Origin of the sequence: Flavihumibacter solisilvae, assembly GCF_000814475.1 — a bacterium.
GTDB lineage: Bacteria > Bacteroidota > Bacteroidia > Chitinophagales > Chitinophagaceae > Flavihumibacter > Flavihumibacter solisilvae.
This window is the reverse complement of the sequence record NZ_JSVC01000024.1, coordinates 57,672-115,342: the sequence shown is the minus strand read 5'-3', so window position 1 is coordinate 115,342 and position 57,671 is coordinate 57,672. Positions and strand designations below refer to the sequence as shown.

At 47.4% G+C, this 57,671-nt stretch carries 51 protein-coding genes and 1 tRNA gene (2 of these 52 cut by a window edge); 28 read left to right on the top strand and 24 right to left on the bottom strand.

Going from position 1 to position 57,671, the window contains the following annotated elements; genetic code table 11:
- The 3 genes from OI18_RS19950 to OI18_RS19940 all read right to left on the bottom strand — a co-directional run.
- Positions 1–496, bottom strand: partial view of a RagB/SusD family nutrient uptake outer membrane protein gene (locus OI18_RS19950; protein ID WP_039143128.1) — the 5' portion only. Its footprint begins 977 nt before the window's first position; the window shows 496 of its 1,473 coding nt (coding positions 1–496); its start codon is at positions 494–496; its stop codon lies beyond the left edge, outside the window.
- 36 nt (positions 497–532) lie between these two features.
- Positions 533–3,871, bottom strand: a complete 3,339-nt coding sequence (locus OI18_RS19945) for a SusC/RagA family TonB-linked outer membrane protein (protein WP_039143127.1) — start codon at positions 3,869–3,871, stop codon at positions 533–535.
- A 93-nt stretch (positions 3,872–3,964) separates the two neighbouring features.
- Positions 3,965–4,678 carry a FadR/GntR family transcriptional regulator gene (locus OI18_RS19940; RefSeq protein WP_039143124.1) on the bottom strand — a complete coding sequence of 238 codons (714 nt, stop codon included), beginning with the start codon at positions 4,676–4,678 and terminating at the stop codon, positions 3,965–3,967.
- A gap of 151 nt (positions 4,679–4,829) precedes the next feature.
- Here OI18_RS19940 and OI18_RS19935 point away from each other — a divergent pair, with 151 nt between their 5' ends.
- The gene (locus OI18_RS19935) at positions 4,830–5,666 is read left to right on the top strand and encodes a helix-turn-helix domain-containing protein (RefSeq protein ID WP_039143121.1); all 837 of its coding nucleotides are present in this window, start codon (positions 4,830–4,832) and stop codon (positions 5,664–5,666) included.
- Between the two features lie 67 nt (positions 5,667–5,733).
- A complete protein-coding gene (locus OI18_RS23995; protein WP_052273418.1) occupies positions 5,734–6,123 on the top strand; it encodes an ester cyclase in 390 nt (129 codons plus the stop codon).
- A gap of 3 nt (positions 6,124–6,126) precedes the next feature.
- Here the strand turns inward: OI18_RS23995 and OI18_RS19925 are convergent, their stop codons facing one another.
- Positions 6,127–7,200: an FUSC family protein gene (locus OI18_RS19925; RefSeq protein ID WP_039143119.1), complete on the bottom strand. Its 1,074-nt coding sequence runs from the start codon at positions 7,198–7,200 to the stop codon at positions 6,127–6,129.
- Between the two features lie 126 nt (positions 7,201–7,326).
- On the opposite strand from OI18_RS19925, the gene OI18_RS24330 reads away from it, so the two are divergent.
- Entirely contained in the window at positions 7,327–7,974 is a 648-nt protein-coding gene (locus OI18_RS24330; RefSeq protein ID WP_072039053.1) for a DUF998 domain-containing protein, read from the top strand.
- On the opposite strand, the gene chrA is transcribed toward OI18_RS24330, so the two are convergent.
- From chrA to OI18_RS19885, 7 genes are all read right to left on the bottom strand, one after another.
- On the bottom strand, positions 7,913–9,043 hold the full coding sequence (gene chrA, locus OI18_RS19915) for a chromate efflux transporter (protein WP_039143203.1): 1,131 nt from the start codon (positions 9,041–9,043) through the stop codon (positions 7,913–7,915). The two genes, OI18_RS24330 and chrA, sit on opposite strands and share 62 nt — an antisense overlap.
- Before the next feature lie 65 nt (positions 9,044–9,108).
- Positions 9,109–10,545 (bottom strand): TolC family protein, encoded by a 1,437-nt coding sequence (locus tag OI18_RS19910; RefSeq protein ID WP_039143113.1) that lies wholly within the window; start codon positions 10,543–10,545, stop codon positions 9,109–9,111.
- Positions 10,538–13,705 (bottom strand): efflux RND transporter permease subunit, encoded by a 3,168-nt coding sequence (locus OI18_RS19905; RefSeq protein WP_039143111.1) that lies wholly within the window; start codon positions 13,703–13,705, stop codon positions 10,538–10,540. The genes OI18_RS19910 and OI18_RS19905 overlap by 8 nt, the downstream gene beginning before the upstream one ends.
- An 18-nt stretch (positions 13,706–13,723) precedes the next feature.
- The gene (locus tag OI18_RS19900) at positions 13,724–14,806 is read right to left on the bottom strand and encodes an efflux RND transporter periplasmic adaptor subunit (RefSeq protein ID WP_039143108.1); all 1,083 of its coding nucleotides are present in this window, start codon (positions 14,804–14,806) and stop codon (positions 13,724–13,726) included.
- Between the two features lie 102 nt (positions 14,807–14,908).
- On the bottom strand, positions 14,909–15,343 hold the full coding sequence (locus tag OI18_RS19895) for a hypothetical protein (RefSeq protein WP_039143107.1): 435 nt from the start codon (positions 15,341–15,343) through the stop codon (positions 14,909–14,911).
- 74 nt (positions 15,344–15,417) lie between these two features.
- Positions 15,418–16,170 (bottom strand): carbonic anhydrase family protein, encoded by a 753-nt coding sequence (locus OI18_RS19890; RefSeq protein WP_039143106.1) that lies wholly within the window; start codon positions 16,168–16,170, stop codon positions 15,418–15,420.
- A gap of 105 nt (positions 16,171–16,275) precedes the next feature.
- Positions 16,276–16,349: transfer RNA gene (locus OI18_RS19885), tRNA-Asp, on the bottom strand.
- Between the two features lie 123 nt (positions 16,350–16,472).
- Between OI18_RS19885 and OI18_RS19880 the strand changes: the two genes are divergently transcribed.
- The 4 genes from OI18_RS19880 (at position 16,473) to OI18_RS19865 (ending at position 20,330) form a co-directional block, all read left to right on the top strand.
- On the top strand, positions 16,473–17,453 hold the full coding sequence (locus OI18_RS19880; RefSeq protein WP_039143103.1) for an acetyl-CoA carboxylase carboxyltransferase subunit alpha: 981 nt from the start codon (positions 16,473–16,475) through the stop codon (positions 17,451–17,453).
- 47 nt (positions 17,454–17,500) lie between these two features.
- A complete protein-coding gene (gene dapA / locus OI18_RS19875; protein WP_039143100.1) occupies positions 17,501–18,382 on the top strand; it encodes a 4-hydroxy-tetrahydrodipicolinate synthase in 882 nt (293 codons plus the stop codon).
- 77 nt (positions 18,383–18,459) lie between these two features.
- Positions 18,460–19,599: a sensor histidine kinase gene (locus OI18_RS19870; protein ID WP_039143099.1), complete on the top strand. Its 1,140-nt coding sequence runs from the start codon at positions 18,460–18,462 to the stop codon at positions 19,597–19,599.
- Positions 19,596–20,330: a LytR/AlgR family response regulator transcription factor gene (locus OI18_RS19865; protein ID WP_039143096.1), complete on the top strand. Its 735-nt coding sequence runs from the start codon at positions 19,596–19,598 to the stop codon at positions 20,328–20,330. Before OI18_RS19870 ends, OI18_RS19865 begins: the two co-directional genes overlap by 4 nt.
- Before the next feature lie 5 nt (positions 20,331–20,335).
- Here OI18_RS19865 and OI18_RS19860 read toward each other — a convergent pair whose 3' ends face one another.
- Complete coding sequence (locus OI18_RS19860; protein WP_205410078.1) at positions 20,336–21,334, bottom strand: Kelch repeat-containing protein; 999 nt, start codon at positions 21,332–21,334, stop codon at positions 20,336–20,338.
- 173 nt (positions 21,335–21,507) lie between these two features.
- Here OI18_RS19860 and OI18_RS19855 point away from each other — a divergent pair, with 173 nt between their 5' ends.
- The 3 genes from OI18_RS19855 to OI18_RS19845 are packed head-to-tail and all read left to right on the top strand — an operon-like array spanning position 21,508 to position 25,231.
- Positions 21,508–22,803, top strand: a complete 1,296-nt coding sequence (locus tag OI18_RS19855) for a DUF4270 family protein (RefSeq protein WP_160290265.1) — start codon at positions 21,508–21,510, stop codon at positions 22,801–22,803.
- A 19-nt stretch (positions 22,804–22,822) separates the two neighbouring features.
- Entirely contained in the window at positions 22,823–24,058 is a 1,236-nt protein-coding gene (bamG, locus tag OI18_RS19850; protein WP_152616895.1) for a BamG family beta-barrel-assembly machinery protein, read from the top strand.
- Positions 24,059–24,082: 24 nt separating this feature from the next.
- Positions 24,083–25,231 (top strand): alpha/beta hydrolase-fold protein, encoded by a 1,149-nt coding sequence (locus tag OI18_RS19845; RefSeq protein WP_039143086.1) that lies wholly within the window; start codon positions 24,083–24,085, stop codon positions 25,229–25,231.
- Between the two features lie 2 nt (positions 25,232–25,233).
- On the opposite strand, the gene OI18_RS19840 is transcribed toward OI18_RS19845, so the two are convergent.
- Both OI18_RS19840 and OI18_RS19835 read right to left on the bottom strand, forming a co-directional pair.
- Entirely contained in the window at positions 25,234–26,136 is a 903-nt protein-coding gene (locus OI18_RS19840) for a ribonuclease Z (protein ID WP_039143084.1), read from the bottom strand.
- A gap of 18 nt (positions 26,137–26,154) precedes the next feature.
- Positions 26,155–26,547: an STAS domain-containing protein gene (locus tag OI18_RS19835; protein ID WP_039143081.1), complete on the bottom strand. Its 393-nt coding sequence runs from the start codon at positions 26,545–26,547 to the stop codon at positions 26,155–26,157.
- Positions 26,548–26,699: 152 nt separating this feature from the next.
- Between OI18_RS19835 and OI18_RS19830 the strand changes: the two genes are divergently transcribed.
- From OI18_RS19830 to OI18_RS19820, 3 genes are all read left to right on the top strand, one after another.
- A complete protein-coding gene (locus OI18_RS19830; RefSeq protein WP_039143079.1) occupies positions 26,700–29,234 on the top strand; it encodes an ATP-dependent Clp protease ATP-binding subunit in 2,535 nt (844 codons plus the stop codon).
- A 58-nt stretch (positions 29,235–29,292) separates the two neighbouring features.
- Positions 29,293–29,973, top strand: a complete 681-nt coding sequence (gene cmk, locus OI18_RS19825; RefSeq protein ID WP_039143078.1) for a (d)CMP kinase — start codon at positions 29,293–29,295, stop codon at positions 29,971–29,973.
- 126 nt (positions 29,974–30,099) lie between these two features.
- Positions 30,100–32,526: an ABC transporter permease gene (locus OI18_RS19820; RefSeq protein WP_039143077.1), complete on the top strand. Its 2,427-nt coding sequence runs from the start codon at positions 30,100–30,102 to the stop codon at positions 32,524–32,526.
- 70 nt (positions 32,527–32,596) lie between these two features.
- Here OI18_RS19820 and OI18_RS19815 read toward each other — a convergent pair whose 3' ends face one another.
- Positions 32,597–34,786: a glutamine synthetase III family protein gene (locus OI18_RS19815; protein ID WP_039143075.1), complete on the bottom strand. Its 2,190-nt coding sequence runs from the start codon at positions 34,784–34,786 to the stop codon at positions 32,597–32,599.
- Between the two features lie 102 nt (positions 34,787–34,888).
- Positions 34,889–36,223: a hypothetical protein gene (locus OI18_RS19810; protein WP_039143073.1), complete on the bottom strand. Its 1,335-nt coding sequence runs from the start codon at positions 36,221–36,223 to the stop codon at positions 34,889–34,891.
- A 55-nt stretch (positions 36,224–36,278) separates the two neighbouring features.
- Here OI18_RS19810 and OI18_RS19805 point away from each other — a divergent pair, with 55 nt between their 5' ends.
- The 5 genes from OI18_RS19805 (at position 36,279) to OI18_RS19785 (ending at position 42,093) form a co-directional block, all read left to right on the top strand.
- Positions 36,279–37,418: a glycosyltransferase family 4 protein gene (locus tag OI18_RS19805; RefSeq protein ID WP_039143072.1), complete on the top strand. Its 1,140-nt coding sequence runs from the start codon at positions 36,279–36,281 to the stop codon at positions 37,416–37,418.
- A 70-nt stretch (positions 37,419–37,488) separates the two neighbouring features.
- On the top strand, positions 37,489–39,720 hold the full coding sequence (gene purL / locus OI18_RS19800) for a phosphoribosylformylglycinamidine synthase subunit PurL (RefSeq protein ID WP_039143070.1): 2,232 nt from the start codon (positions 37,489–37,491) through the stop codon (positions 39,718–39,720).
- A gap of 185 nt (positions 39,721–39,905) precedes the next feature.
- The gene (gene rfaD / locus OI18_RS19795) at positions 39,906–40,886 is read left to right on the top strand and encodes an ADP-glyceromanno-heptose 6-epimerase (protein ID WP_039143067.1); all 981 of its coding nucleotides are present in this window, start codon (positions 39,906–39,908) and stop codon (positions 40,884–40,886) included.
- A gap of 72 nt (positions 40,887–40,958) precedes the next feature.
- The gene (gene proC / locus OI18_RS19790; protein ID WP_039143063.1) at positions 40,959–41,753 is read left to right on the top strand and encodes a pyrroline-5-carboxylate reductase; all 795 of its coding nucleotides are present in this window, start codon (positions 40,959–40,961) and stop codon (positions 41,751–41,753) included.
- Positions 41,754–41,910: 157 nt separating this feature from the next.
- Positions 41,911–42,093: a hypothetical protein gene (locus OI18_RS19785; protein ID WP_039143060.1), complete on the top strand. Its 183-nt coding sequence runs from the start codon at positions 41,911–41,913 to the stop codon at positions 42,091–42,093.
- A gap of 86 nt (positions 42,094–42,179) precedes the next feature.
- Here the strand turns inward: OI18_RS19785 and OI18_RS19780 are convergent, their stop codons facing one another.
- Positions 42,180–43,019 (bottom strand): dienelactone hydrolase family protein, encoded by an 840-nt coding sequence (locus OI18_RS19780; RefSeq protein WP_039143059.1) that lies wholly within the window; start codon positions 43,017–43,019, stop codon positions 42,180–42,182.
- A gap of 271 nt (positions 43,020–43,290) precedes the next feature.
- Here OI18_RS19780 and OI18_RS19775 point away from each other — a divergent pair, with 271 nt between their 5' ends.
- The 3 genes from OI18_RS19775 to OI18_RS19765 all read left to right on the top strand — a co-directional run bounded on the left by OI18_RS19775 (position 43,291) and on the right by OI18_RS19765 (position 47,607).
- Positions 43,291–44,937, top strand: a complete 1,647-nt coding sequence (locus OI18_RS19775) for a CTP synthase (protein ID WP_039143057.1) — start codon at positions 43,291–43,293, stop codon at positions 44,935–44,937.
- A 117-nt stretch (positions 44,938–45,054) separates the two neighbouring features.
- Positions 45,055–46,902, top strand: a complete 1,848-nt coding sequence (gene yidC / locus OI18_RS19770) for a membrane protein insertase YidC (protein WP_039143055.1) — start codon at positions 45,055–45,057, stop codon at positions 46,900–46,902.
- Positions 46,903–46,947: 45 nt separating this feature from the next.
- Positions 46,948–47,607 (top strand): hypothetical protein, encoded by a 660-nt coding sequence (locus OI18_RS19765; protein ID WP_052273416.1) that lies wholly within the window; start codon positions 46,948–46,950, stop codon positions 47,605–47,607.
- A 9-nt stretch (positions 47,608–47,616) separates the two neighbouring features.
- On the opposite strand, the gene OI18_RS19760 is transcribed toward OI18_RS19765, so the two are convergent.
- Complete coding sequence (locus OI18_RS19760; RefSeq protein WP_039143051.1) at positions 47,617–47,997, bottom strand: hypothetical protein; 381 nt, start codon at positions 47,995–47,997, stop codon at positions 47,617–47,619.
- Positions 47,998–48,142: 145 nt separating this feature from the next.
- On the opposite strand from OI18_RS19760, the gene OI18_RS19755 reads away from it, so the two are divergent.
- Genes OI18_RS19755 through OI18_RS19745 form a run of 3 tightly spaced genes read left to right on the top strand, consistent with a single transcriptional unit; the run spans position 48,143 to position 51,131 of the window.
- Positions 48,143–49,564, top strand: coding sequence for a tetratricopeptide repeat protein (locus OI18_RS19755; protein ID WP_039143049.1), 1,422 nt, complete (start codon positions 48,143–48,145; stop codon positions 49,562–49,564).
- Between the two features lie 50 nt (positions 49,565–49,614).
- Positions 49,615–50,385: a phosphosulfolactate synthase gene (locus OI18_RS19750; RefSeq protein ID WP_039143047.1), complete on the top strand. Its 771-nt coding sequence runs from the start codon at positions 49,615–49,617 to the stop codon at positions 50,383–50,385.
- On the top strand, positions 50,385–51,131 hold the full coding sequence (locus OI18_RS19745) for a shikimate dehydrogenase family protein (protein WP_039143045.1): 747 nt from the start codon (positions 50,385–50,387) through the stop codon (positions 51,129–51,131). Before OI18_RS19750 ends, OI18_RS19745 begins: the two co-directional genes overlap by 1 nt.
- Here OI18_RS19745 and OI18_RS19740 read toward each other — a convergent pair whose 3' ends face one another.
- Genes OI18_RS19740 through OI18_RS23990 form a run of 5 tightly spaced genes read right to left on the bottom strand, consistent with a single transcriptional unit; the run spans position 51,132 to position 54,121 of the window.
- Complete coding sequence (locus tag OI18_RS19740; protein ID WP_039143042.1) at positions 51,132–51,566, bottom strand: acyl-CoA thioesterase; 435 nt, start codon at positions 51,564–51,566, stop codon at positions 51,132–51,134.
- Positions 51,567–51,600: 34 nt separating this feature from the next.
- Positions 51,601–52,416, bottom strand: a complete 816-nt coding sequence (locus tag OI18_RS19735) for a hypothetical protein (protein WP_039143040.1) — start codon at positions 52,414–52,416, stop codon at positions 51,601–51,603.
- A 9-nt stretch (positions 52,417–52,425) separates the two neighbouring features.
- Positions 52,426–52,989: an RNA polymerase sigma factor gene (locus OI18_RS19730; protein ID WP_240312806.1), complete on the bottom strand. Its 564-nt coding sequence runs from the start codon at positions 52,987–52,989 to the stop codon at positions 52,426–52,428.
- Between the two features lie 5 nt (positions 52,990–52,994).
- Positions 52,995–53,594 (bottom strand): RdgB/HAM1 family non-canonical purine NTP pyrophosphatase, encoded by a 600-nt coding sequence (rdgB, locus tag OI18_RS19725; protein ID WP_039143037.1) that lies wholly within the window; start codon positions 53,592–53,594, stop codon positions 52,995–52,997.
- Positions 53,595–53,602: 8 nt separating this feature from the next.
- Complete coding sequence (locus tag OI18_RS23990; RefSeq protein WP_052273415.1) at positions 53,603–54,121, bottom strand: hypothetical protein; 519 nt, start codon at positions 54,119–54,121, stop codon at positions 53,603–53,605.
- A 135-nt stretch (positions 54,122–54,256) separates the two neighbouring features.
- Here OI18_RS23990 and OI18_RS19715 point away from each other — a divergent pair, with 135 nt between their 5' ends.
- From OI18_RS19715 to OI18_RS19700, 4 genes are all read left to right on the top strand, one after another.
- Positions 54,257–55,321 (top strand): branched-chain amino acid aminotransferase, encoded by a 1,065-nt coding sequence (locus OI18_RS19715; protein ID WP_039143035.1) that lies wholly within the window; start codon positions 54,257–54,259, stop codon positions 55,319–55,321.
- A gap of 73 nt (positions 55,322–55,394) precedes the next feature.
- Positions 55,395–55,793 carry a 30S ribosomal protein S12 gene (rpsL, locus tag OI18_RS24480; RefSeq protein ID WP_039143033.1) on the top strand — a complete coding sequence of 133 codons (399 nt, stop codon included), beginning with the start codon at positions 55,395–55,397 and terminating at the stop codon, positions 55,791–55,793.
- Positions 55,794–55,811: 18 nt separating this feature from the next.
- Positions 55,812–56,279 carry a 30S ribosomal protein S7 gene (gene rpsG / locus OI18_RS24475; protein WP_039143030.1) on the top strand — a complete coding sequence of 156 codons (468 nt, stop codon included), beginning with the start codon at positions 55,812–55,814 and terminating at the stop codon, positions 56,277–56,279.
- A gap of 125 nt (positions 56,280–56,404) precedes the next feature.
- Positions 56,405–57,286 carry a sugar phosphate isomerase/epimerase family protein gene (locus OI18_RS19700; protein ID WP_039143028.1) on the top strand — a complete coding sequence of 294 codons (882 nt, stop codon included), beginning with the start codon at positions 56,405–56,407 and terminating at the stop codon, positions 57,284–57,286.
- Positions 57,287–57,357: 71 nt separating this feature from the next.
- Here OI18_RS19700 and OI18_RS19695 read toward each other — a convergent pair whose 3' ends face one another.
- A protein-coding gene (locus OI18_RS19695; protein WP_039143025.1) for a 3-keto-disaccharide hydrolase crosses the window boundary here: on the bottom strand, positions 57,358–57,671 show its final stretch. It continues 439 nt past the right edge of the window; only the last 314 of its 753 coding nucleotides appear in the window; its start codon lies beyond the right edge, outside the window — the gene reads right to left on this strand; its stop codon occupies positions 57,358–57,360.

Sequence of the window (57,671 nt, the reverse complement as noted above, 5' to 3'; positions counted from 1 at the left end):
GTGGCACATTTTCATCTACAACAGCCTGCAGCATCAGCGGCGCGTCGCCTATCACCCTCAATAAGTGAAAGTAGAAATAGGCCCGCAAGGCATGTGTTTCACCAAGGATCTTTTTCTTCAAGTCGGGATTGGAGCTGAAGGCAAAGTCCTGGATCTTTAGTAAAAGGAGATTGCAGTGCCCGATACCCCTGTACCATTCGGAATAGTTGATGGCTCCTGATGCCTCGGATAAATTGTGCGACCAGGCAACAGTAAAGCGTGAGTTTGAAGCGGAGATCAGTTCCTCGCCCCGCTCCATACCGTAGGTTACGTTGTTTGCAAGACTGCGCGCTACTGTATAAATGCCCGCGAGATTTGGTTCGAAATCACTTTCATTCTGGAAAAAGATCTCTTCCGTGATATTGGACTGTGGTTCAACTTCAAGGATTTTTGTGCAGCCTGCAAAGAACATGGCAAGCATCAACAGGGCTGGCACAATCATTAATTTCTTTCTCATATACCTGGTATATTTTAAGGTACTTCAGTTGATAAATTAAAAACGGAGGTTAGCGCCGAGAGAATACTGGCGGGGCCTCGGGTAACCACCAGGGTCAAATCCGGAATAGGTTTCCGGATTCAGTCCCGAATACTTTGTCACGTAGGCAACGTTGTACATACTTGCGAATACGTTCAGACCGGTTGCATAGATCTTCTTAAGCAAATGCGAAGGAAGGTCATAAGAAAGCGTGATCTCGCGCAATGCCAGGAAGTCGCCTTTCTCATACATTACTGATACATCGGAATTGTAACTGCTGTTGTTTCCGAGTGGCGCATTACGCAGGTAGTTGCGTTGGCCGAAGTCGAAATCTGCAAAAGAGAAGCGTGCATATTTTCTCCCGGCATCACCCTGGTTCTTCCATACATCTGCGCCAAGCGCCTGTGTTGGAGCGCCTTCATTGAATGCCCTGCCCTGGCCAAGTGAACGTGCCAGCGCGCCATTGCTGATTATATGTCCCATTGCGTAGTCTGCATTAACGCGCAATGAGATTCCTTTGTAGCTGAACGTGTTCTGGATACCACCGATCTTGTCAGGGTTCCGGTAACCAAAGAACACCTGGTCCTTAGTATCGATAACGCCGTCGCCATTCACATCATCGAAGATGAAATCGCCACCATGCTTTCCGATAATGATGCCCTGCGGAGAAGCGAGGTTATCCTTGATGCGGGAGTTCCATTCTGCTGCTTCTTCATCTGTTGCAAACACACCCAATACGCGGTATCCATAGATGGCATATGGTCTTTCACCTTCTGCCAGTCCACCTGCTTCCACTTCTGATTTTGAACCATGGTCGTAGATTATACCACCACCCTGGCGATTTTTCTCTCGGCCATTATCAGGTAGCTTTGTGATGGTTGTCCGATTGAACGCAAATGATAGGTTCGTTTCCCACCTGAATGCTCCTGATTTGATGACAGTTGCTCCAAGTTCTATCTCCACGCCGCGGTTCAGCAATTCGCCGTTATTGTAGATAATGGATGTGAACGGTGATTCTGATGGAAGTGGCTTGGATGTCAGCCTGTCTTTTGTGAGTTTGTTATAATAATCAACGGTAAGGTTAATCCGGCTGTTGAAGAGTGATACATCGATTGCGAGATCTGTCGTTACAGTTGATTCCCAACGCAGGTTTGGATTCGACAGGCTTGCCCTCAGGATGCCCGGGAACATGGCATATGTGGCCGAGGTATAGTTGCCATATGTATCGGTGATGCTCAGGTCACTGAGACCTGCACTTCCCCAGCTGGCCCTTAGTTTGAGCGCATTGACCAGTTTGCTGTTCCAGAAATTTTCCCTGTCTACGTTCCAGCCTGCCGATAAGGATGGGAACAGCGCATATTTGTTCTGGGGCGCGAAATTGGAAAATCCATCTTTACGCAATGTTCCGCCAAGCATGTATTTCAACTGGTAATCATAACTGAACTGGCCGAAGAAACTGGCCGACCTCGTTTCACCCAGACGTGTGGCAAAATCCACCACATTGCTGAATACCGAACCATTGATGACAGTAGTGGTTGGTTCGTCGATCGTAAAGATATAATCATTTGATGCCCGCTGCGAACCCATGTCTTTTGTGTGGTTCGTGTTTTTGGTGAAGTTCATGCCCACCAGTGTGGTGAAGCGGTGATCTGAAGCAATGCTGAAATCGTATTGCAGCACCTGGTCAATCATCAGTTGGCGCGAGTTGTTGGTATAGTCATCCTTCCAACGCTGCATGGAAGGCTGGATCTCGTCGGATGGAGTCGCCTTGCGCATGAACAGTTCGGTGTAATCGTTCAGCATGTAAGAGAATGACGGTTTGTAATGCAGACCCCTTGTAATAGTAAGATCGCCACCAACGCGGGTCACGAAACGCTCGGTTGCCGTACGCATATCATCATATTTGAGGGAGTGGAAACGGTTCCTTACGGTGTACAATTCTCCGGGCATTGGGTTGCCATCATCCTTGAATGTCCTGATGAGCGGTGTGATACGGATTCCCCTTACGAGATCGTTCTGGTATGCATCAACATAGTTGGGCAGGACATTCTGATAGTTCACCATGAAGTCGAGCTTCAGGTTTTTGGAAGCACGGTATCCGAAGTTACCCAGTGCATTGTAACGCTGGTATTTTGTGCCCACAAAGATGCCGGCCTGGTTGGTATACCCCATCGAGAAATTGTAATCGGCCTTATCGGTTCCACCGCTCAAAGTAATGTTGTCATTATTGCTGATGCCGGTTTGCCAGAGCATGTCCTGGTACTGGTTGTCTGCATACAACAGCTTGGTGCCTGGGTTGATTGGGTCGTCCATCACGCGCCAGCCGCGTGACAACAGGTTGTCAATGTACTGCTGCCCTTCTACCTGCAGGATATTGTCATACAGTGCAGTCAGGTTGATATTTTTTCCATACTCACCGGGTTTGGTGTAAACCCGGGTGCCTGCGGAGAATCCACCGCGGTAGAGCAGGTTGTCTTTATCGATGGGGTCAGCTGTGTTGGCGACTGTTACCCGTGCAAGACGCAGGTATTCTTCGGCAGACAGGTAATCGTAGTCGCGGGCCTGTGTTTCCCAGGTTGTGCGGTGATTCAGCGATACTGTCATTTTGGAATTGAGTTTCCCTTTTTTGGTTCTGATCACGATAACACCATTGGCGCCTCTTGCACCATAGATGGCGGTGGATGCAGCGTCTTTCATCACCTGCATGGATTCGATATCGTCAGGGTTTACGTCGTTCATCGAGCGGAATACGCCATCTATGACTACGAGTGGATTGCTGCCGTCGGAAGCGCCTACTGCACTGCCGTTATTGTTACCAAGTCCCGAACCGTAAACATTGGGTTTGGTGCCACCACGGATGATAATATTCGTGGCGCCGATACCAGGTTGTCCCTGGCTGATGGGAACAGACACACCCGCTATTTTTCCCTGCAGGGCCTGAACGGGGTTAGGGTTGGGGTTGTTCTTCAGTTCATCAGGACCGAGTTTGGAGATGGATGCGGTGTTCTTTTTGGTGGACTGCTGCGTATACCCGATCACCACTACGTCGTTCAGGGCGGAGGGACTTTCGGTAAGGGCCACCTGCAGATCCGTGTCCTTGTCAAGTACTATTTCCTTTGGGGAATAACCTAGGCGCGTGAATACAAGTATTCCGCCTGTTCCGTTGATGGCGATACTGAATTTTCCTTTGCTGTCGGTGGTAGTGCCGGTGGTGGTATTCTTAAGGACCACGCTTACCCTGTCGACCGGGTCGTTGGAAGAGGATTCCGTAACTGTTCCTGTGATAACTCTGGTTGTTTGCCCGTTTGCCTGGAAAAGAAGGAGCAGGCAAACGACTAAACAGGGGAAAAATTTCATAAGCAACCGTTTTAGTCTATTAGTAGTTATGTACTACATAACAAAACTAAACAGGATTTTTACACTGCCAAATTTTTTCCCTGTAATCCGGCATTAAATTTTTGCGGGGCGTTTGGGTGTCTTCTTTTGCAGCCTGTCGAAATGCGGCTGGAGGTGTGCGAGCATGCCTTCCTTGAAATCTTCCTTGGTTCCCTTTTTCAGGATGTTAACGAGATCCATATGTGAAACCTTACCGCGGATCGGCTTTTCTTCCTGCGTAATGACATAAGCGAAAATAGGCAGCAACATTGTCTGGAATCGTTTCAGGGTATTGTTTTTCGTCATCTCGTAAAGTTTGCCGTGAAATGCGATTTCATTCTGTACCCTGAATTTATTGCTTGATTTTTCTGCCACTGCAATCTTCTCCAGTTCTTCGATCTCCTTGTCTGTCTTGCGGATGTAGAGCAGGTCAGCGAGACCAGTCTCCAGCACAAGCCTGAGTTCGAAGATGTCCTGGAGTGTAACATCATCGATGATCAATGGATCCAGTACCTTTTCAAATGCGCCCAGGATATCAGGGTTTGACATGGTCATTCCCTTTTTCTTTTTCGTTTCAACGATCCCCAGCATCCGGAACCTGCTTAGGGCTTCGCGTACCACATTCCGGCTTACACCCAGCGCCTGTGCGAGTTCCACTTCAGTTGGCAGCGAATCACCGGGCTTGAATGATTGTGTCCTGAAATATTCCCGGAGGCGGGCTTCAACAACTTCCGCCATGGTTTGGGTGGAGATAGGTCTAATGGAATCCAACAGGTTATTTTCCTGCATATGGTCTGGTTAATTGTATTTGTCCTACAAAAGAATGATTTTACAGCGAAACCGGCAAAATCAAATTATTATTCCCAGACGGTAAAAAATGAAATAACTTATAACTATAACTGAAAGAGTGGTCCACCCCGCCACAGTCAATATTGTTGAAGTGTTAAGTCAGCTTCTGCGAGCCCTGAAACCAATTGCAGAAGTCAATGGCCTTCTGTTGCATTTCGAAGCGGCAGACAGGGAGATCGTTATTTCCTGCAGGCCCGATATCATTGTACATGACGTCACCGACCTGGTATGCAATATCATTAGTTATACACTTCCGGGCAATTCTATCACTGTAGGAATTTTAAAGGAAAAAGAGGGGCTACAGGTGTTTATTACAAATACCGGCGTCAACCTGTATTGTGTCGCAGAGGTTACACGTAATTGTCGCCACAAAATTGTTGTGACAGGCAGCACTGAAAACAAACAGACGCGGTTTCATTTCAACCTGCCGTGTAATCTTCGGGAGGAAAGAAAGATAATAGGTCCAGAGGCAATGCCAGCCGGAAATAAGGCCATCCCGGATTTCTATAATGAAATAAGGAAGCGGCTGCGTTCCCATTTTTCAAATGCAGACACGCTGGTAGCGCAATTGTCTATTATGTATCCAAACGAAGCAGCTTTCCTGCAGAAAATTAATGCGGTAATAATTTCCAATATGGATAACATATTTTTTGACACATCGGTGCTCAGCAGGGAAATGAACATGAGCCGCACTGCACTCTTCAGGAGGTTGAAACCATTGATCCGGCAGCCGCCGGCGACTTATATCAGATCAATCCGCTTACACAGGGCAAAGGAACTTCTGGAAACAACCGACATCTCTGTCGGGGACGCCGCATTTAAAACCGGTTTCCAGACACAAAGCCATTTCAGTAAAGCCTTCGCCGAAAGTTTCGGATTTCTCCCTTCGTCTATACGTCGGAGGAACAAGGCCGCAACAAATGAATAAATCTTTGCAACAATCGGGTTAACACAAGGCCCTGGCGCAGGAGTATATTTGATTAAAACTTATTTATATGGACAACATACAGAAAAACAAGGAACTGGTAATTGAATATTTCAATGCCATAAGTGGGTTCAGGAAGACACGGGAGATCCTGGTAAAATTCCTCGCAGACCAGCACCTGATTGAGCATATTGAATTTTTTGACAGTGTTTTCCCTGCCTATGAAATCTTTGCGGATGAAATCACTGCAGAAGGAAACCGGGTGGTAGTGAGGGCCAGGGTAAAAGGGCGTCATGAAGGTGAACTGAATGGTATTCCGCCCACGCACAAAAGTGTGGACTTCCCATTTGCCATAGGTTATGAAATAGAAAATAATAAAATCATCAATCATTGGCTGATTGCCGATCAGATGGCATTAATGGAGCAGTTGGGGGTAATGAATGCGGTGGCAGAATCTTAAAATTCATTTTTTCATAATCATCACTCTCGTCTTCCGGAGATGCCTTGCTGCTCTTTCCCGAAGTTGTTCGTGATGGATGAACCATCCGGCAAATGCCCCTATAACACTGCCGACTGCTATTTCCAGCATGCGGGCAGGGATCAGCACATTCGGGTCGGTTGTCATTGCGCTGCCTGCTTCGGCCAGAAAAATGGTAAGCGGGGTTATAAAAACAACGGCAAGTCCATAGTGCCGCACGATCAGCATTTCGACCATAAACTGTAATACAAATATGCTGATGCATATGAACAGCGGTGTAATTGGTAAGTGAAGGATCAGCCATGTAATACCGAGGCCAACAAATGTGCCCAGGATCCGGTGCAGGCTGCGTTGCCATACATGGTGAAGGGAAACTCCCTGTAATACGGCAAGACATGAAATTGGTACCCAATAAGGATTCTGCCATTTGAGCAGGTGTGCGATCACTAATGAAAGCCCCATAAAGACTCCCATTATCGCCGATTCAACTGTATTGTGATATGGCTTCCTTTTTATCTGGATGACTTCGGTCCCGGCCGGTATCCGGCGTACGATATAAAGGCTGTAAGTAAAGGCCAACACACATGCAAGCATGGTACCCATTCCAACAATACCAACTTTCGCCGGAATGGTTGCAGCATCAAAAGGATTACAGCTTGCGATGGCGGCGATCATGATAAAGAAGAAACTTCCAGGCGGTTTCATTCTGAAATAATTGGCTACCCATTGAATGGCGAAGCTCAGCACACCGAATACAATGGAAGAAACGATCTCGTTAAAACTGAAAATAATGCCGGTAGTGAAGCAAACCAAAATACCGAAAGAACAGGCAAGCATGGTGATCATGCGATGTGCGACAGTTGATGCAGGAAGATAAAGTATGACCAATGCCGCTGTGCTGGCAAGGATACCATATCGCAATTGACCAAAATAGAGACCTGCTGCCAATGGAATTCCTGCGCAAAGGGATGCAAGTAGCGGGATATGCCATAATCTTTCCGTTTGTCGTACCTCAAACAGCGAATCCAGCAATTTTGCCCAGGCAGGACTTTTGTTCATGGGCCGAAATTATAGGAATCATTACACTTTGCGGCGCTGCCTGATGAAGATCAGGATGCGCGATGATTGCAGTCAGCGTGTTCCTCATTTTTTTATCGGAATTTCCTGTTTATTAAAAAGGCACACATGAAAACGACGAAACTGCTCTGGTGCGGGATCCTGTCTTCATTGCTTTACGTGGTTATGAATATCCTGTGCGACATCAGGTATGAGGGATATAATTCTGCCTCCCAGACTGTCAGTGAACTTTCTGCAATTGGCTCACCGGTAAGGTCGCTTTGGGTATCTTTTGCTGTTGTGCATTCGCTGCTGGGTATAGCTTTCGGCCTGGGTGTATGGTTGTCGGCTAAGAACACCTGGTTGCAGCTGGCCGGAATCCTGTTGGTAGCCAATTCTATTATAGGTGTCTTCTGGCCTCCCATGCACCAGAGGGAGGTTCTGGCAGCAGGTGGTGGAACCCTCACAGATACTTTACATATTGTGTTTACAATCATCAGCGTTTCGGTGATGATGGTTGTGATGGTATTAAGCGCCGTATGCCTGGATAAACCATTCCGGGTTTATTCCGCTGTTTCCCTGCTTGTAATGTTGGTGTTTGGGATCGTGACGGCGTTGCAAAGTCCGGATATGGAAGCCAATTTGTCAACTCCGTTGATAGGTGTCTGGGAACGTATCAGTATCGGCGCATACATGCTATGGATTGTTGTATTGGCTAGAAAGATGATAAGATATAACCCATTGCAGCTCCACCCAATATCACAAAAGCAGTATTGAACTTCGGAAATGCAATTGTAACCCCAAATCCTGAAAAAGCGATCAGGATAGTTCGCCAGTCGACTATCGATGCTTTTATCATATCCACACATACTGCCAGGATTATTGCTACTGCAGCAATATTGACTGCGTCAAGGAATGCAGACATTGATGTCGACTTGCGTAATTTCGGGATCAGGGGATTCAGAAGCGCAACAAACAAAAATGATGGAAGAAAGATGCCGGCGGTGGCAGCTACTGCGCCGGGAAATCCGCCTATCTGCCAGCCAATGGAAGTAGCGGATGAAAAAACCGGTCCCGGGGTGAACTGTCCTACTGCAATTGCGTCTACCAGGGTGGTTCGGGTAAGCATTCCTGTATCAACCAATTCGGCATCGAGAAAAGCGAATAGAACATATCCGCTACCATAAAGTATTGAGCCGATTTTTAAAAATATCCAGAACAATTTCCACGCATGGGAACCGGCAGTGAAAGCTGGTACCTGATACAGGAAAAAAGGAACTATTCCCAGGGCAGATCTTTTGCCTGCTTTTATTAAATGGATTCCTATTCCTGTTACGCCCGCACCAAAGAGCACGTAAATTTCGTTGACACCAGTAAGCACCAGAACAGCAGCAGTTACTCCCAGGATTCCCAGCTCAAATGATTTGAGCGCTTTTTTACCAAGGGTTATCATCAGGGAAATAATTACGCCGATTACGGCGGGTTTAATTCCATAAATGAAAAGTTCCACCTGCGGTAACTTTCCGTATTGCTGGTACAGCCAGGCGAATACTCCTGTAATGATCACTGCCGGAAGGATAAAACAGGTACCCGCTACGATCAACCCTTTATAGCCGGCACGCTCATGACCGCAGTGCATGGTCATTTCCGTGGAATTCGGCCCGGGTATCAGGTTGGTGGCTCCAACAAGGTCGAGAAAATGTTCATGGGTAAACCATTTTCGCTTTCTTACGACTTCCTCTTCCATCATGGCAATATGAACTGCCGGTCCGCCAAACCCAATGGTCCCGAGCTTCAGGAATAGTTTTGCAAGTTCAATGAGCCGTGATGATTGTTTATCCTGCATGGTATAAAAATAACTGCCCGCAATATATTGCGGGCAGTTATCAGGAATTGTTTTTAACAAACTGGTTATTTCCAGCCACCGCCGAGTGCCTGGTAAATATTCACCATGGCCGACATCTGCTGTTTCCTTGTTTCAACCAGCTCAAATTTGGAGTCAAGCGCATCACGCTGGGTTAATAAAACCTCCATGTAATCCGCTCTTGCTGATTTGAACAAGTCGTTTGAGATCTCGATGGATTGCGTGAGTGCATCCACCTGCTTCGATTTCAGGTCGTACTTTTTTTCGAGGTTGCCGATCTTCGCCAGCTGATTGGCCACTTCAAAATAAGCATTCACAATGCTGCGCTCATAATTAAACACTGCCTGTACCTGCCGGGCATTTGCATTATAATAATCCGCTTTGATAGCATTCCGGTTGATCAGTGGCGCAGCCAGGTCGCCTGCAAGTGAATACAACAGCGACTCCGGCGTTTTCAGCAGGTATGAGGGGTTGAATGCCTGGTACCCCAGCGACGCGGAGATCCCCACCGAAGGAAAGAATCGTGCCCTTGCTACTTTAACATCAAGCTTTGTTGCAGCCAGCTCCAGCTCATAGCGCCGGATATCGGGACGATTTGACAGTAGCTGCGAAGGGATCCCTGCATGGATATTTGTCGGTGCCAGGGTATCGAAAGCATGTTGATTCCTGGCAATTGGCTGGGGATGCCTGCCGAGAAGAAAATTAATCCGGTTCTCCGTCTCGGTGATCTGTTGCATGATGTCGTACTGCAGACTTGTGGTATGCAGCACCTCCGCTTCGAATTTTCGCACTGCAAGTTCTGTTACCCGCGTCGCCTCTTTCTGGAATTTTACGATCTCCAACGCGTTTCGCTGGATCTCAATATTCTGCTTTACGATCTCCAGTTCGTTATCCAGGGCCACGAGTTCATAGTAAGAGTTGGCAACTTCTGCAACAAGGTTAGTAACCAGGAAGTTCTTGCCTTCGATGGAAGACAGGTACCTGTCCACGGCAGCTTTCTTGGCGTTGCGCAGTTTATGCCAGATATCGAGTTCCCACGATGCATATGCGGCAACCAGCTGGTCGGTGAGTGGCTCCGGCATTTCTTTTCCTGGTTTGATCTCCGTCGTGGCTTCCATTGCTCCGCGACTGGTATATCTTCCCACCTTCTCCACACCTGTTCCCACTTTAACCCCGACGAAAGGCAGGTATTCACCTTTCCTTGCGCGGATCTCGTTCCGGCTGATCTCGATTTCCTGTAAGGTGATATTAAGTTCCTGGTTGTTCCTGAGGGCCGTATCAATCAGCGCTGCCAGGTTAGGATCAGTGAAATATTCCTTCCAGGGCATCTTAGCCGTATTAGAAGATGAATCTCCTGGTTGGGCATATGCTGAAGGAGAGGAGGTATTCTCTGTCTTTACTGTTACAGCCGGGATCTTACAGGCTGCAAAAGCGATGATCAAGAGTCCGGTTCCCAGGTATTTTATTTTATTGATTTTAAACATTGTGATCAATTTCTTCAGTTAATGGATTTTCATCCTCGTCTTTAATAAGCTTTCTTCTTTCTGCTATTTTCGCGAACACGAAATACAATCCCGGGATAACAATTACACCAAAGACTGTTCCCAGCAACATCCCGCCAGCTGATGCTGCACCGATTGTACGGTTGCCGATCGCTCCCGGGCCAGTTGCAAATAGCAGTGGTACCAGTCCGGCGATAAAGGCCAGTGAAGTCATCAGGATCGGCCGGAACCTTACCCTGGCTCCTTCAACGGCAGCATCAAATATTGATTTACCTGCACGATGTTCCTGCACGGCAAACTCCACGATCAGTACGGCGTTTTTACCCAGCAGTCCGACCAGCATTACAAGTCCCACCTGCGCATAGATATCGTTTGCCAATCCCATCATCTTGATCAGGAGGAATGAACCAAACACACCTGCCGGAAGTGAGAGGATCACGGCAAGTGGCAGAACAAAACTTTCGTATTGCGCTGCGAGGATCAGGTAAACAAACATCAGTACAACGAGGAAGATGTAAATCGCTTCGTTCCCGCGGGCGGATTCATCTTTTGAAAGTCCTTCCCAATCGATGTCATACCCGCGTGGCAGCGTTTGCGCAGCTACTTCTTTGATCACCTCGATCGCTTCACCACTGCTGTAGCCTGCAGCGGGCTCTCCCCGGATTGCAGACGAAGTGTACATGTTGTAACGGGTTATCTCATTCAGTCCATGTGTCTTTTTGATCTTCATGAATGCTGAATAGGGCACCATTTCATCACGGTCGTTTTTCACATAAAGATTCATGAGGTCATCCGGCAGCGCACGGTATTCGGGTGCAGCCTGCACAAACACTTTGAAATAGGTTCCGAAACGGATGAAGCCCAGTTCGTATGAGCTTCCGATCAGGACAGACAGGTTATCCATTGCCTTGCCGATCGTTACACCTTTCTGCATTGCAGCATTATTGTCGATCTCCAGTTCGTATTGCGGGTAGTTGGCGCTGAAGAAGGTGAACAGGCCCGTCAGTTCTTTACGCTTTTTTAGCGCGGCCATGAAATCTTCATTCACTTTTTCGAGTTCCTTGTAGTCATCGTTATTCGTCTTGTCAAGCAGTCGCATGGCAAAACCTCCGGCCGCTCCATAACCTGGGACTGCAGGCGGACCGAAGAACTCGATCGTAGCACCCGGAATTTCTTTGGCCTTCACTTCCAGTTCCTCGATGATCTCGGTAACAGAGTGTTTTCGTTCCGACCATTCTTTCAGGTTGATCAGGCAGGTTCCGGCATTCGATCCGCGGCCTTCGGTCAAAACTTCGTAACCAGCGAGCGCTGATACCGATTGAATACCTTCCACGTGTTCTGCGATCTCCTGCAGCTTCCGCGCGATCTCATTCGTTCTTTCGAGCGTGGAGCCGGGCGGAGTCTGGAGGATGGCATAGATCATCCCCTGGTCTTCGTTCGGGATAAAGCCTGAAGGCAGTTTCCGGCCGATACCAAATATTCCTATACAGAATGCGACGAGTAAGCCGAAAGTGACTGTCCTGCGATGAACGATCATTTTCAACAACCCTGCATACCTGCCTGTGAGTTTGTCGAAGCCCCGGTTAAAGCTGCCGAGCAGCCTGTCGACCGGCGTTTTCTTTTTCGGTTGTCCATGGTTGTTCTTCAGGATCATCGCACAGAGTACCGGTGTAAGGGTCAACGCCACAACTCCCGATAGCACGATCGCCGTTGCCATTGTGATCGAGAACTGGCGGTAGAAGATTCCGACCGGCCCGGTCATAAATGCAACGGGTATAAAAACGGCAGCCATTACAAATGTGATGGCGACAATAGCTCCTGCTATCTCGTGCAAGACCTGTTTCGAAGCCTGGAATGGACTCAGGTGCTCGTTTTCCATTTTGGCATGCACCGCTTCGATTACGACGATGGCATTGTCGACCACAATTCCGATCGCCAGTACGAGAGCGAACAGGGTGATGAGGTTAATGGTCAGTCCGAACATCTGCATGACGAAGAATGTCCCGATAAGTGAAACCGGAACCGCGAGGGTTGGAATCAATGTGGAACGCCAGTCGCCGAGGAAGAGGAACACCACCAATGCCACAAGTATAAAAGCTTCTGCGAGTGTGTGGACCACCTTTTCAATCGAGGCGTTAAGGAAGCTGGAAACGTCGTAACTGATCTCGTATTCCATTCCCGGGGGGAAAGAGCTGCCCTTGATTTCTTCAAGTTTCGCCTTGATGTTTTTGATTACTTCACTTGCATTACTTCCATAAGTTTGTTTCAGAACGATAGCCGCGGATGGGTGGTTGTTAAGGTTTGAATAGATATCATAGTATTCACTTCCCAGTTCAACTTCTGCCACATCTTTTAGGTGAAGGACCTGCCCATCTGATTTTGCGCGGATGATTACATCCTTGTATTGATCAGGCTGGTTATATCTTCCCTGGTAGGTAAGAACGTATTCGAGAGCTTCGGAGCGCTTGCCATCACTGCGGCCCAGCCTTCCTGGTGAACCGATCACGCTCTGGTTGCCGAGCGCCTCCATCACTTCTTCCGTTGACACGTTATATGCACGCATCCGGTCAGGCTTCAGCCATACACGCATGGCGTACTGGCGGCTTCCGAGGATCTGGGCAGTTCCCACTCCTGTAACGCGCTTGAGTTCCTGAAGGATGTTCACGTTGGCATAGTTGTACAGGAACTTTTCATCTGCATGCGGATCCTTACTATAAATATTCACATACATCAGCATGTTCGGCTGAAGTATGTTCACGATGATTCCCTCCCGCTGCACGAGGATCGGCAACCTGTTTGTAACCTGTTCGATCCTGTTCTTAACGTTAACTACTGCCTGGTTGGGGTCAGTGCCGAGGTCAAACACCACCTGGATGTTGGCTTCGCCCGCACTTGTTGCATCGGAAGTCATGTATCTCATTCCCGGAACGCCGTTTACAGCTTTTTCCATTGGAATGAGCACTGATTTAACCAGTACATCTGCACTGGCGCCAGGGTACGCAACACTCACCAGTACCCGTGGTGGTGCGATGGAAGGAAATTGGGATGTGGGTAGCGTATTAATGGCCAGTATGCCCATGAACATAATGACCAGTGAGATCACTATGGCAAAGACCGGCCGCTTCATGAATATGTTGAACATTTGCTTGCTTTTTGGTTATTACTCAGTAGGTAACTTCAGGTGAGCGATTACCGAACCTGGCTCCTCGTAATCGAAGGCGATCTTGTCGTTATTTTTCACTTTACCCAATCCTTCCAAAAGGATCTTCTCGCCTTCGGCAAGTCCATCCCTGATCACGTAGAGGTCAGGCATTTCCGTCGCGATTGTTACAGGTCTCAGCTTTACAATGTGGTTGTTGTCGACCACATAGACATATTTCTTGTCCATGATTTCCAGCGTGGCTTTCTGGGGAACTATCAGGGCATCTTTCAATTGCTCCTTCACAATAATGTTTCCTGTTTCGCCATGCCGCAGGATTCCTTCAGGATTGGGGAAAGTTGCGCGGAATGCAATGTTGCCGGTTTCATTGTCGAATTCACTTTCGATCGTTTCAATTACACCCGGGTGTTTAAATAACTGGTTGTTGGCCATCAGCAGGCTTACGGGAAGCTTGCCTTTTGATTTTGCCTGGCCCTGGAGATCAAGGTATTCGCGTTCAGATACATTGAAATAGACCCACATCTTACTGTTGTCGGAAAGGCTGGTAAGCAATTCACCCTCTTCGACCAGGCTTCCGAGTTTCAGGTGCAGGCGATCTACCAGTCCATCAAATGGCGCTCTTATCTCCGTAAAATCGAGATGAACTTTTGCCAGTTCCATTTCTGCGCGGGCTTTGCCGAGTTTTGCTTTGGCCATTGCCAGTTCATTCTTCGATACGATGTTTTTATCTGTCAGCGCCTGGGTATTCTGGACTTCGATTTCGACTGCATTCACTTCTGCCTGTGCCTTCTGCAGTTCGGCTTCATAGATCCGTGGCATGATCTTGAAAAGGAGTTGTCCTTTCCGTACAAACTGTCCTTCGTCTACGAAAATATCCTGCAGGTAACCTTTCTCCTGGGCCCTGAGTTCAATGTTCCGGATCGAACGGATCTGGCATACATATTCGTTGGTAACGGTAGTGTCGGCCTTAAGCGGACTGGTAACGAGAAACTTTATTTCTTCTTCTTCTTTTACTTTTTTGGACATGCAGCTGGTGGTGCACAAAAGGGCGCACAAGCCCATGAGAATGAGCATTCTGTTCATATGAATGTGGGGGATTTAGTAAGATGTAATACGAGGCTTAACCCTTATAGCTGGTTGCTACCGGGCAAGCGGAAAAGGATGGGCAAGCAGGGAAGGGGTTGATCATATCCTGATAACCCTGATAAATATGTGCCTGAAAGTGGGAGAAATAAAAGTATTCCCGGGTGGCGGGAGTTCGGTCAGAGAGCAGTGGGTAAGGGAAAATTCGGGGGCGTAGAATGAAGCGATGAAATGATTGAATGCCTCTTTGATTCTGCGTGAGGCTCCGTGTTTATCTTCATCGTCGTCTTCTTCTTCCTGGCTTTCATTGATTACAGTTACGGAACGGTTTTGCTTCCTTCCTGAGCCGGAGTGGCCCGACCGTAGTATACCAACATGTTCCGTGCGGATATTGTAAAGGTCTGCATGTGCAGAACCTTTATTCCTGCTGAAAGTAGCATGGCGCGTTTTTTCCTGGTGCCAGTGGGCATTCAGGTGTCCTGAGCCAATGACCAGGAGAACACACAGGGATAGAAAAAATCGCACAAAAGATTTCATCGACGGGTACCAAAAGTAATTCAAACCCTGCAGCCTGGAAAATTAATTATCGTTAATTCGGAAGTGCTTTTTATTTAAAGGAAAATGACTTCTCCTGTATGCAGGTCGTAATATGCACCAATGACCTTAATCTCACCGTTATCCGCCATTTCTTTTAATATGGCACTTTTGGTTATGAGTGTTGTTATAGTATTCAATACATTCTTTTTCGCGACCCACTCAACAAATGCTTCGTTTTTGGATGACTTCTCACCCTGGAAATCCTGTGACTGCGCAACAGCGGGAGTGATGTTATTGATCATGGCAGTTATATTGCCCAATTTTACATTATCAATGGCAGCTTTGATAGCGCCGCATGCTTCATGTCCCATTACCAATACCAGTTTGGCGCCGGATACTTTGCATGCGAATTCCATGCTGCCTAGGATGTCTGTATTTACAAAATTTCCTGCCACCCGGGCCACAAAGAGATCACCGATCCCCCTGTCAAACACATCTTCAACAGGAATTCGGCTGTCTACACAGGAAAGAACAATCGCCTTTGGATATTGTCCGGCGGCTGCATCTCGTACCATCGCAGAATGATCCCTTAAGGTTGTATTATTTGACCGGAACCTTTGATTTCCTTCTTTCAGGATTTCAATAACCCTGTCAGGCGTTAGTGCTTTTTGTTCTTCAGCTGTCAATACTTTTTCCCTTAATGGCTTAAGAGCTGAATCAACTGGTTTCGACGTATTTTCCGGCTGTTGTCTGGATGCATTGTTTTGGCAGGAGAGAAAGGTTCCTGTTGCAAATAGACATATCAATGCTAGTGAAAACTTTGTCATATGTCCTGATTTTATCAGTTGGCAGTCCGCAGTAAAAGTTTTCAAAGAAGCGTGGGATGTAATGGGGCAGGAAAGCAAAAGGCTCACTTTTGAAGTGAGCCTTTGCGGACCGGACGGGACTCGAACCCGCGACCTCCGCCGTGACAGGGCGGCATTCTAACCAACTGAACTACCGATCCATTTCCCTCATTTTGAACATGTTGTTCGTAATTGGGATTGCAAAGATAACGGGAATTCGTCTTTACAAACAAACTTTTCGTAAATTTTTTTCATCCCTTAATTTTACAGCTCAACAACTACTTATGCCGGAGAATAAGAACAGACAATTCCTGGAATTTGAAAAACCGATTAAAGATCTCTTTGACGAAATTGAAAAAATGAAACAGGCCCAGGAAAAAAATCCTAAGGTCGATATGAGTGGTCCCATCTCCGAGCTCGAGAATCTCGTCATTGAAAGAAGAAAAGAAATTACTCAGAATCTTACCAGCTGGCAGAAAGTACAACTGAGCCGTCATCCGGATCGCCCTTATACCATGAAATATATCGGCAAGATGACAACAGGTTTCGTTGAACTTCATGGCGACCGGAATGTCCGCGATGACAAAGCCATGGTCGGCGGGTTTGCACAGCTTAACGGTGAAACGGTAATGTTCATTGGTCAGCAGAAAGGTATCAACACAAAAATGCGCCAGCTCCGCAATTTCGGAATGGCAAACCCCGAAGGATATCGTAAGGCATTACGCCTGATGCGTCTCGCGGAAAAGTTCAATAAACCCATCATCACCCTTATCGATACGCCGGGTGCCTATCCCGGGCTTGAAGCGGAAGAGCGCGGCCAGGGTGAAGCCATTGCCCGCAACATCTATGAAATGATGCGCCTCAAAGTACCCGTGATTTGTGTGGTGATAGGAGAGGGAGCATCAGGTGGAGCATTGGGCATCGGTGTGGGCGACCGCGTTATGATGCTTGAAAATACTTGGTACACCGTGATCTCGCCGGAAAGCTGTTCGTCCATCCTCTGGCGCAGTTGGGAAATGAAAGAAAAGGCAGCTGAAGAATTGAGGCTTACCTCTGATCATATGTTTAAATTCGGACTGGTTGACCGTATAGTTCCCGAACCAATCGGCGGGGCACACTGGGATTATGACCAGGCCGCAGCCAACCTGAAGTCCGTGCTCGTAGAAACTTTACAGGACCTGAAACAGGTGCCCGCAGAAGAGCGGGTTCGTCAACGCATTACGAAGTTCAGTAAAATGGGCTTCTGGGATGAATTGCCGGCATGATCCGGCCCTGAATAATTTTTCACACGACTAAAATCTAAAATATTTCCATGTCTCTCAGGCAATCTCTCCGTGGTACCGGCGTGGCGCTGGTAACCCCTTTTACATCTTCCGGCAAAATTGATTACTCTGCACTTGAAAGTCTTATCAACTTCATTATAAAGAACGGTATTGAATACGTGGTTACCCTGGGTACCACCGGTGAAACTCCGACCTTATCGAAAGAAGAAAAAATTGACATCGTCAATTTTACCTACGAAATGGTGGACGGGCGCGTTCCTGTTGTGGTAGGTATCGGTGGCAACAATACCAATGAACTTGTGAATGACCTGGAGCAATTTCCGCTGGATAAAGCAGCTGCCGTGCTAAGCGCAAGTCCATATTACAACAAGCCTTCACAGGAAGGGATTTTCCAGCATTATAAGGCATTGGCAGCTGCTTCGCCAAAGCCCATTATCCTGTATAATGTTCCCGGGCGTACCGGCCGCAACATGGAAGCATCCACGGCTCTTCGCCTCGCACATGAAGTGAATAATATCGCGGGTATTAAAGAAGCCGCAAATAACATGGTTCAGTGCATGCAGCTGCTGAAAGACCGTCCTGAAAATTTCCTGGTTGTAAGCGGTGACGACGATCTCGTTATGCCCCAGCTTGCCTGTGGAATGGATGGAGTGATCAGCGTTGCAGCAAACTGCCTGCCGCGTAAATTCTCCGATATGGTTCGCGCCGGACTCGCATTCGATTTCAAGAAAGCAAAGGAACTGAACGACACCATGCTTGAAGCATATCACCTGCTTTTTGCGGAAAACAACCCGGCTGGCGTTAAGGCGTTCCTGGCGGAACTCGGACTTATTGAAAACCACCTGCGACTGCCGCTCGTTCCCCTCAGCCAGGGCCTCAGGCAGAAAGTGCATGATTATCTCATGAAGTAAGGCGGTTTTGTAGCGGTATGATAACTGTTCATCGCAACATAAGCAGGTTGTGATCCTTTTATGTAATTTTTGCATAAATGCAGACAACCAGCTGGTATACTTCCAAATGGGCCATTATCTGTTACCATGTGTTCGCGTGGGTTGTGACACTTTTCCTGCCACACCTGATGCGAACAGTATTGGAATCGGAGGAAGACCGGCCCAGGAATGAAAGAATGATTCACCCGGATAAATTACCGCACTATCACAACGACAGTGCGGTAAGATTTCCGGGACCTCCACCACGGCGGGCCGACAGGACCGAGCCGAAATTTTTTACTCAGGCAGCCATGGCCATGAACCTGTCATGGATTGGTATTTTTTACCTGAATGCCTTCGCACTCATCCCCGCTTTGGTTTACAGGCGAAAAGTCCTTCAATATATTTTGGTCCAGGTGCTCTTATTTGTTTCAGTAGCCTTACTGGTCAGCCTGTATTTTTATTGGCGGATGAAAGGCATCGCGTTCCGTTTTCCGATGCCGCTCCTCTTCAATATCTTCCCCTTCTTTTTTGTGCAGGCAGGCAGTATCGCCTATCGTTTCATTGCTGATAAAATCGAAGCTGACCGCCAGAAGAAGGAGACGGAGAATGAAAGTCTCCGTACCGAATTGTCATTCCTCCGGTCGCAGATCAGTCCCCACTTTATTTTCAACGTGCTGAATAACATGGTATCACTTGCCCGGAAAAAATCAGATTTGCTGGAACCTTCGCTGATCAGGCTCTCCGGCCTGATGCGATATATGTTGTATGAATCCGATGAAACCCGTGTTTCACTGGGGAAAGAAATGGAATACCTGCAACATTATATCGACCTGCAGATGTTGCGGTTCGGCAATGATGTGCAGCTTGATGCTGACCTCCGGGAGCCGGATGCCGAATACAGCATTGAACCAATGCTGCTCATTCCTTTTGTGGAAAATGCTTTCAAGCACAGCACAGGTTCCATGTACAAGCCGCAGATCGCCATAAAGCTCAGGACCGAAAAAGGTTTGCTGCATCTCCATGTTAGCAACAGTTTCCTTTCCGCAGCGGGAAACAATGCCGACCTTGAAACATCAGGAATAGGACTGACTAATGTGCGCAGGCGTCTTAACCTGCTGTATGCACATAAACATGAACTCCTGATCACTGAAAGTGATAATGTGTATCTTGTAACACTTCAAATCAGGCTGGTATGACCATACGTTGCATCGCAGTGGATGATGAGCAGCTGGCGCTCGACCTGCTGGTGGACAATATCAGCAAAGTGCCTTTTCTCCAACTGGTGGGAACGGCAAAAAATGCGATGGAAGTAATCAGCCTGCTCCAACAGGAAACCGTTGACCTGGCGTTCCTGGATATACAGATGCCCGGACTCTCCGGTATGCAGCTGGCTTCGAGTCTCAAGGGACGCACGAAAGTTATTTTCCTGACCGCATATGAACAGTTTGCACTGGAGAGTTACAATGTGAATGCTATCGATTACCTGGTTAAACCTGTTTCGTTTGACCGCTTCCTGGAAGCGTGTATGAAGGCGCTTGATTCTTTTTTATCAAGATCTGCCTCAACCCAGGCGCAACCTGCAAATGCGGTTAAGGAAGAAGGGAAGTATCTCTTTGTTAATGTTGAATACAACATCGTAAGGATCCTCATCAATGATGTGATTATGATTGAGGGCTATAAGGATTACGTGAAGATCCACCTTGCGTCCTCAAAGCGACCGGTCATTACACGAATGAGTATGAAGCACCTCGAAGAAAAATTACTTCCTTATGATTTTTTCAGGGTGCATAAGTCATTTATTGTATCACTGACCAGGATCGAGTCCATCCAGAGGAACGCTGTCAAACTGGGTGAACTCGAGGTCCCGGTCGGTGATTTGTATAAGGATGCGCTGATGGAACGGATCAACCAGCGCAATATCCTTTGAGTATGTTAATCGTTTTCTTCGTATGTTGATGCGGGTGAGAACTCACGCAAATCGTCGAGCCGCAATCCCGAACTTCTTCCTGTTGTGATAAATCCTTTCCCGTTTATACCAAATGCGACAGCGCCTTCCCGCGAAGTTCCCTCGAATGACGTTTTTTCTGACCAGGTGTCAGTAACGGGTTCATACTCCCAGCAGGTATTGGTGAGTCCACCGTTTGATCCAGTAGTTATGTATCCCTTTCCGTCGATCGCAAAAGCAATGGCATTGCTCCGCATGATGGTATAGGAGTCGTCGTATGTTTCATCGCTTACATTGCTTATTTTTCGTTTCTCTGTCCATTTTTCCTGCACAGCATCATATTCCCATAGGTCGTTCAGGTAGCTGCCGTTATTTGTGCCGCAAGCGAGGTAAGCTTTTTCGCCGATCACAAAAACAACAGCATCGGATCTTTTACTGCCGCCCGGACTCACTTTCTGTATCCAGGTATTTCCGACCGGATCATATTCCCAGAAATCTTTCAGGTAGTTGCCGTCATAGCCACTGCATACATAGCCTTTGTCATTCAAGCCAAAAGCAACAGCATCATATCGCGCAGAGCCGGCAAAATCGGCCACCCTGGTCCAACTGTCTGCGACCGGGTCATAAGCCCAGAAATCATTCAGGGTGTTCACACCATCAAATCCCAATCCGGCGTAGATTTTTCCACTAGCAGCGAAGGCTACACCGGAACTTCTGGCAACGCCCGGGAATGCTGCTTTTTTCTTCCAGAAATCCGACTGGCTGTCATATTCCCAGAAATCGGTGAGCCTGTTGGTGCCATCGTAACCGAGACCTATAAATGCTTTTCCGTCGAGTGTTACAGCCACAGCTTCACTTCTTCCAACACCTTCGAAGTCCGATCTTCTGATCCAGTTTCCAACAGTCTCCGTTGTACTGGTCGTGTCTTTGACACATCCTGAAGCCAGCATCACGATAAATGATAATCCTGCAATGTTTCTTTTCACGGTTATTTTTTGTGCAAATCTTTCTTTCGGCAGGCGAACCAGGAATCGTCCTGCGACGAACTGGTTTGATCTGCCGACAAAGTGCCGTGTATTGAATTGGTAGCATCATAATCCGCATTCGTAGCACAGCCATGACTGTTAGCATTCCTGCGACGGTTCTTTGCCGGAAAAAAATGATGTCGAGGACTGTTGTTTATATCCGGACCGTAGTTTGTTTGTTACTGTGGACAGCCTGCACAAGAGAAGCGCAATACATTGAAACAGTCACACCGTCTGAGAATCCCTACCTGGTCCAGGTTGATTCTTTCCAGGGCAACTTCACTGTTTATCGTGAGGATTCATTTGTCACTTCCACATCAGCATTTGCACTTGCCGGCTTTCATCATGACCCGGATTTCGGAACTGTCAGGAGTGAACATTTTGTGCAGATGGGGTTGCCAACAATTCCTGAACTGGCAAATTCTGCACGGTTCGACTCTATTGAACTTGTACTGAAACTTAATGACGCATCGTACGGTGATACGATGAGCCGGTTTGCGCTGCAGGCATACCGCCTTGAAGAACAATTATACAACGAGAAGAAAATATTCTATAATACCAGCAGGTTCACAGCAACACAATCCTTAGGAAGCTTTAATGCTGTCGTTCGACCCCAGGCAGATGACAGTATCCGCTTTTTGCTCAGTGCATCGTTTGGTAGTGAACTTTTCGGGTTGCTCAGGACCAAATCCGTCATCACTGGAAATGAAGAACAATTCCTCCAATATTTCAAAGGTCTCAGGCTCGCAGTTGATACCTCCCAGACAAATGTGATGTTCGGTTTTGGAAAGGATCTTGTCATGCGCCTTCATTACCATGAAGATGATGGCAATATCCATCGGAAATCAATTGACTTCATACCTTCAGCCTCCCCTTACCAGTTCAATTACATTTTCCGGCGGTACGGGAATAGTGAACTCTCACCGCTTCAATCCTCTAAAGATGCCAATGCTGCTTTGATGAACAACAGGTTCTTCCTGCAGGAATTTTTCCGCATCCGGACGGTAATAGATTTTCCTGACATCAGCCAGTTACCGAAAACAGCTGATTTTGTTAAAGTGCTCAATGCGCAGCTGGAGATCAGGCCCGTCAGTACAACCGGGAGCTATTACGGTTTGCCACCCGCCCTGAATGTGTACCAGCTCCAGGCTGATCAAACAATGGTCGGACCAATTCTGAACAGCGAGGGGTCGGCGCAGGACGGAGACCTTAGTCTTGACGCTGTGTATGGAAAGGATACCCGGTACCTGTTTGATGTGACCAACTATGTGTTACAGGAAATAGGTGCTGATAATTACTCCTCGCAAAAACTCGTTCTGGCAATTGGTGGCGGTGACAGTACACTTTCACGCTTCACCGGTAATACGACAGCGGCACCTTCGCTCCGTTCTCGCCTGATCGTTTCCATGCTCGTATACAAAACACAATAATGCCAAACTATAATTTCGTATGTGCAGAACTGTTATATTGACTGTTTTCATGGTGGCTTCGGTTTTTGATGCTCAAGCCCAAAGCGGCACCAACTCGGTATATTCCGCGTATGGCATTGGTGACGTTCAACTTCGTGACTATAATGGCTATTCGGCCATGGGTGGATTGGGTGTCGCACTTCCCTCCGTTACGACGTTGAATGACCTGAATCCTGCTTCCTACGGCTCGATGCCTTTCAGCAGGATGCGTCTGGAGCTGTCTTTCGGTGGAAAATCCGTTCGCTACAGCTCGGGCACCCAAAACATAGCTGCGGGAGATTTTACTGTACAGAAAGCTGCCATGGGCTTCAGTCTTTTCAGGAACTGGGGGACTGCGTTCGGGATCCGCCGCTATTCAAATGTAGAATACCTTACTTCCGGCAACCGTTACCTGCAGGGCACTTCGGCCAAGCTTACCAGCACCATTGAAGGAAACGGGGGATTATATGAATACTATTTAGCCAATGGGTTAACCATTAAAAAACATCTTAGCCTTGGTGTGAGCATCGGGCTTTTATCCGGGTCTGTAAACCGGAAAGAAAGTTTTCTGACAGCTGTTGATGAAGGCATAACGGTCGATAAAAACTCCCATTACAGTAACGCCATCGTCCGGACAGGTGCGCAGTACAAGTTTACCACGGGTGGCCTCCGGTGGATCGCAGGTGCCACCTGGCAACCCGGGGTATCGCTGCAAAAGCTGGAGGATAATGTAATCGCCGACCTGGCGGGTAATACGCTCGTGGAAGAAAATGCCCGTTCCACACAGTTCGAATATCCTTCAACCTGGTCGGCCGGTCTGACCATGCAGCGCTCTTACTGGAAATTCGGCATGGATTATATAACCCAGAACTGGAACAAGGTCAATTACCAGGGGGCAAATTTCCGGACAACAACATCCGGTAATATCGCTGCCGGTGTTTCATATTCAAAACCACGCAAAACCCTGTTCGGTACTATTGACGGACCTTCCTATAGTTTTGGATTCAACCGCGATCTCAGTTACCTGGTTATTGACGGACAGCAAGTGCGGTCCTGGGCTTTCACGGGTGGCGTCTCGCTTCCATCAGCCACCGGCTTCTACCATTACCATTTTGCACTTAAGGCAGGTCAGCGTGGCACGAACTTTTATCCGCTTGTAAAGGAAAATTTCTTTGAATTCAATTGTAATATCAGTCTTGCTTCCATACTTTACAGGGGGGGACGAAAATATGATTGACGTATTTAAAGAAACCATAACCGTATGAAGCGATTAACCTGCCTGTTCCTGATCATTTCGGTTTGCCTTTGCCAGGCCACTGCCCAATATAAGGTCGTAATCAGGATTACGTCCCTGCCTGCATCTCCGCAGGCAAGCGAGGTGTTTATAGCAGGCGATTTCAACAACTGGAATCCTTCAGATCCGAACAGCAGGTTACAAAAAGGGGCACAGGGACTTTTCTTTTTCGAAGGAAGTAATGTCCCGTCAGGAACATATGTATATAAATTCACCCGTGGCTCCTGGGAAACGGTTGAAACAAACTTCAAAGGACAATCTATCGATAACCGGACCCTGACCATCACCTCTGATACAATGGTTAGCCTTACTATCGAAGGCTGGCAGGACGCGGTGAAATCGGCGCCACCGAAAGTAGTTTCCACTGCCAGTCCCCAGGTCAGATGGCTCGACACCGCCTTTGCTATTCCACAACTTGAGCGGTCACGACGCATCTGGATCTATCTTCCGGCGAACTATGACAAAAGCGCAAAGCGATATCCCGTACTTTACCTGCACGACGGCCAGAACCTGTTTGATGCTGCCACTTCTTTTGCCGGCGAATGGGGTGTTGATGAAACCCTCGACTCATCCGGAAAAGGGTTTATCGTTGTCGGGATAGACAACGGCGGTCTGAAAAGAATGAATGAATACAACCCGAATGACCATGAACGTTTCGGGAAAGGTGAGGGGCGGGAATACCTTGCGTTTTTGGCCAGGACTCTGAAGCCATATATTGACCGGCATTACCGCACGAAGAGTGACCTGAAACATACATCCATTGCAGGCAGCTCGATGGGCGGACTGATCTCTTTTTATGCCGGGATACTTTACCCGGATGTGTTCGGAAATATTGGCGTGTTTTCTCCTTCTTTCTGGATAGATCCGTCCCTTGACAGTGTAATCGGTCAAAAGGTAAACAACAGGCTCAATAAAAGGCAACGCTATTATTTTTATGCCGGGCAGCTGGAGGGGCAGGAGATGGTACCGGACACCTATAAAATTGCCAATCACCTGGAAAGGCTGACCGGTCAGAAATATCCTGTCAGAGTAAACGAAAACGGGCGGCACAATGAGCCCGCCTGGCGCCAGGAGTTTCCCAGGTTCATTGAGTGGCTGTCTGTGGAAGTAAATTGAATTCAGACCCTGTAGCTCACGCCTTCGAGTGCCAGGATGGTATTGGGAAATATTTCACGTGCCTCTGATTCGAAAAGGTCCAGCTTCTCATATTTTGAGCTGAAGTGCCCAATGATTAATTGTCCCACCCCGGCCATGCTTGCAATAGTAGCCGCCTGGTGTGTCGTACAATGGAAACGCTGTATCGCGCGTTCCCCAAGATCTTTGAGATAAGTTGTTTCGTGGTAGAGGAGGTCCACACCTTTTATCTTGTCGATGAGGTTTTCGTCGTAACTCGTATCTGCCGAATAGGCATAAGACCTCGGCTTTGGGGCAGGGTCAGTGACCCATTCATTCAGGATTAACCGACCATCTTTGGTTGTATAATTCTCCCCCCATTTCAACCGGTCGTAAAATGACGACGGAACTTCATGCTGCAATGTTTTTTCAGGGTTGATCCGACGTGGAGCCCTTACCTGTTCAAACCGGAAACCCCAGCAGGGGATCCTGTGGTTGACACGGAAACAGCTTACCTGGAATTTTTCGTGACGGACCAAAACACCTTCATCCCCCAGAGGGTGGAAGTGGATGGTAAATGGAAGGGTTGTATCAGCGACCCTTAGCTGGAGGTCAATAAGTTCTTTGAGCGGTGCCGGGGCATATAAATGAAGATCCAGCTCCCTGCCAAGCAGGCCCATGCTGGTGATCAGCCCGATCAGCCCGAAATAGTGGTCACCGTGCAGGTGGCTGATGAAGATATGCTGGATGCAGCTTCTTCTTATCTTGTATTTCGCCATTTGCATCTGGGTGCCTTCTCCGCAATCGATGAGGAACAGGAACTCATCCAACGTTACGATTTGCGCCGTTGGGTGCCTGTCGAACGCCGGAAGCGCAGAATTATTTCCTAATATGGTTACAGCCAGCATATGTTAAAGTATGCAAATCTATGCGTTAAAAGCCGGGTCGTCATCATCAAGCAACTCTCTTTCAATTTCTTCCATCTGTACGATATCCCATGCCTCACTTTCTGTCGGAGTGGCGCTTAACATTTCGAGCAGCTGTTCATTGTCGAGAAATTCCTCTATGGCAGGCTGGATCCCGCAGATCACGAACGATGCATTGTTTTCATAAAATGACTGCTGGATTTTAACAAGTGACTCCGCTGATTCAACGTCAATTTCCGTCACACTGTTAAGATTGAGGACAACGTTTTTAACTTCTTTTTGCAGGAGTGCAGATAAACTCTTCTCCATTTCTGCTGTCATATTAGCAGTGATTTTTGGATCAAGGATCGTTATGACATGAAATTTCTCCTTGGTATCAATTTTGACCTGCATACGGTTATAATTAAAAGGCGATCTAAACGTTCTTTGAGTTACAGATTATTCACTTGCTGGCAACCGGTGGACAACTGTCAGAACTGGGTTTCAAAGCAAACCTAAACTCAAAAATATTCGTTATTATTGTATAACACACAACAACTTATAAAATGGACAACAATTTTTCAGCCCAGGTAAAAGAGATCATCTCGTTCAGCAGGGAGGAAGCGTTGAGACTAGGGAATGATTTTATCGGTACCGAGCATTTATTGCTGGGTCTGATAAGAGAAGGTGATAATACCGCTGTCCGTATTCTTAAGAGTTTTAATGTTGATTTGTATGAACTCCGAAAGGAAGTTGAACTTGCAGTTAAGGATAAAACAGGAAAGAATATTGCCAACATCAACAGCCTGCCACTAACCAAGCAGGCAGAGAAGGTAATTCGTGTAACCGTGCTCGAGGCAAAGGCATTAAAAAGTCCAACCGTCGAAACCGAACATCTTATGCTATCAATCCTGAAAAACAAAGAAAATATTGCTACACAGATACTCAACCAGTTTGATGTGGACTACGACCTGTTCAGGAATGAACTGGGTGTGGTGAAAAGCAATGATGTGAGAAGTGAATATCCGGATGAAAATGATGATGACTTTGATGAGGAAAAGAAATACAGTCAGCAAAAGGCCAAGCAGGCAGGTAATACAAAAAGTAAAACTCCTGTGCTTGACAATTTCGGCAGGGATATTACAAGACTCGCAGAGACCGGTGCACTTGACCCAATTGTAGGTCGTGAAGAAGAAATCGAAAGGGTATCGCAGATTTTGTCGCGCCGGAAGAAGAACAACCCGATCCTGATTGGTGAACCTGGTGTGGGTAAGACCGCCATTGTGGAAGGTCTTGCACTTCGCATCGTTCAGCGTAAGGTATCCAGGGTATTGTTCGATAAACGCGTGATCTCCCTTGATCTTGCTGCACTGGTTGCCGGTACCAAATACCGTGGCCAGTTTGAAGAGCGGATGAAGGCAATCATGAATGAACTCGAAAAGAACCGCGATGTGATTCTCTTCATTGATGAGATCCACACTATTGTAGGTGCCGGTGGTGCCAGTGGTTCACTTGATGCATCAAACATTTTCAAACCTGCTCTTGCACGGGGTGAATTGCAGTGCATCGGTGCTTCGACCCTGGATGAGTATCGCATGTATATCGAAAAAGATGGTGCACTTGACCGCCGCTTCCAGAAAGTGATGGTTGATCCGCCGACTGTTGACGAAACCATCCAGATCCTTAACAACATCAAACCCAAATACGAAGAGTATCATAACGTAAACTATTCAGACGATGCAATTGATGCATGTGTGAAGCTCAGCGACCGTTACATGACAGACCGTCTGTTGCCGGACAAGGCGATCGATGTACTGGATGAAGTAGGTGCACGCGTTCACCTGAAAAACATCAATGTACCGCAGGAGATCCTGGAGCTTGAGAAGAAGATCGAGGATGTGAAGAATGAAAAGAACCGCGTGGTGAAAAGCCAGAAGTTCGAGGAAGCTGCATCTCTCCGCGATACAGAGAAGAGACTGCAGGAAGACCTGGAGAAGGCAAAGTCACATTGGGAAGAGGAAAGCAAGCATAAGCGCTATCCGATAACCGAGGAAGATATTGCGGAAGTGGTGAGTATGATGACTGGCATACCGGTGAAGCGGATGGTGCAGGCTGAAAGCGAGAAGTTGCGGAAAATGTCTGAAGATATGGCCAGTATGGTTATAGGACAGGACGAAGCCATTCAGAAAGTCGTGAAGGCCATCCAGCGTAACCGCGTAGGTCTGAAAGATCCCAGGAAACCTGTTGGTTCGTTTATTTTCCTCGGACCGACTGGTGTGGGTAAAACCGAGCTGGCTCGTTCACTTGCACGTTATATGTTCGACAGTGAAGACGCCCTGATCCGGATCGATATGAGTGAATACATGGAGAAGTTTACCATCAGCAGATTGATCGGTGCACCTCCGGGATATGTGGGATACGAAGAAGGCGGCCAGCTGACAGAGAAAGTCCGCCGCAAACCTTACAGCGTTATCCTGCTTGATGAAATCGAGAAGGCTCACCCGGACATCTACAACATCCTGTTACAGGTGCTCGATGATGGTCAGCTTACCGATGGACTTGGCCGGAAGGTGGACTTCAAGAACAGTCTTATTATCATGACTTCGAATATCGGTGTACGTCAACTGAAAGACTTCGGTGACGGTGTAGGTTTCGCTACTGCGGCACGTACAGCGAGCACAGACGAGACGAATAAGGCGGTTATTGAAAAAGCGTTGAAGCGTACCTTCTCACCTGAATTCCTGAACAGGATCGATGATGTGGTGATCTTCAATTCACTCACAAAGGATCATATCTTCAAGATCATAGATATTCTTTTGAACGGTGTAATGAAGAGACTGAAGAATCTTGGATTCAGCCTTGAGCTGACTGAAGAAGCCAAGAGCTTCATCGCCGAAAAAGGATACGACCAGCAGTTTGGTGCAAGGCCCCTGCACAGGGCACTGCAGAAGTACCTGGAAGATCCGCTTGCGGAAGAGATCCTGAATATGACTATCAAGGAAGGCGATATCCTTATTGCTGACCTCGACAAGGAGCAGAACAAGATCACATTCCGGATGAAGGAATCATCTCCACCAAAGAAGGAAAAATCTGAAGCATAAATTAAAAGCCCTCCTGCATACAGGAGGGCTTTTTAATTTTTACTTTTGACTATTTATTATGGCCAGGAAAAAAATCATCATTACTATTGACGGCTGGAGCAGTTGTGGCAAAAGCACCCTTGCAAAACAGCTGGCAAAGGAACTGAACTACGTATATATTGACAGTGGTGCCATGTACAGGGCCATAACCCTTTATTTTCTCCGGAACCATGTGGACTGGACCGACACACAGGAAGTGCAAAAGGCACTGGAAGATATCCAGCTCGAGTTCCGTTATAACGAAAATAGCCTTCAGAGTGAGATGTACCTCAATGACGAGAACGTTGAATATGTGATCCGCGACCTGGTAGTTGCCGAAAAAGTAAGTGAGATCGCGGCTATAAAGGATGTGCGTACATTCGCCGTTAACCAGCAACAGGAAATGGGCAGGAAAAAAGGCATTGTGATGGATGGCCGTGATATTGGCACCGTCGTATTCCCAAAGGCTGAACTCAAGATCTTCATGACAGCCGATAACAAGATCAGGGTGGAGCGGAGGTTTAAGGAACTCTTCGAAAAGAACCCCAACATTACAATAGAGGAAGTCAAGAATAACCTCGAAATGCGCGACTATATTGACAGTCACCGTGAAGTAAGTCCGCTTCGCCAGGCAGATGACGCTCGTGTTCTCGATAACAGCAAAATAGGAATGGACGAACAGTTGAAACTGGCATTGTCGTGGGTTCATGAACTGATCTGAATCGAACGGTGACTGTATCAAAAGCGTACAGCATTCGCAGACTCCAAACTCTTAACAGACTGATAGTTAGGCCTGTAGATGACTGGCATTTTATTTAATTGAAAAATAGAGCCAAAATCCCAGGTTATGTTTAAGAACTATCTGAAAACTGCATGGCGCAACCTGATGAAGAACAAAACCTTCTCAGCCATTATCGTAATGGGCCTTGCAATAGGTATTGCTGCATTCCTGATGATTGCCAATTATCTCAGGTTCGAATACAGCTTTGATGATTTCCATGCAAAGAAGGACAGGATTTTCCGGTTGCCGATGATCGTGACTGAAAAAGGTGGCGAGCCGCAGACATTTGCGTTTACATACCCGGCTGTAGCCCCGGCAATCAAGAAGGACTTTCCTGAAGTGTCGGAAGTTGTGCGCTTCCGGAAAAGATGGGGGATTGTACAGCATGGTGACGAAAAGATCAATGAAAGCGGCTTCATTTATTTTGCAGACCCTTCTGTATTCAGGATCTTTTCATTCGAGTTTCAGAAAGGGGCACCGGCCCAGGCACTGACTCATCTGAATGATGCGGTGATCAGTCAATCCACAGCAACCAAATATTTCGGTAATTCAGAAGCGCTCGGGAAAACATTGAGGTTCGACAATGAAGATTATGTTGTGACAGGCGTAGTGAAGGATTTTCCCGCAAACTCGCATCTGCAATTTCACATCCTGTTGAATTTCAATAAATATATCCAGCTTACCAACGGCAATGCCAATACGAGCTGGGGATGGAGCGATTTTTACACCTACGTGTTACTTAAAGAGGGAACGGATGCCAATGCTCTTGAAGCAAAGCTGCCCGCATTTGCAGAGAAGTACATGGGAGGCAGGATGAAGGAGGACGGCTTTTCCGTTACTTTCAAAGTGCAGCCGCTAAAGGACATTCATACCCGCTCTGTTTACAATTATGAGCTCGAAGGAAGCGGCAATCTCTATTATCTGAAATACCTGGGCATTGCCGCGCTTCTCATACTCCTGATCTCACTGATCAATCATGTAAACCTGTCAACAGCCCACTCACTTGAACGGTCAAGGGAAGTGGGGGTACGGAAAGTTATGGGCGCAACAAAGCTGCAACTCGTCAGGCAGTTCCTCGCAGAATCCTTTCTCGTTAACCTGCTGGGGATGGGAATCGGGTTCCTGTTATATAGTCTCGTGCTCCCAAAGTTTGCACAATTGATCAGCAGGAACATTGCGGACCTGGAGGCAACGGGCGCCTGGTTTTGGGTAGCCGCAGTCACAGTTTTCATGGTCAGTACCCTGCTGGCCGGATTTTATCCTGCCTTTGTGCTTTCATCTTTCCAGCCCGTTAAAACGTTGAAATCTGCAGCAGGATTTTCAGGTAATAATAAAGGCAGCAATTACCTGCGCAAGGCACTGGTGGTACTACAGTTCACAGCGGCCATAATCCTTACCGGCGGGGCAATTGGATTTTATCAGCAGCTGCGGTTTATGAGCAGTCGTGACCTGGGCGTGAATATCCGGCAGACATTGGTTCTTGAACAAACTGTAAACCAGCCTACAGGAGCGATGTCGACAGTCGAATCATTTGTAAACGACCTTGGTAAGATTCCCGGCGTACGCACAGTTTCCGAATCCACGGATGTTCCGGGAAATGAAGTAGGTAGTTCAACGGGGTTCCGGAGGATTAACTCTAACGACAATAAAAGTTGCAGGACATTCGGGATAGATGAGAAATTCATCCCGGATTATGGTATCACAATGGTAGCCGGGAGGAACTTTGATAAAGACCAGCCATTTAATGAAGCGGATTCGCTACAGGTTCTCAATGTAATCATCAATGAAACGGCATCAAGGATCCTGGGATTTGGATCACCGGACGAAGCCATTGGGAAAATGCTTATGCAGGCTGAGCGGACATGTAAGGTAGTCGGAGTAATGTTTGACTACCACCAGCAATCACTCCAATATAGTTTTGATCCAATAATTTATTATCCAGCCAGGCACACGGATATGGGGATGTACTCCCTGAAGGTGGAAACTGCCGATGTGCCAGGGCTTGTGGCCAGGACAAAGGATGTGTGGAACAAAAGATTTCCCGGGTCGCCTTTCCAGTACTTTTTCCTGGATGACCATTTCGACAGGCAGTACAAAAACGACCAGGTTTTTTCCTCTGTCCTGTGGTGGTTCACTGTGCTGTCGATTGTGATTGCTGGTCTCGGACTATTTGGTCTTTCACTATATTCTGTGGCTAAACGAACCCGGGAGATTGGAGTACGGAAAGTTCTGGGTGCAACTGTAACGCAGATTTTCCTGCTCATCACCCGCGATTACCTGAAGCTTGTCTTATATGCAGGCCTCGTTGCCATTCCTGTCGCTGCCTGGCTGCTGACAAGCTGGATGGAAGATTATGCTTTCCATATTGATATCAGTCCGGGAATCCTGTTATACCCGCTGGTACTCATCCTGTTGATTGCAGTGGTTACGGTTGCATACCAATCAGTGAAAGCGGCTCTTGCAAATCCAGTGAATAGCCTGCGTACGGAATAGGTTACGCCGGAATAAATAAAGCCCCGCTCGAAAGCGGGGCTCTTGCAGTTTGATTTGGTCCTCAATATGATTAGCGGAGGAACAGCATTTCGCGATACTTCGGAAGCGGCCAGTGTGTATCATCCACCAGCAATTCCAGTTTATCAACCCTGTAACGGATCGCATCAAAGAACGGCGCTTTAACCTGGCTTTCATAAGCGATTGCCTTGGTGCGTGTGTTCTCCATTGCATTGCAAACCTTACGGGCTTCAATCATTTTCTCCACGAGGTCACTCAGGATGTTGATGTGTTCGCTGATCTTTTTCAGGATCTGCTTCTGGTTGCAATAGGTGCTTTCATCCAGGCCAATGTCCTTCAGTCCACGGATGTTCTGAATGAGGATGTTCTGGTATTTAACCGATGCAGGCAGAACGTGGCTGGTGCAAAGCTCACCCATGATCCGGGCTTCAATCTGCACGCGTTTGATATATTTTTCCAGTTCGATCTCATGACGTGCTTCGAGCTCAACATGCGTAAGTACATCATTGCTTTCGAACAGGTGCTTTGATTTTTCAGTAACCATCGCATCGAGTGCAAGGGGAGTAGTCTTCAGGTTCGGAAGTCCGCGCTTCTCAGCTTCTTTTGCCCACTCCTCGCTGTAGCCATCACCTTCAAAGAGAACCTTGTCGCTGTCCACGATGTATTCGCGGATCACATGCATGATGGCGATCTCTTTCTTTTCTCCTTTTTCGATAAGGGCATCTACATCCTTCTTGAACTGCTTCAGCGTTTCGGCCATGATGGTGTTCAGGGTTGTCATCGCGTTAGCGCAGTTTGCAGATGAACCAACAGCACGGAACTCGAACTTGTTGCCGGTGAAAGCAAAAGGTGAAGTACGGTTACGGTCAGTGTTGTCGAGCAGGAGCTCAGGGATGCTGCGGTGCAGGTCAAGTTTCAGGATTGCTTCATCCTGCTCGTCGAACTTATCGCTTACGCGCTCTTTGATCTCTGCCAGTACGTTGCTCAGGTATCCACCTACAAACACCGAAATGATTGCCGGGGGAGCCTCGTTGGCACCCAGGCGGTGGTCGTTACCAGCACCTGCGATGCAGGCACGCAGAACGTCTGAATATTCATAAACCGCCTTGATGGTGTTCACGAAGAACGTAAGGAACATCAGGTTGGTCTTTGGCGTTTTGCCGGGAGCAAGCAGGTTAACACCAGTATCGGTTGACATGCTCCAGTTATTGTGCTTGCCGCTGCCATTGATGCCGGCAAATGGCTTCTCGTGCAGCAGTACACGCAGTTTATGGCGACGGGCAACGCGATCCATCACATCCATCAGCAGGGTGTTATGGTCAACGGCCACACTCACTTCTTCGAAAATAGGTGCACACTCGAACTGCGCCGGCGCAACTTCATTGTGGCGGGTTCTTAACGGAATACCGAGTTTATAAGATTCGTTTTCGAAATCACGCATGAAGGCATAAACGCGCTCGGGGATGGAACCGAAGTAGTGGTCTTCCAGCTGCTGTCCTTTCGCGGGTGCATGGCCGAATACAGTACGTCCGCTCAGTACGAGGTCGGGACGTGAATTGAACATAGCCTCATCAATAACGAAATATTCCTGCTCCCAGCCGAGAGTTGCTGCAACGCGGTTAACATTTTTATCGAAATAGTTTGCCACGTCAACGGCATGTTTGTTAAGTGCTTCGAGCGACTTTAACAGCGGTGCTTTATAATCCAGTGTTTCACCGGTATACGAAACAAAAATTGTGGGAATACAAAGTGTCTTTCCTTCGCCGATCTCCATGATGAAAGCGGGAGAGGAAGGATCCCATGCCGTATAGCCGCGTGCTTCAAAAGTTGCACGGATACCACCACTCGGGAATGATGATGCGTCAGGTTCCTGCTGGATCAGCGCTGCCCCGTCAAACTCTTCGATTGCGGTACCATCACCTTTCAGTGTGAAAAATGAATCATGCTTTTCAGCGGTTGTGCCTGTCAGTGGCTGGAACCAGTGTGTATAATGCGTAACACCTTTTGTTTCTGCCCACTGGCGAAGGCCAGCAGCAATCTGGTTAGCTACTGTACGATCAATCTTTCTTCCCCCTTTAATAGAGGCAAGAAGGCTTTTGTAAGCCTCATCACTCAGGAAAGCCCTTGCTTTCTGCAGCGTGAACACATTTTCACCAAACAGGGCCGTGATCTTAGCGGGACCCGGAACATTCACCTGGTTACCCTGGTTGATGTTGTTGAGAGCACTGAAACGTAATGACATGAGAATGATTTTTAGCTGTGCAAATAAATGACAAAAGTTAAAATACTGACACAATAAATTAGCTTCTGTTCAAATTTCCGCTAAGTTGGGCAAAAAATCGATTCAATTATCTAACTCTTTTAAAGATTTATGCCAATTACCGCGCTTTTTATAAACATTAAAAAAAATGTAATTTGATCTGAGGACTGGCAGAATTCCCCTTACGAGAACGATCACCAGCAAAAGCTCCGGGATTACCCTGTATCGCACCAGCGCCCCCGGAAAGGGAATTGTGTAACCAATTGACAGGTAAGCAAATAAACCAAAGAAGACTGCAGTAGCCTGAAGGGGATCTTTTATGCCAGTCCCGATCGGAGCTTGTTCCCCGGGGCTGCACTTTCTGGCTATTAAGGCGAGTGCGGCAACTCCCAGGAGACATATTACAAATATATTTTGAGTGACTGTCATCACCTGCATAATGCCGGAGGCATTCCAGGGGTAGGGGCGGAGGAAAGAGTTATCCAGGGCCTGGGGTAACATCCTAATAAAGGTAAGCGGATTTGTATCCAGGGTATCAAGGTGAACCCGGGTCTTACCGTCGAGCAGGAAAAAGGCAGCCTGGCGATCAGCCATAATACCTGGCATGTTTAACGGCCTGTTCAACAGACCGGTTGCAAAAAACAGGATCACAGCAGCGATGTGGCAGGTGACAAAGCTCTTTACTACAGGCCATTTTCCCCTGGCACAGAGCCACCAGGCAACCAACGCGGGAAACAGGATGGCTAACATTGGTGCGCGGAGAATGACAATGCCCAGGCAGGCTACCATGACGTATATCAAATTAAGGGGCCTTTTACTACTTAGCCACCGGTCGTATTGTAACAGCAGAAGACCAAAGAACAGGAATAGTAATCCATCGCCCCGGATGCCGCTTAGCCAGAACAGGGCTGGTGGGTAAAAGAAGATCAAAACATACAGCCATTTGTTCGTGTCCGCCCATTTTAAGGACAGCAGGTGATAAAGCCAGATCTGACTCCAGATGGTCAATGCTGCAAATGCAGTGACATTAATATAATAATTACCGCCGCTGAAAAGGTTGAACAGCGCCAGAGGTTTGATGAGTAGTGCATGCTCGAGTTTGTCCATGAAAAGATGCAAACCACCCTTCCAGCCATTTTCCTGCACTAGACGAAAAAGGTCCACATCCTCGAAGAATTGCCCCGGCCGGTTCAGCAGCTTTTCAAGCTCCGCCATGCTGTCATTGTTGATCATCCAGGTATCGTCACCGCCCCAGTTCCGGAAGAAAATGTAACCGTAAGCGCAGCCCATCAGCACTTTTGCCGAATAAGCGAGTATGGTCTGGAAAAATGTGAGGGTAGTGCCAGATCTTCGTATAAACCAATACGTTAGAAATGTAAAAAAAGCGAATGATACCGAAAATCTGAGGTAAATATCCATCCTGCAATATTGGTTTTCCTGCTCAAATCTATACATTTGGCATTAATGTTCCTGCATGAGGCCTGTGGCAGATAATGCATTGCTGATCGCTTTCGTTTCCAATAATGCCTGGTCGGTATACAATTTCCGCCTGGCGATAATCCGGTGCCTGATCGAATCGGGGCACAGGGTTGTAGTTGTATCGCCAGCTGACGAATATGCACAGCGGCTGACTAATGAAGGGTGTGCTTTTTTCCCTGTTCAGTTTAATAACCGGTCGCTCAATCCGATTTCCGACCTCTTGTTGTATCGTTCACTCAGGCAGGTTTATTCAACACTAAAGCCGGATCTTATTTTCCACTTCGTTGCAAAACCGAATATTTACGGATCCATGGCTGCAGGGGCACTCGGTATTCCGTCGGTTGCTGTGATCACCGGGCTCGGATTTGCCTTTGACCGGAAAGACCTCCTCCGCACCATAGTCGAGAAATTATACCGTAGGGCTTTAAAAAATGTCGCGGAAACCTGGTTCCTTAACCGGGAAGATGCGCAGGTGTTCCTGAACGAAGCCCTGGTTTCCGCTCAGAACGTGAAGATCCTGCCTGGCGAAGGTGTGGATACAGAATATTTTCACCAGCCTGGAAAATCAGCAGGCGCCGGCAGCCCGGCATTCACCTTCCTGATGAGTTGCAGGTTGCTCAGGAGCAAAGGTGTTGCGGTTTATGCAGAAGCCAGCCGGATCCTGAAAAACCGCAATCATCAATTTAATTGTATACTGATCGGCTTTCACGAAGCAGGCCATCCCGATGCGGTGGATGCTGCCGACCTTACAGATTGGCAAGAGCAGGGACTGATCAGCTTCCCCGGATTTACAGAAGATGTACGCAGTTTCCTGGAATCAGCCGATTGTTTTGTCCTGCCATCATATTATAATGAAGGAATTCCCCGAAGTCTCCTGGAAGCGGCCAGTATGGAACTTCCGGTAATCACCACCTATAACAGGGGGTGCAAAGAGGCGGTGCGGGACAATATTACCGGCTTCCTTTGTAACACCCGCGATGCAGCCGACCTGGCAGATAAAATGGAACAGATGCTGCTACTGCCACCTTTGACCCGCCGCGAAATGGGTAAAAAGGGAAGGGAACTTATGATTGAAAAGTTTGAAGTGAGGAAGGTATACAGGTATTATGCGAATGTCATCCAGCGATTTGGATGACCAATCCATCGCTTGGAGTTTAGTCTCGCCGCCTTACCTTTGCGCTTTCTTTCACTATCCGCAAAGCAAAATGGAAGTTACCGTTAAAACCGCACAGCAGCTTCGCCTTACCGCCGAAGAATTTGAACTCATCAAACAGAAACTTGGACGCACACCTAATTTCAATGAACTCTGCGCCTTCAGTGGAATGTGGAGCGAGCATTGCAGTTACAAGAATTCCATTAAGTGGCTTAAGACACTTCCCCGTGAAGGCGGAAGGATGCTCGTGGCTGCCGGAGAAGAAAATGCCGGGCTCATGGATATGGGTGATGGCTATGGAGTGGTGTTCAAGATCGAAAGCCATAACCACCCTTCAGCAATTGAACCCTTCCAGGGTGCAGCAACCGGTGTAGGTGGCATTCACCGTGACATCTTCACAATGGGCGCAAGACCGATCGCATCGCTTAACTCGCTGAGATTCGGGAAACTGCAGGAAGCCAAAACGCAGCACCTCCTCGGTGGCGTAGTACATGGTATCGGTCACTATGGTAACTGTTTCGGGGTACCGACAGTTGGAGGTGAAATTTACTTTGAACAATGTTATCATACCAACCCGCTCGTAAATGCTATGAGCGTGGGTATAGTGAAAGCTGGCGGAACCGTAAGCGCTACAGCTGAAGGTACCGGGAACCCTGTAATGTTCGTTGGTTCTGCAACGGGCAAGGACGGGATTGGCGGTGCTTCATTCGCATCAGCCGACATCACCGCTGACAGTGTGGAGGAACTTCCCGCGGTACAGGTTGGTGACCCATTCCAGGAAAAGAAACTGCTTGAAGCCTGCCTGGAAGTTATCAAAACTGGTGCTGTGGTAGGAATGCAGGATATGGGTGCAGCCGGAATTATCTGTTCAACAGCCGAAATGAGCGCCAAAGGCGGAGTGGGTATGCGCATCGATCTCGATAAGGTGCCTACACGCCAGCCGAATATGAAAACCTGGGAACTTTTGCTCAGCGAAAGCCAGGAAAGAATGCTGATGGTGGTGGAAAAAGGCAAGGAATCCCTTGTTGAAGCCATTTTTGAAAAGTGGGATCTTCCCTGCTCTGTTATTGGTGAAGTGACCGACGATAAGCTGCTCAGGTTCTATATGCATGGTGAGTTGGAAGCTTCCATTCCTGCATATGAACTGGTGCTGGGTGGAGGTGCACCGCAATATGACAGGGCTTACGAAACTCCGGCATATTTTGAAAAGATTGCCTCATTCGATTCTTCAACTGTTCCAGTTGCGAAAAACCTGAAAGAGGTGGCATCGCGACTGGTTGAAATTCCAAATATTGCATCGAAGCGATGGGTGTATGTTCAGTACGACAGCATGGTGGGAACTGCCAATACCGGCACAAACGCTCCCAGCGATGCAACAGTAGTATTGGCCAAGCCAAGCAATAAGGCCTTGGCAGTTACGACAGATTGCAACAGCCGTTACGTTTACGCTGATCCTTATAAAGGTACCATGATAGCTGTGGCAGAAGCAGCACGTAACATTGTCTGCAGTGGCGGTGAGCCCCTCGGCGTAACCAACTGCCTCAATTTCGGTAACCCCTACGATCCGCAGGTATACTTCCAGTTTGTTCATGCAATCAAAGGCATGGGCGAAGCCTGCCGTCGGTTCAATACACCTGTTACCGGCGGTAACGTGAGCTTTTATAACCAGAACCCGGATGGCGCAGTTTACCCGACGCCAACAATCGGGATGGTCGGGCTTCTTGAGAACATCGATAATAAAATGACCCTCAATTTCAGGGAAGAAGGTGATCATATTTTCCTCGTGGGCCGCGCCACAAACGATATCAACAGTTCAGAATACCTGAATAAGATCGTTGGCGTTGAATATTCCCCTGCACCACATTTTGACCTGGAGGAAGAATTTGCATTGCAACAGACAGTGTCGTCACTGATCTCGAAGAATCTCATTTCTTCAGCCCACGACATCAGTGAGGGTGGCTTGTTTGTGACCCTTGCCGAATCCGGGTTTACCGGTTCACTTGGCTTTGAGATTGAAACCGATAAGGAGATCCGCAAAGACGCATTCCTGTTCGGTGAAGGCCAGAGCAGGGTAGTGGTAACCGTGAGTGATGCAAACCTGGCGGGATTCATCGAGTCCATGGCCGGAAAAGATTTCACCAGGCTTGGCCGGGTAACCGCCGGAACTGTTAAGGTAGACGGCGAAAGCTGGGGAACGATTTCCGAATGGAAGGACAAATATGACACGGCTATCGAAAAACTTCTTGCAGGCCATGAAAGTGAACATGCATTAAGCGCATTATAAATAGTACACTTACTCGCGATTTGTCGGTAAGTGAATAAGTACAAGGGGCCAACTGAAATTCAGTTGGCCCCTTGGTTTTTAGCATATCCCTGAATGTATTTCAGGTTGATAGCTTTAGTCACTTAGTTCACTATTCACTTATTGGCTCATTCACTTATTCACCTATTGACTAACTTTGTTCTACTATGAATAAAAACGCTGTTATCGTTGTAACGGGGGCTGCAGGATTCATTGGCAGTTGCCTGGTTGGATTCCTGAACCTCAAAGGTTTCAACAACCTGATTCTGGTAGATGATTTCAGCAAGCATGAAAAGGATCCTAACCTGCGCGGCAAACGTTTTCTGCATAGGGTAGAACGGTCGCTTTTTTTCGAATGGCTGAACGAGCATAAACCCCATATTGACTTTATCTTTCACATCGGTGCCCGTACCGATACCACCGAATTCAATTACAGCATCCACCAGGAACTGAATGTGGAATATTCTCAAAAGGTGTGGAATTATTGCACTGTTCATGGCATCCCACTGGTGTTCGCTTCATCCGCGGCAACCTATGGTGCAGGAGAACATGGATACGATGACCGGCATGAACTTTCTTATGTGCTGAAACCACTTAACCCGTATGGTGTTTCCAAAAACGAATTTGATAAATGGGTACTTCATGAAGCCTGTCACCCCGGGTTTTGGGCAGGACTGAAATTCTTCAATGTTTACGGCCCCAATGAATATCATAAGAACCGCATGGCCAGCGTGATCTGGCATTCTTTCAACCAGATCCGGCAGAACGGTGGAGTGAAACTTTTTCGTTCACACAGGCCTGATTATGCAGATGGCCAGCAGTTGCGGGATTTCATCTATGTAAAAGATGTGATCAAGGTCTGCTACTGGCTCATGGAAAACCAGCCCGCTTCAGGGTTGTATAACCTTGGTACCGGCAAGGCCAGGGCATTCCAGGACCTTGTAAATTCTACATTCAGGGGACTTGACCTGGAACCGAACATAGAATTTATTGATATGCCGGAAGACATCCGCGACAAGTACCAGTACTTTACTGAAGCCAACATGAGCAAACTAAGGGATGCGGGATATACTGAACCTTTTTACAGTCTCGAGCAGGGAGTGGAAGATTATGTGAGAAATTATTTGTCGCAAGGGAAATTCTACTAATTCGTTATATATTTACAATCTGATTCTTGCCATCACCCGAAAGGAGTGGTGGCTTTTTTGTAAATACAACCAATGAACAGGAAGATTGCCATAATTGGGGGAGGTAACCTTGGTATCTCAATTGCGGAAGGACTGCTGGCGGCAGGCTTCACGGACGCCGCCAATATTACGGTCACCCGTCGGAACGTTACCTTGTTGCAGCCGCTCCAGCAAAAAGGTATACACGTTACAAGCGATAACAGGGATGCTGTCAGTGCCAGTGATGTTGTGGTGCTGGCGGTGAAACCATTCCAGGTAAAAGAGGTGGTTAAGGAAATTGCCCCGGTTACTTCGGAAAAGCACGTGATCGTTTCAGTGGTTACCGGTGTTGACATCACGGAAATAGCAGCCGAGCTGCAGCCTGGTACCCCTGTTTTCAGGGCTATGCCCAACACGGCAATCGCCATCCGGGAAAGCATCACCTGTATAAGTCACTCCGCTGCATCCCGGGATGAGGTGGAATGGGTTTTGCATATGTTTAATAAGCTGGGAAGAGTGGCTCTGATCGATGAGAAGCTCATGGACGCCGCAACAGTTCTTGGTGCCTGCGGCACCGCCTACGCTATGAGATACATCCGCGCAAATATCCAGGGAGGAATTGAGATTGGTTTTGATGCTGCCACAGCAAGCCTCATTGCAGCGCAGACAGTAAAGGGCGCTGCCGAATTGTTGTTGCAGAAGGGAACCCATCCTGAATATGAAATTGATAAGGTTACCACGCCCAAAGGGTGCACGATCGCGGGATTAAATGAAATGGAACACCAGGGTTTCAGTTCATCATTGATAAAAGGAATTTCGGCCAGCTTTTTGAAGATTCAGAAAGGATGATCACACTGTCGGTTACCAGGGAATTAGCGTTATAATAAATTAATGGGTGATGCGTTAAAGTATGGTAGTAAATCGACAAGGTGGTTTTGGCAAATATTAATAATTGTAATAATTTGCAGTCTCTCAAGCCTGTATCCAACAAATTGAACCTCTGTTTATGAAGAAGAATATCAGCCTATGGATATTGTTTATTGAAATCGTTGCTATTGCTGTCCTCCATGCGAATAAGGATAACAGTGATAAGATAAAGGATATCCTGCTGAAGCGGAATCAGTCCGGATTTATTAAAGCTACGCCGATAAATCCTGCGCCCGCTACCCCAATGACAGTAAGAAATTAAGCAATAATCACCAAAAGGAAAAAATAGGCATCCGGTTATCCGGGTGCCTATTGAGTTTTTAAAAGTTGCTTATTCAATCCCGGTGGTTATTTCATCCTTTCCTTTACGAAAGCGAGCATTTTCCCGTAAGCATCCTCGGTAGCCTCTTTATTGAAGTTCGGATTACTGGGATTGGCAAATGCATGCGTCGCCTCATAACGGTTCAGTAAAAGCTTTTTTCCCGCTTTTTGCATAGATTGGGCAAATTCGGTAACAACCTGGGGACTTGGCCATTGGTCCTGGTTGGCAAAAAAACCGATGATATCAGCCTTCAGGGTTTTTAATTTTTCCACATCTTTTTCGGGCTGGCCATAATACATGATGCCACCTGCTGCCTGGCTGCCACCCAGCAAGGTCGCCTGCAGGCTCCAGCCACCGCCAAAACACCAGCCTATTGTAAACACTTTCGCATTCTTACCTGCATAGGAATAAGCTCCTTTGATTATAGATTCAGCGCGTTCGGTCTTTACCGACTGCATTATCCTGGCTGCATCTTCGCGGGTAGTCGCCACCTGGTTATCGTACAGGTCGAGGGCGATCACATTGATGCCAAGGTCCCTCCCCAGTTTTTCAGCCTCCTGTTTGATATAATCATTCAGGCCCCACCACTCGTGAACAACAAACATATAATAAGGAGTGGCTTTTTCCGCTTTAACCTCCCAGCCATGTGCGTTTTTGCCGTCGGACGTCTGGTAGGAGATGTCTTTACCGGCGGCACTCACATAATGGAAAGGCCGGGGCTCGTCATGGCTCGCCCTGAAGGCCGCATTGCCGCCGTTCTGGGCGAAGGCTTCAGTGGCCGCCGCCGCGCAGCAGCTGGTAATGTCCTGTGAATAAATTGACTGGTTTACAGCAAGGCAGACCAGCAAAAAGATGAACTGTTTCATATGAGGAATTTTGATTACTGCAGGTTAAGAAGGCTCCGGCTTTTTTTCCACATCGCAGGCTGACTGTTTTCATCTGGCAGGTTTCCTGTATCTTTGCATGACCTCCCGGATATACATATTCTATTTTTCCGCAAGGTCATTTCAGACTGGGCAGCGGTTTTACAATTAGCATCCAAAAAAGCACATCAGCCGGTACGTAAGTACTTCAGGGATGTTTTTTTGTTTTTCAGCACACAGTCAAAAGTATAGTAATAAGAGAAAACCAAAAGATATGGCCAAGTATATTTTTGTAACCGGAGGGGTAACCTCTTCACTCGGAAAAGGGATAATTGCAGCGTCCCTGGGCAAATTGCTCCAGGCGCGCGGGTTAAAAGTGACTATCCAGAAATTTGACCCCTACATCAATGTTGATCCGGGCACATTGAATCCTTATGAACATGGGGAATGTTATGTTACTGACGACGGTGCCGAAACGGACCTGGACCTTGGCCACTATGAGCGGTTCCTGAATATTTTTACGACCCAGGCTAATAACGTGACGACAGGGCGCATCTATCAGACCGTGATCAATAAAGAGCGTGAAGGGGCTTATCTGGGAAAGACCGTACAGGTGGTTCCGCATATCACCGACGAGATCAAGCGCCGGATGCTTTTGTTGGGTCAGAACGGGTATGATGTAGTGATTACCGAAATCGGCGGAACTGTTGGTGACATCGAGAGTCTTCCTTTTATTGAAGCCGTTCGCCAGTTGCAGTGGGAATTGCCGGAGGAAGATTGCGTAGTGGTGCACCTTACCCTGATCCCTTACCTCAGGGCAGCCAAAGAACTCAAAACCAAGCCTACCCAGCACAGTGTAAGAATGCTTAGCCAGGAAGGCGTACATCCTGATGTTATCGTCTGCCGCACGGAAGAACCTCTCACACCGGAGATCAGGCGTAAGATCGCTCTCTTCTGTAACGTTAAGAAAGAAGCGGTTATTGAAGCGGCTGATGCGCCAACCATATATGAAGTTCCTCTTGCCATGATGCGCGAAAAGCTCGATCTCATCTGTCTCAAAAAGATGAACATCACCAATTATTCAGAGCCGGAGCTGGGCAAATGGAAGGAGTTCCTCGACAAACTGAAATATCCCAAAAGCAAAGTTACCATTGGCCTTATAGGAAAATATATTGAATTACAGGATGCATACAAATCCATCCTGGAAGCGTTTGTACATGCTGGTGCGATGAATGAATGCAAGGTGAATGTGGTTAATGTGCACAGTGAATTCATTACGGAAGAAAATGTGGAAGAGAAGCTGGGTCATCTCGATGGCCTGCTGGTAGCCCCCGGATTCGGGCATCGTGGAATTGAGGGAAAGATCATTGCCGTGAAGTTTGCCAGGGAGAACAACCTGCCATTCTTCGGGATTTGCCTGGGTATGCAGATGAGTGTAATTGAGTATGCCAGAACAGTACTCGGTTGGAAAGATGCGCATTCAACGGAAATGGACCCTGCGACCAATCATGCGGTGATCGACCTGATGGAAGGCCAGAAAGCGGTTACTGCCAAGGGCGGTACCATGCGCCTTGGAACCTATCCCTGCGAAATCGTTCCGGGCACGCTTGCACACCAGATCTATGGTACCACTACAATCAGTGAAAGGCATCGCCACCGCTGGGAGTTCAATAATATGTACCTGGCGGATTTTGAGAAATCCGGCCTCGTGGCCAGTGGCAAGAACCCCGAAAGCGGGCTTGTCGAGATTGTGGAGCTTCCCCGACACCCATTCTTCATCGGTGTCCAGTATCACCCGGAACTAAAAAGTACAGTTGAAAATCCGCAGCCGATCTTTGTTCATTTTATTAAGGCAGCTAAGGAAAACGCCGAAAAAAGAGAGGGTGTACGAAACCCTCTGCTTCAGAGCGAAATGATTTAATCCCGGTTTAATTTCTTATAAAGACCCGCCGTTACAACTGTTTCGGCGGGTTTTTTTCATCATCCGTCACCCTAGTGGCAATTCTCTTATCTTTGCACGTCTTAAAATCATATTTGAATGCAGAGCATGGATCGCAACACGGTTATAGGTTTTGTGCTGTTAGGAGTTTTATTGTTTGTTTATTTGTTCATTTCATCCAAGAGCAGTCGTGAACTTCAGCTGAAGAAACAACAGTATGAAGACTCAGTCGCAAGGGTGGAACTTGGCAGGAAAAAAGCACTTGCTACAACTCTTCCGGACTCTGTAGCAGTTCCCGGTATCGATTCAACTGCAACCGGCTGGGCCCGTGCAACAGCCGGAACTGAAACCTTCCAGGATGTGGAAACTGACCTGTTCCGGATCCGGTTTTCCAACAAGGGTGGCCAACCGGTTCATCTTGCGCTCAAAAATTATAAGCGGGCTGACAGCAACCTGGTTACCCTTATCGAGAATGGCAGCGATAAGCTCAACTACCAGGTCAATATCGGAAAAAACCAGTCAGCACAGGCTGCTGAGTTGTTTTTTCACCTGAAGGGTGTTGAAAAAGATGCATCGGGCAACCAGAAAATTACCTACGAGGTTATCGGTAGTAATGGTGAATCCATTTCTCATGAGTATACTATAAAGAACGGTACTTACCTGATTGACCTCAATCTTGCTTTCGGCGGAACCGGCTCCCTGTTCACCGGGCAGAACCTGAACCTGCAATGGAATGTGGATGCACTTCAACAGGAGAGTGATGCCAAATATGAGCGTCAGCAATCGCAGCTCGTTATCGTGGAAGATGGCGAATACGACTATTTCAACCTGATTTCCAGCGACCAGGAAGTATTTGAAAAAAATATTCACTGGGCAAGTATCAAGCAACAGTTCTTTAATTCTTCCCTTATCGCAAAGGATAAATTTGATAATGGAAAAGTGGAGTGGATGAGCCCGGGTGATGATTCATCAAAACTTATTGTTGGCGCCAAAGCCAGTTTCCAGAAAAAACTCACTGGCGGAAACAGCAACGTGGTTCCGTTGCAATTCTATTTCGGTCCGAACGATTACAAGATCCTTCGCAACATTGGTGTGGAGAAAATGGATAAGATCGTAAACCTGGGCCAGGGATTCTATTCTTTTGTGAGACCGATCAACCAGTACATCGTAATGCCGGTATTCGACTTTATCAAGAAGTTCGTTGGCAGCTATGGAATCGTGATCGCATTACTCACCCTTTTCATCAGGTTGGTAACTTCCCCGCTGGTTTATTCGAGCTACCTCAGTGGAGCGAAAATGAAGGCACTTCGTCCGGAACTGGATGTTCTTCGTGCAAAGCATGGCGACGACCAGCAGGCTTATGGTATGGACCAGATGAAATTGTTCAGGGAGGCAGGCGTTAACCCGCTGGGCGGATGTATACCCGCATTATTGCAGATCCCGATCTTCTTTGCTTTATATAGTTTCTTTAATGCGAACGTCGCGCTGCGGGGACAGGCTTTTCTCTGGGCGGATGACCTGTCAAGGTATGACGTGATCGCGAAGCTTCCTTTCTCGATCCCGCTGGGTTTTGGAGACCACATCAGTCTCTTTACACTGCTTGCAGTGATAACCAGTTTCCTGATTTCGATCTATAATATGAATATGACACCGGATCAGAATAATCCGATGTTGAAATATATGCCGTATATTTTCCCTGTAATTCTGTTGGTATTCTTTAACAGGCTGCCATCAGCTCTGACCTGGTATTATACGGTTTCAAACCTGATCACGCTGGCATTGCAGTTTGTAATCCAGAATTACATCATCGATCACGATAAGATCGTTGCACAGCTGGCCGAGAATCGCAGTAAGCCCAAGCCGAAATCGAAGTGGCAGGAACGTATGGAGCAAATGCAGGCTACCCAGAAGAAGATGCAGGAAATGCAACAGAAAAAGGGGAAATAGGCAACTGCAGGCCGGTAATTATCGTCTGTGACCATGAAGCTATACATGAAAAAGATCATACTTTCCGGCCTGATGGCCTTTTCGCTGGCAACTTCTGTCGCCCAGAAACGATTATCCGACCTTACCATCGTTTATGACGCCGTCATCAATACGGGCAGCCAGGAAGCAAAACTGGCCGATGCATTCGACGGGGCAACTACTACAGTCTACCTTAAAGGAGGCCTGAGCAGGTCTGATATGGTCAGTGCGCTGGCAAGCTTTACCACCATCCATGACTCCCGCAGCGGTACTGCGGTGGTTCTGCAGGAAGTCGGTGGCCAGAAACTCCTGATCCGCATGACGGAAGCCGACTGGAAGGACAAGAACCGGAAATACGAAGGAATAAAATTCACGCCGGTTGAGGAAACCAAGATGCTTGCCGGGTACAAGTGTAAAAAGGCCATCGCTGAGTTAAAGGACGGTAGCACATTTACGGTTTTCTATACGGAAGATATAATCCCCGAAAACAATAATTACAGCTCACAGTTTAAAACGCTGAAAGGGCTTCCGCTGGAATATGAGCTGAAACAGGGTAACCTGAATATCCGCTATGTCGTGTCCCAGGTATCGCTCAATCCTGTTCCAGTAGCAAAATTCGACATTCCAAAATCCGGCTACCGCGAATTGACTTACGAAGAGAGTAAAAAGGGAAGAAAGGGGAATTAACTGGAAAAATTACTTGTTCATCCGCACTTTCAGCCTGAGTAGCTGAAGGTTGTCACATGCACCAGTATTGCCCAGGTTAACCTTGTGGTTATACGGCATGATGTATGTGGTATTACCCTTTTGATAGGTGATCAGGGTGTTGAAGGACAAATGCCCGGCAGTTTTCTCCTGGTTGAAGATCATGCTTCCCTTATAGGAAGGTCCTGCTTTCAGGGTAAAACCGGCACTCGTGCGGATTGGCGTAAAATCCTCTGTGATCTTTGAACTTTTCTTATTGCGCTTCTCTCCGCCCATGCTTGCCACGGCAAACCCGGCTACTCCCAGCATAACCGCTGCCACAACGATTTTACGTGTGTGTCTTGTTAGCCTGGTATGGAGATTCTTTAACATCGAGACAAAAATAAACAAATTATTTGCTAAAAAAGAAACCGTTTATCACAAAATTTAATATGTGTTTAACGTGTGGTGATAAAAAAAGTTACAAATAGTTGGCAGTTTTTTTTGATTGGCCTATATTACAATAACCTAAAAGTACATGAAAGAATACCCCTTTCGCCAGGACAAAGAGGACATAGAGGAGTTGCTGAGGCAGTACAACGACAGGAAATCCGGCCGTTCTTCCTATTTTATCGACGAGGAATCCTTCGAAAAAATCATAAATTATTTTGACGACGCTGAAGACCTTGCCCAGGCCCAGGAAGCCTGCGACATGGCCGTTGAGCAGTTTCCTTATTCTTCAACGCTTCTCATCAGAAAGGCAGACATCCTGATCGCTACCAGGAAGTACCAGGATGCACTTTCACTGCTGGACCTGGCTGAGTTGCTCGACAGCCGCGACATCAACCTTTTCATCCTTCGGACAGACGCTTATCTCGCACTTGACCAGCAGGATAAAGCTGTAGAACTGCTCGAGAATGCGCTGGAATTCTTCGAAGGCGAGGAACGGATAGAGTTGCTGTTCGAACTGGCAGATGTATACGATGATTATGAGGAGTTCGATAAAATTTTCGATTGCCTGAAACTGATTCTGGAACAGGAGCCCGCAAACGAAGAAGCCCTTTACAAGATCTGCTTCTGGACCGATTTCACCGGTCGCAATGAAGAAAGTATCAGGTTGCACCAGCAGATCCTGGAAGACCTGCCGTATAACGAACTGGCTTGGTTTAACCTGGCAGCAGCTTACCAGGGACTGAAACTTTATGAAAAAGCAGTTGACGCATACAAATATGCCATAGCAATAGACGAAAAGTTCGATTATGCATACCGCAACATGGGAGATGCGTATATCCGTCTGCGTAAGTTCCGTGATGCTGTTGAGGTCCTGGAAAAAGTCCTGGAACTCAGTCGCCCCGAAGACGTTATTTTTGAAGCTATCGGCCATTGCTACGACAGGCTGAAGAATTATGCACAGGCCAGGTTTTATTACCGCAAGGCAGTACATCTTTCACCGGAAGACAGCAAACTGTATTACAAGATCGCCTGCACTTATATTAACGAAGAACAATGGACACAGGCGGCAAAACAGCTGGATACTGCCTTGCAGTTGCAGAAGTCTGTGCCTGAGTTTAACCTTGCCATGGGAGAATGTAAGATCAGGCTGGGGGAGACCCGGGAGGCCATCAGTTACTTCTCCAACGTTGTAAGGATGCGACCCAAAAATACAAATGGCTGGGAAGCACTTATCAGGTGCCTGTATATGGCAGAGATCTATGGAGAAGCCCTGGAGCAGGCCGAAGCAGCATTGAAACATACCGATGGGAGGCCACTGTTCATATACTATAAAAGCGCTATACTCCTTGCCATGGGAAAAACGAAGGATGCCTTGTTATTCCTTGAACGCGCTTTGCAGAAAGCACCTAAACTGCTAAAAGAATTTGTTGCTTTACACCCTTCTGTATTGCAAAATCAACTGGTAGTGGACGTGATTGCCCGTAACAGAAAAACAGGCCGGGTGTAATTTCGCCGTCGTTTCCTATTTTTGCGCGGCGTTTCTTTAAAAAGCAGCAAATGAATTTCAACTTAACACAGATCCCTGAACGAGTGGCAAAGCCACGTCAGAAAGGGCTCACAATGGTAATGGATAAGGGCCTGAGTATTGAAGAGAGCAAGCATTTCCTGAGTGTCTCACATCCACACGTCGACATCGTAAAATTTGGATTCGGTACTTCCTTTGTCACGCCTAATTTGCGCGAGAAGCTCGAAGTTTATCGTTCTTATGATATCCCCGTTTATTTTGGGGGTACTCTTTTTGAGGCTTTCCTGATAAGGAACCAGTTTGAAGATTATATCAATGTCTGCAAGGAATTCGGTATTGCATACATGGAGGTAAGTGATGGATCAATAACCATTCCTCATGCCGAAAAATGCGGCTATATCGAAAAGCTTACCAAACACGGTACCGTTTTGAGCGAAGTGGGTAGCAAGGACGCTGCACACATCATTCCGCCATATAAATGGATCGAACTTATGCGCGCAGAACTGGATGCAGGTGCGACATATGTGATCGCAGAAGCAAGGGAGGCAGGTAACGTGGGTATCTATCGTGGAAGTGGTGAAGTGCGTGAAGGTCTTGTACAGGAAATCCTGACACAGATCCCTGAAGAAAAGATCATCTGGGAAGCACCACAGAAAGCCCAGCAACTTTACTTTATCGAGCTCATTGGCTGCAATGTTAACCTTGGCAATATCGCGCCGTCAGAAGTGATCTCACTCGAGACAATGCGGGTTGGACTCAGGGGTGATACCTTCCATCTTTTCCTTAACAAGGAAATGGCCTGATGCGGAAATTCGGACTCATAGGATATCCCTTGGGCCATTCGTTTTCCAAAGGCTATTTCACAGCCAGGTTTGAAAAGGAAGGCCTGAATGCGATTTACGAAAATTATCCCCTGGAGGAAATAGGTTCTTTCCCGTCCCTGCTGCAGCAGGAACCACTGCTGGAAGGACTTAATGTGACCATCCCCTATAAAGAAAAAATCATCCCTTACCTGCACAACAAATCAGATGTTGTGCAGGTGATCGGGGCATGCAACTGCATACAGATCCGGGACGGAAAGCTTACAGGTCACAATACTGATGTGATCGGATTTGAAAAGTCGCTCGGTAAAAAGCTGTTTCCGTCACACAATAAAGCCCTTGTGCTTGGCACCGGCGGCGCTTCAAAAGCTGTGCAGTATGTATTGGACAAATTGCGGATACCCTTTACTGTGATCGGCAGAACTGCGGATGCAGGTAAAGGAATTAAAAGTTATGAAGGGCTGACCCGCGATGAACTTGTGTCGGCAACGCTTTGGATCAATACAACTCCGCTTGGAATGCACCCGGCTGAAAACGAAATGCCTCCGCTTGATTATGCAGTTCTGGGAAGCGGACATTATTTGTATGACCTGATATACAATCCCACAGAAACGAAATTTCTCTCAATGGGAAGAGCAGCAGGTGCGATTACAGAGAACGGTCATGATATGCTGATCATCCAGGCGGAAGAGAGTTGGAAGATCTGGAATTCACCAGTGACTGGTTAATTATTTCTGTAGCATCTTTGTTTTCACTTCTTCAGGAACAGCGCTGATTTTTTTCTCATCATAGTTATAACATACCATTCCGGTTTTGGCAAGAGCGACGACAACAGATTTGTCACCGATCATTTTCTCTACCCGGTAGCAGATATCAAATCCGGCGCGTGAAAAATCATCAGCAACCACACTGAAGAGCAGTTCTTCACCATAAAAAGCTTCGCTTCGGAATTCGATGGCGGCATCACTCATGATCAGGCTGGTACCGCCAAATTCAAGTTCTGTAAAACCAAGGGAACGGAGGTACCTGACCCTGGCTTCATGAATGAGACTTAAAATGGTATCGTTGCCGACATGCCCGCCATAGTTTAGATCGGTGATGCGTACGGCTATGGTTGTCTGAAAAGAAAAATCCTGCGGGATGGAAACTTTGATCCTGCCCATTGTTCTGGAATTATAAGGCGGTTATTGATGCTTGTTATTGTTCTTTCTCAACGAATTCCCTTAGCCGGAGCATATCAAGAAGGTTGGCGGGATCGGGCACAATTGGTCGCTGGCTTAAGCGCTGCTGCAAACGGTTCATGATCTCGTTAATCGGTGCAGGCTCAGTGCCGGCCACCTGTTGGTAATAGAGGTAGGCAAATTTGGCCGATATACGAACCGGTTCTCCTGCTTCATTGGTAATAGTGATATACCTGGGATTGCGGTTCTGGACATGCAGTTCCTGTACGGCCTGCTGGCTGGCAAGATTAACAGATAACTGTACCGGTTTCTGCTCAACCGGTGGTAATTCCGGTACCTGGCGTACAGAAGTATGGCGGGGTTCGCGCTGGGGATCTTTACGCTCATGTGTAATGGCATCAGGATCGGTCTCAACCAGGATTGCTGTCTTATTCCCGGGTTCAGCAACAACCGCGTTATTAGCATCGATCCGGGGCGCAGGCGGCTCTACGATGGAAGTTGCGATCTCACTGGAAGGAGTGGAGAAGGGCCGGTCAATCAGCAACCACGCCATAATCCCCGCAACAATTGCCACTGCTGCATAACGAAAAAGGTAAGGGTAAAGGGGCCGGATAGGGATTACCGGAGTTTCAACAGGGGAAACAGGCTCACTGATCTCCCGTGCAATGGACTGCCAGCTTTGAACAGGCGGCGTGGTTTCCAACGCGCCTATTCGTTCGCGGATTCTTTGTTCTGCGTTCCCTTCAGTCAGCTCCCGGGAGATATTGTCCCAGAGACCAGGTGGAGGATCAGCTTCCCAATGCTGCATTCTATTGCGTAACGGATCAGTCATCAGCGGTGTTTATTTTCTTTTTTCACCCAAAAATTCAGCAACTTTCTTTTGCAGGATCGATTTCGCCCGGGCAAGCTGTGATTTGCTGGTGCCTTCACTGATCTGGAGCATGTCCGCGATCTCCTTGTGTGAATACCCTTCAATCACGTATAAATTGAAAACAGCCCGGTATCCCGGTGATAATTCCTGGACCAGCTGAACGATGTCACGTTCCGCCAGTTGATCCAGCACCGTTACCGAAGCATCCTCAATGCCCTTTTCTTCCTGGTCAGAAATGCTGTTAAGATGAACTTTCCGACGATAATGTTCAATGGAAGTATTGACAAACACACGTCTCAGCCATCCTTCAAATGATCCTTCATGTCTGAATCGTTCCAGGTTCCGGAAAACCTTGATAAATCCTTCCTGTAAAAGATCCTGGGCATCGTCGTTGTTTCCCGCATACCGCAGGCAGACCGCGTACATTTTGGGGGCATAGCGATTATACAATGCCTCCTGCATTCTCGGGTCGCCGGCAATACTTCCTTTGATTAAGTCGGAATCGTTTATGTTTTGGTTGTCTGTCAGCTGCACTTTTTTTATTCTTCCTGTGTTTTTTTGGTCACTTTGCGTTCCAGGAACGAAACGAGCTGGTCGGTTGCCTTCCTGCGGTGGCTGTATACCTTCTTTTCATCCATGCTCATTTCTCCGAAACTTCGGTCAGCTCCATCCGGCACAAATACCGGGTCATAGCCGAAGCCATTGGTTCCCCGGGGACTGGCTGTGATCGTTCCCTCGCAACTACCTTCAAACAAATGCTCTTCCCCGTTGAGCTGTAACGAAATTACTGTCCGGAAACGGGCTCTTCTCTCCTGGATATTTTCCATTTCTTTCAGCAGCAAACGGATATTCCTTTCAAAATCAACGGGTTCGCCCGCATAACGGGCACTTTTTACCCCCGGTGCCCCATTTAACGCATATACTTCAAGGCCGGTATCCTCACTGAAACAATTTTTACCGGTCAGCCGGTTGATTGTGGTCGATTTTTCAGTGGCATTCGCCTCCAGTGTGTCATGGGGCTCCGGGATTTCGATTTCGATTCCTGCCTCCCGAAGTGAAATGACCCGTATGGTCTGGGGCACAATATGTTGAATTTCCGCAACCTTGTTCTGGTTATTGGTGGCAAATATAAGTTCCATGGCAATATTTACATTTCCAGCATATGTTTTAACGACTCCCAGAGAAGTTTTTTCAGTGGCTTTGCTGCGTCACCGGGCTGACTTAAAACTTCGAGCTCTGGGCCCTGCATGAACCGAAGCCCGCCGGCATTACCGGATGCCAACAGGGTTCCTGCAGGAAATCCTTCTGCAAGGGCCTTGCCGCCAAATGCAATTATTATGGCAGGGGACAACTGCTGCCGGATCTCAGCCATCGTAACGGGAGTTCGCGCCAGGTTCACTATTGCCACATCCGCTATGGTAAGCTGGCAGGCCTTAAGTACGGAGCCCAGGAACTGGAGGGAATCGTCTGGCAGGTACAGCTCATTGGGGTAATACACCAGCACAGTAAATTTTCGCTGGTTCCTGCCGAGGTATGAAATTGGCACCACCTCGCTTTCAGCCTGCTTTCCGTTGCTTGCCGGGCCCTGGTTTTCGGGCAGCACCAGTGTGCCGGTATAAAGCGCCTGCAGTAGATCTGTGGAAAGACGGATCTGGTTGAGTTGCATTCAATCAGTTTATTAAAAGTAGTGAAGGTGGTAAAGAAAGCCAACGGAAACAATACTAACATTTGTTAGTAAAATTTGCCCGTTCGTTTGGCTGCCCACTTTTTTCGTTGTTTCTTTGCAGCAAATGTACCAATTATGATCGCAGCTTTTGATATTCCTGTTTCCAAAGTTGAGCGCAGTAAATTGAATGACACGCCTTTGGAGAACATTCCTTTCGGTCGTTACTTCACAGATCATATGCTGGAAGCAGATTATGAGAACGGGGAATGGAAGAATGTAGAAATTAAGCCCTACCAGCCCCTGTTGCTGGATCCATCCCTGGCCGCCCTGCATTATGGACAGGCCATTTTCGAAGGCATCAAAGCCTATCGCGACGAACAGGGAAATGCATACGTTTTTCGCCCGGAAGACAATTTCCGCCGGTTCAATAAGTCGGCCGAGCGCATGAACATGCCGCCTGTTCCCGAAGAGATCTTCATGGAGGGCCTGCGGAAACTCATTGCCCTGGATAAAAACTGGATTCCTGCCATGAAGGAACATTCCTTATATATCCGTCCGCTGATGTTCTCCACAGATACCATGCTGGGGGTACGTCCGTCGGAAACCTATAAATTCCTGATCATCCTGAGCCCGACCGGACCTTACTATGCCGCTCCGATGAAGATCGTGGTAGAAGAAGCGTATACCCGCGCCGCTCCCGGTGGTGTCGGCTTTTCCAAGAACGCCGGTAACTATGGCGGCAGCATGCTTGCAGCAACCGTAGCAAAACAGCAGGGGTATGACCAGGTACTGTGGACAGATGCGTTTGAGCACAAATGGCTGCAGGAAGTAGGAATGATGAACGTATTCTTCGTGATCAATGGGGTAGCGGTTACCCCATCACTTGAAGAAGGGACCATTCTTGCCGGTGTTACCCGCGACAGCGTAATGACCGTTTTAAAAGAAATGGGTATTACAGTGGAAGAGCGCAGGATCAGTATTGACGAGCTGCTCGAAGCGTACGGTAAAGGCGCCCTGCAGGAGGCATTCGGAACAGGAACTGCCGCTGTGATCGCGTTGATCCAGGAGCTGAAATACAAGGAGTATGCGATGAAGTTCGACGTTTCTAAAGCGTCAATCGCCCTCGAAGTTAAAGAACGCCTCGCCGCAATCAGGGAAGCGCGGACGCCCGATACACACAATTGGATGTGGAAGGTCTAGAACATCCCAGAATTTTATTTTGTTTTTTCGGCAATGGATTCTACCTTTGCCGTCCCAATTAAATAAGGTTAGAATGCCTACAATACAGCAATTAGTAAGAAAAGGTAGAGAAATTATTAAGGCAAAGAGCAAATCCAGGGCATTGGATGCCTGCCCTCAGCGTCGCGGTGTTTGTACCCGTGTGTACACCACAACGCCCAAAAAACCTAACTCCGCTCTGCGTAAAGTGGCTAAGGTTCGCCTTACCAACAAAGTAGAGGTTATTGCCTACATCCCAGGTGAAGGCCACAACCTGCAGGAGCACTCGATCGTACTGATCCGCGGTGGTCGTGTGAAAGATCTTCCGGGTGTACGTTACCACATTGTTCGTGGTAGCCTTGATACTGCCGGTGTGAAGGACAGGAAGCAAAGCCGTTCTAAATACGGAACCAAGAAAGAAAAAGGTGGAGCAAAACCAGCAGGTAAAAAATAAATATAAAAAAGATCTTCCATGAGGAAAGCACAAGCCAAAAAATTACCTCTGGCACCTGATGCCAGGTATAATGATAAACTGGTTACACGTTTTGTTAACAATATTATGTGGCAAGGTAAAAAAAGCGTTGCTTTTGAAATCTTCTACGATGCAATTGATAAAGTAGCCAAAATCACAAATGAAGATGGTTACGAAATCTGGAAAAGGGCTTTGTCCAACGTAACGCCTGCTGTTGAAGTTCGCAGCCGTCGTATCGGTGGTGCAACCTTCCAGATCCCTGCTGAGGTACGCCAGGACAGGAAAGTATCCCTCAGCATAAAATGGCTGATCCGCTTCAGCCGCGAAAGAAACGGACGCAGCATGGCCGATAAACTTGCCAACGAAATCGTTGCAGCAAGCAAGGGCGAAGGTGGTGCATTCAAGAAAAAAGAAGACACCCATCGTATGGCTGAAGCCAACAAGGCATTCTCACACTTCCGCATCTAACAGTATTATCTACTTTTTCATACAGCCGGTCCTTTTCAGGACCGGCTTTTTTGTTTCCGCTCTTTTTCATTTTTCACTTTTCATTTTTACTTTTTACTATATTCATAGTTCATTCCAATAATAAAATGAATACACGCAGAAGCTTTCTGAAAAACGCCGCGATAGTAACTCCGGCCATGTTGTTCCTGCCTGATATGCTGCTTGCCGCCAGGAAAAAAGGCGAAGTAGGGATTCAGCTATATACACTACGGGACCTGATCAGCAAGGATCCAAAGGGAGTTCTTGACAAGGTAGCCGCCGCTGGTTATAAAAAGATCGAAATGTTTGGTTATGGCCAGGGTAAATTCTTTGGGATCCCGGTTAAAGAATTTGCTGCTTATGCCAATTCACTGGGACTGGTATCTCCAAGCGGTCATTACCTGCCCCAGTCATTCCTGTACGAGGAATCAGAAAAGGGAGAGGCCGAAATGAAAGACATGATTGCTGCTGCTGTTGAAATGAAACACGAGTACCTAGTAATTCCCTGGCTGCATACGGAAAGACGCCAGAATCTTGACGACTATAAAAAGATTGCCGCGCGGCTGAATGTCGCTGGTGAGCTTTGCAAAAATGCCGGAATTCAGATGGCTTATCATAACCACGACTTTGAATTCAAGTCGTATGATGGAACAACAGGGTTTGATGTATTCAGCAAGGAAACGGATGCAAATCTCGTGAAGTGGGAACTTGACCTGTACTGGGTTGTTTTCGCTGGACTTGATCCTATCAACCTGTTCAACCAGCATAAAGGCCGCGTTCCGCTCTGGCATGTAAAGGATATGGATAAAGTGAAGCGTGAGCAGAATACCGAGATCGGAAATGGATCAATTGACTACAAACGCATCTTTAAAGCAGCAGGAGTAGCAGGATTGAAGCATTTTTACGTAGAGCAGGAAAATAATTACGTTCCTGAGCCGATCGGAAGTATTCAATCAAGCATTAAGTATATCAAAGCTAACCTGGTTTAACCTGGCTGGCGCTCATTAAAAAAGGCAACCTCCGAGGTTGCCTTTTTTGTTTCTGTAAGCCTGAAGGCTCATTAGAGTTTGAGGATCTTAATGTTTTTGTACCATACGTCATTACCATGATCCTGGAGTGCCAGTTTACCTGTGCTGAATTTTCCGAAGTCAGGCATTCCTTTAAACTTACTACCGGCCACGAGTGCCTTCCAGGCATCGTCACCATAGCTTGTTGACACTACAGTTGTTCCGTTAAGTTTAAATTCAAGCTTGCCATTGTTCTGGATGATCTCAGCAAGGTTCCATTCTCCTACAGGCTTCACAGTTTCAGGTGTTGATGCAACCAGGTCGTAAAGATCACCAGCCCTGTGTTTGTGAATCTTTGCATCAGGAT

Excerpts from the sequence above, each read along its gene's own strand:
- OI18_RS19945 (WP_039143127.1), bottom strand. The coding sequence starts at position 3,871 with ATGAAATTTTTCCCCTGTTTAGTCGTTTGCCTGCTCCTTCTTTTCCAG.
- OI18_RS19940 (WP_039143124.1), bottom strand. The coding sequence starts at position 4,678 with ATGCAGGAAAATAACCTGTTGGATTCCATTAGACCTATCTCCACCCAA.
- OI18_RS23995 (WP_052273418.1), top strand. The coding sequence starts at position 5,734 with ATGGACAACATACAGAAAAACAAGGAACTGGTAATTGAATATTTCAAT.
- OI18_RS19925 (WP_039143119.1), bottom strand. The coding sequence starts at position 7,200 with ATGAACAAAAGTCCTGCCTGGGCAAAATTGCTGGATTCGCTGTTTGAG.
- OI18_RS24330 (WP_072039053.1), top strand. The coding sequence starts at position 7,327 with ATGAAAACGACGAAACTGCTCTGGTGCGGGATCCTGTCTTCATTGCTT.
- chrA (WP_039143203.1), bottom strand. The coding sequence starts at position 9,043 with ATGCAGGATAAACAATCATCACGGCTCATTGAACTTGCAAAACTATTC.
- OI18_RS19910 (WP_039143113.1), bottom strand. The coding sequence starts at position 10,545 with ATGTTTAAAATCAATAAAATAAAATACCTGGGAACCGGACTCTTGATC.
- OI18_RS19905 (WP_039143111.1), bottom strand. The coding sequence starts at position 13,705 with ATGTTCAACATATTCATGAAGCGGCCGGTCTTTGCCATAGTGATCTCA.
- OI18_RS19900 (WP_039143108.1), bottom strand. The coding sequence starts at position 14,806 with ATGAACAGAATGCTCATTCTCATGGGCTTGTGCGCCCTTTTGTGCACC.
- OI18_RS19895 (WP_039143107.1), bottom strand. The coding sequence starts at position 15,343 with ATGAAATCTTTTGTGCGATTTTTTCTATCCCTGTGTGTTCTCCTGGTC.
- OI18_RS19890 (WP_039143106.1), bottom strand. The coding sequence starts at position 16,170 with ATGACAAAGTTTTCACTAGCATTGATATGTCTATTTGCAACAGGAACC.
- OI18_RS19880 (WP_039143103.1), top strand. The coding sequence starts at position 16,473 with ATGCCGGAGAATAAGAACAGACAATTCCTGGAATTTGAAAAACCGATT.
- dapA (WP_039143100.1), top strand. The coding sequence starts at position 17,501 with ATGTCTCTCAGGCAATCTCTCCGTGGTACCGGCGTGGCGCTGGTAACC.
- OI18_RS19870 (WP_039143099.1), top strand. The coding sequence starts at position 18,460 with ATGCAGACAACCAGCTGGTATACTTCCAAATGGGCCATTATCTGTTAC.
- OI18_RS19865 (WP_039143096.1), top strand. The coding sequence starts at position 19,596 with ATGACCATACGTTGCATCGCAGTGGATGATGAGCAGCTGGCGCTCGAC.
- OI18_RS19855 (WP_160290265.1), top strand. The coding sequence starts at position 21,508 with ATGATGTCGAGGACTGTTGTTTATATCCGGACCGTAGTTTGTTTGTTA.
- bamG (WP_152616895.1), top strand. The coding sequence starts at position 22,823 with ATGTGCAGAACTGTTATATTGACTGTTTTCATGGTGGCTTCGGTTTTT.
- OI18_RS19845 (WP_039143086.1), top strand. The coding sequence starts at position 24,083 with ATGAAGCGATTAACCTGCCTGTTCCTGATCATTTCGGTTTGCCTTTGC.
- OI18_RS19840 (WP_039143084.1), bottom strand. The coding sequence starts at position 26,136 with ATGCTGGCTGTAACCATATTAGGAAATAATTCTGCGCTTCCGGCGTTC.
- OI18_RS19835 (WP_039143081.1), bottom strand. The coding sequence starts at position 26,547 with ATGCAGGTCAAAATTGATACCAAGGAGAAATTTCATGTCATAACGATC.
- OI18_RS19830 (WP_039143079.1), top strand. The coding sequence starts at position 26,700 with ATGGACAACAATTTTTCAGCCCAGGTAAAAGAGATCATCTCGTTCAGC.
- cmk (WP_039143078.1), top strand. The coding sequence starts at position 29,293 with ATGGCCAGGAAAAAAATCATCATTACTATTGACGGCTGGAGCAGTTGT.
- OI18_RS19820 (WP_039143077.1), top strand. The coding sequence starts at position 30,100 with ATGTTTAAGAACTATCTGAAAACTGCATGGCGCAACCTGATGAAGAAC.
- OI18_RS19815 (WP_039143075.1), bottom strand. The coding sequence starts at position 34,786 with ATGTCATTACGTTTCAGTGCTCTCAACAACATCAACCAGGGTAACCAG.
- OI18_RS19810 (WP_039143073.1), bottom strand. The coding sequence starts at position 36,223 with ATGGATATTTACCTCAGATTTTCGGTATCATTCGCTTTTTTTACATTT.
- OI18_RS19805 (WP_039143072.1), top strand. The coding sequence starts at position 36,279 with ATGAGGCCTGTGGCAGATAATGCATTGCTGATCGCTTTCGTTTCCAAT.
- purL (WP_039143070.1), top strand. The coding sequence starts at position 37,489 with ATGGAAGTTACCGTTAAAACCGCACAGCAGCTTCGCCTTACCGCCGAA.
- rfaD (WP_039143067.1), top strand. The coding sequence starts at position 39,906 with ATGAATAAAAACGCTGTTATCGTTGTAACGGGGGCTGCAGGATTCATT.
- proC (WP_039143063.1), top strand. The coding sequence starts at position 40,959 with ATGAACAGGAAGATTGCCATAATTGGGGGAGGTAACCTTGGTATCTCA.
- OI18_RS19785 (WP_039143060.1), top strand. The coding sequence starts at position 41,911 with ATGAAGAAGAATATCAGCCTATGGATATTGTTTATTGAAATCGTTGCT.
- OI18_RS19780 (WP_039143059.1), bottom strand. The coding sequence starts at position 43,019 with ATGAAACAGTTCATCTTTTTGCTGGTCTGCCTTGCTGTAAACCAGTCA.
- OI18_RS19775 (WP_039143057.1), top strand. The coding sequence starts at position 43,291 with ATGGCCAAGTATATTTTTGTAACCGGAGGGGTAACCTCTTCACTCGGA.
- yidC (WP_039143055.1), top strand. The coding sequence starts at position 45,055 with ATGCAGAGCATGGATCGCAACACGGTTATAGGTTTTGTGCTGTTAGGA.
- OI18_RS19765 (WP_052273416.1), top strand. The coding sequence starts at position 46,948 with ATGAAAAAGATCATACTTTCCGGCCTGATGGCCTTTTCGCTGGCAACT.
- OI18_RS19760 (WP_039143051.1), bottom strand. The coding sequence starts at position 47,997 with ATGTTAAAGAATCTCCATACCAGGCTAACAAGACACACACGTAAAATC.
- OI18_RS19755 (WP_039143049.1), top strand. The coding sequence starts at position 48,143 with ATGAAAGAATACCCCTTTCGCCAGGACAAAGAGGACATAGAGGAGTTG.
- OI18_RS19750 (WP_039143047.1), top strand. The coding sequence starts at position 49,615 with ATGAATTTCAACTTAACACAGATCCCTGAACGAGTGGCAAAGCCACGT.
- OI18_RS19745 (WP_039143045.1), top strand. The coding sequence starts at position 50,385 with ATGCGGAAATTCGGACTCATAGGATATCCCTTGGGCCATTCGTTTTCC.
- OI18_RS19740 (WP_039143042.1), bottom strand. The coding sequence starts at position 51,566 with ATGGGCAGGATCAAAGTTTCCATCCCGCAGGATTTTTCTTTTCAGACA.
- OI18_RS19735 (WP_039143040.1), bottom strand. The coding sequence starts at position 52,416 with ATGACTGATCCGTTACGCAATAGAATGCAGCATTGGGAAGCTGATCCT.
- rdgB (WP_039143037.1), bottom strand. The coding sequence starts at position 53,594 with ATGGAACTTATATTTGCCACCAATAACCAGAACAAGGTTGCGGAAATT.
- OI18_RS23990 (WP_052273415.1), bottom strand. The coding sequence starts at position 54,121 with ATGCAACTCAACCAGATCCGTCTTTCCACAGATCTACTGCAGGCGCTT.
- OI18_RS19715 (WP_039143035.1), top strand. The coding sequence starts at position 54,257 with ATGATCGCAGCTTTTGATATTCCTGTTTCCAAAGTTGAGCGCAGTAAA.
- rpsL (WP_039143033.1), top strand. The coding sequence starts at position 55,395 with ATGCCTACAATACAGCAATTAGTAAGAAAAGGTAGAGAAATTATTAAG.
- rpsG (WP_039143030.1), top strand. The coding sequence starts at position 55,812 with ATGAGGAAAGCACAAGCCAAAAAATTACCTCTGGCACCTGATGCCAGG.
- OI18_RS19700 (WP_039143028.1), top strand. The coding sequence starts at position 56,405 with ATGAATACACGCAGAAGCTTTCTGAAAAACGCCGCGATAGTAACTCCG.